This is a genomic window from Bradyrhizobium sp. WCU1, assembly GCF_053474805.1.
On sequence record NZ_CM130280.1, the window covers coordinates 5885042 to 5942712 of the forward strand.

General features: G+C 63.4%; 51 protein-coding genes and 1 pseudogene (2 of these 52 running past the window's edge). 39 read left to right on the forward strand and 13 right to left on the reverse strand.

What is annotated here, in order from left to right; genetic code table 11:
- The 6 genes from ACTUWL_RS27475 to ACTUWL_RS27500 all read left to right on the forward strand — a co-directional run.
- Positions 1–1728, forward strand: the 3' portion of a protein-coding gene (locus tag ACTUWL_RS27475) for a xanthine dehydrogenase family protein molybdopterin-binding subunit (RefSeq protein WP_021080419.1). The gene continues 663 nt to the left of window position 1, outside the view; the window shows 1728 of its 2391 coding nt (coding positions 664–2391); the start codon falls outside the window, past its left edge; it ends in the stop codon at positions 1726–1728.
- Between the two features lie 68 nt (positions 1729–1796).
- Positions 1797–3050, forward strand: a complete 1254-nt coding sequence (locus ACTUWL_RS27480) for an ABC transporter substrate-binding protein (RefSeq protein WP_021080420.1) — start codon at positions 1797–1799, stop codon at positions 3048–3050.
- Positions 3051–3103: 53 nt separating this feature from the next.
- A complete protein-coding gene (locus tag ACTUWL_RS27485) occupies positions 3104–3988 on the forward strand; it encodes a branched-chain amino acid ABC transporter permease (RefSeq protein ID WP_021080421.1) in 885 nt (294 codons plus the stop codon).
- Positions 3989–3995: 7 nt separating this feature from the next.
- On the forward strand, positions 3996–4982 hold the full coding sequence (locus ACTUWL_RS27490; RefSeq protein WP_021080422.1) for a branched-chain amino acid ABC transporter permease: 987 nt from the start codon (positions 3996–3998) through the stop codon (positions 4980–4982).
- Entirely contained in the window at positions 4979–5749 is a 771-nt protein-coding gene (locus tag ACTUWL_RS27495; RefSeq protein ID WP_021080423.1) for an ABC transporter ATP-binding protein, read from the forward strand. Before ACTUWL_RS27490 ends, ACTUWL_RS27495 begins: the two co-directional genes overlap by 4 nt.
- A gap of 3 nt (positions 5750–5752) precedes the next feature.
- Positions 5753–6457 (forward strand): ABC transporter ATP-binding protein, encoded by a 705-nt coding sequence (locus ACTUWL_RS27500; RefSeq protein ID WP_021080424.1) that lies wholly within the window; start codon positions 5753–5755, stop codon positions 6455–6457.
- Between the two features lie 45 nt (positions 6458–6502).
- Here the strand turns inward: ACTUWL_RS27500 and ACTUWL_RS27505 are convergent, their stop codons facing one another.
- Positions 6503–7711 (reverse strand): zinc-dependent alcohol dehydrogenase, encoded by a 1209-nt coding sequence (locus ACTUWL_RS27505; RefSeq protein WP_291738691.1) that lies wholly within the window; start codon positions 7709–7711, stop codon positions 6503–6505.
- Positions 7712–7852: 141 nt separating this feature from the next.
- On the opposite strand from ACTUWL_RS27505, the gene ACTUWL_RS27510 reads away from it, so the two are divergent.
- The 7 genes and pseudogenes from ACTUWL_RS27510 to ACTUWL_RS27540 all read left to right on the forward strand — a co-directional run bounded on the left by ACTUWL_RS27510 (position 7853) and on the right by ACTUWL_RS27540 (position 13830).
- The gene (locus ACTUWL_RS27510) at positions 7853–8860 is read left to right on the forward strand and encodes an ABC transporter substrate-binding protein (RefSeq protein WP_021080426.1); all 1008 of its coding nucleotides are present in this window, start codon (positions 7853–7855) and stop codon (positions 8858–8860) included.
- Between the two features lie 37 nt (positions 8861–8897).
- A complete protein-coding gene (locus ACTUWL_RS27515) occupies positions 8898–9713 on the forward strand; it encodes an ABC transporter permease (RefSeq protein WP_021080427.1) in 816 nt (271 codons plus the stop codon).
- Between the two features lie 4 nt (positions 9714–9717).
- Positions 9718–10503: an ABC transporter permease gene (locus ACTUWL_RS27520; protein ID WP_021080428.1), complete on the forward strand. Its 786-nt coding sequence runs from the start codon at positions 9718–9720 to the stop codon at positions 10501–10503.
- The gene (locus tag ACTUWL_RS27525; RefSeq protein ID WP_021080429.1) at positions 10500–11558 is read left to right on the forward strand and encodes an ABC transporter ATP-binding protein; all 1059 of its coding nucleotides are present in this window, start codon (positions 10500–10502) and stop codon (positions 11556–11558) included. Before ACTUWL_RS27520 ends, ACTUWL_RS27525 begins: the two co-directional genes overlap by 4 nt.
- A gap of 9 nt (positions 11559–11567) precedes the next feature.
- Positions 11568–12407, forward strand: a complete 840-nt coding sequence (locus ACTUWL_RS27530; protein WP_021080430.1) for a phosphodiesterase — start codon at positions 11568–11570, stop codon at positions 12405–12407.
- A 289-nt stretch (positions 12408–12696) separates the two neighbouring features.
- Positions 12697–13434 (forward strand): annotated as a pseudogene (locus ACTUWL_RS27535) (Crp/Fnr family transcriptional regulator).
- A 108-nt stretch (positions 13435–13542) separates the two neighbouring features.
- Complete coding sequence (locus ACTUWL_RS27540; RefSeq protein WP_146160348.1) at positions 13543–13830, forward strand: hypothetical protein; 288 nt, start codon at positions 13543–13545, stop codon at positions 13828–13830.
- Positions 13831–13894: 64 nt separating this feature from the next.
- Here ACTUWL_RS27540 and ACTUWL_RS27545 read toward each other — a convergent pair whose 3' ends face one another.
- The 5 genes from ACTUWL_RS27545 to ACTUWL_RS27565 all read right to left on the reverse strand — a co-directional run bounded on the left by ACTUWL_RS27545 (position 13895) and on the right by ACTUWL_RS27565 (position 18817).
- The gene (locus tag ACTUWL_RS27545; protein WP_021080433.1) at positions 13895–14989 is read right to left on the reverse strand and encodes an amidohydrolase family protein; all 1095 of its coding nucleotides are present in this window, start codon (positions 14987–14989) and stop codon (positions 13895–13897) included.
- A 145-nt stretch (positions 14990–15134) separates the two neighbouring features.
- Positions 15135–16430 carry a TRAP transporter large permease gene (locus ACTUWL_RS27550; RefSeq protein ID WP_021080434.1) on the reverse strand — a complete coding sequence of 432 codons (1296 nt, stop codon included), beginning with the start codon at positions 16428–16430 and terminating at the stop codon, positions 15135–15137.
- 15 nt (positions 16431–16445) lie between these two features.
- Positions 16446–16958, reverse strand: a complete 513-nt coding sequence (locus tag ACTUWL_RS27555; protein WP_021080435.1) for a TRAP transporter small permease — start codon at positions 16956–16958, stop codon at positions 16446–16448.
- A 41-nt stretch (positions 16959–16999) separates the two neighbouring features.
- Positions 17000–18031: a TRAP transporter substrate-binding protein gene (locus ACTUWL_RS27560; RefSeq protein WP_021080436.1), complete on the reverse strand. Its 1032-nt coding sequence runs from the start codon at positions 18029–18031 to the stop codon at positions 17000–17002.
- 42 nt (positions 18032–18073) lie between these two features.
- Positions 18074–18817: a GntR family transcriptional regulator gene (locus ACTUWL_RS27565; protein ID WP_021080437.1), complete on the reverse strand. Its 744-nt coding sequence runs from the start codon at positions 18815–18817 to the stop codon at positions 18074–18076.
- Positions 18818–19148: 331 nt separating this feature from the next.
- Here ACTUWL_RS27565 and ACTUWL_RS27570 point away from each other — a divergent pair, with 331 nt between their 5' ends.
- The 3 genes from ACTUWL_RS27570 (at position 19149) to ACTUWL_RS27580 (ending at position 22354) form a co-directional block, all read left to right on the forward strand.
- Positions 19149–19316, forward strand: a complete 168-nt coding sequence (locus ACTUWL_RS27570) for an ABC transporter substrate-binding protein (RefSeq protein WP_448214210.1) — start codon at positions 19149–19151, stop codon at positions 19314–19316.
- 91 nt (positions 19317–19407) lie between these two features.
- On the forward strand, positions 19408–21507 hold the full coding sequence (locus tag ACTUWL_RS27575; protein ID WP_021080438.1) for a molybdopterin oxidoreductase family protein: 2100 nt from the start codon (positions 19408–19410) through the stop codon (positions 21505–21507).
- A gap of 67 nt (positions 21508–21574) precedes the next feature.
- Entirely contained in the window at positions 21575–22354 is a 780-nt protein-coding gene (locus ACTUWL_RS27580) for an enoyl-CoA hydratase/isomerase family protein (RefSeq protein WP_021080439.1), read from the forward strand.
- 231 nt (positions 22355–22585) lie between these two features.
- On the opposite strand, the gene ACTUWL_RS27585 is transcribed toward ACTUWL_RS27580, so the two are convergent.
- The 3 genes from ACTUWL_RS27585 to ACTUWL_RS27595 form a co-directional block, all read right to left on the reverse strand.
- Positions 22586–23014: a GlcG/HbpS family heme-binding protein gene (locus ACTUWL_RS27585; RefSeq protein ID WP_021080440.1), complete on the reverse strand. Its 429-nt coding sequence runs from the start codon at positions 23012–23014 to the stop codon at positions 22586–22588.
- The gene (locus ACTUWL_RS27590) at positions 23007–25985 is read right to left on the reverse strand and encodes an FAD-binding and (Fe-S)-binding domain-containing protein (protein WP_021080441.1); all 2979 of its coding nucleotides are present in this window, start codon (positions 25983–25985) and stop codon (positions 23007–23009) included. Before ACTUWL_RS27590 ends, ACTUWL_RS27585 begins: the two co-directional genes overlap by 8 nt.
- A 98-nt stretch (positions 25986–26083) precedes the next feature.
- Positions 26084–26836, reverse strand: coding sequence for a GntR family transcriptional regulator (locus tag ACTUWL_RS27595; protein WP_021080442.1), 753 nt, complete (start codon positions 26834–26836; stop codon positions 26084–26086).
- Positions 26837–26967: 131 nt separating this feature from the next.
- Between ACTUWL_RS27595 and ACTUWL_RS27600 the strand changes: the two genes are divergently transcribed.
- From ACTUWL_RS27600 to ACTUWL_RS27640, 9 genes are all read left to right on the forward strand, one after another.
- Positions 26968–28170, forward strand: coding sequence for a pyridoxal-phosphate-dependent aminotransferase family protein (locus ACTUWL_RS27600; RefSeq protein ID WP_021080443.1), 1203 nt, complete (start codon positions 26968–26970; stop codon positions 28168–28170).
- Positions 28171–28208: 38 nt separating this feature from the next.
- Positions 28209–29492 (forward strand): MFS transporter, encoded by a 1284-nt coding sequence (locus tag ACTUWL_RS27605; RefSeq protein ID WP_021080444.1) that lies wholly within the window; start codon positions 28209–28211, stop codon positions 29490–29492.
- 129 nt (positions 29493–29621) lie between these two features.
- Positions 29622–30815 carry a pyridoxal-phosphate-dependent aminotransferase family protein gene (locus ACTUWL_RS27610; protein ID WP_021080445.1) on the forward strand — a complete coding sequence of 398 codons (1194 nt, stop codon included), beginning with the start codon at positions 29622–29624 and terminating at the stop codon, positions 30813–30815.
- A gap of 49 nt (positions 30816–30864) precedes the next feature.
- Positions 30865–31662, forward strand: a complete 798-nt coding sequence (locus ACTUWL_RS27615; RefSeq protein ID WP_021080446.1) for an enoyl-CoA hydratase/isomerase family protein — start codon at positions 30865–30867, stop codon at positions 31660–31662.
- Between the two features lie 386 nt (positions 31663–32048).
- The gene (locus ACTUWL_RS27620; RefSeq protein WP_021080447.1) at positions 32049–33035 is read left to right on the forward strand and encodes a Bug family tripartite tricarboxylate transporter substrate binding protein; all 987 of its coding nucleotides are present in this window, start codon (positions 32049–32051) and stop codon (positions 33033–33035) included.
- A 93-nt stretch (positions 33036–33128) separates the two neighbouring features.
- Positions 33129–34004, forward strand: coding sequence for an S-methyl-5'-thioadenosine phosphorylase (locus tag ACTUWL_RS27625; protein ID WP_021080448.1), 876 nt, complete (start codon positions 33129–33131; stop codon positions 34002–34004).
- A complete protein-coding gene (mtnA, locus tag ACTUWL_RS27630) occupies positions 34001–35098 on the forward strand; it encodes an S-methyl-5-thioribose-1-phosphate isomerase (RefSeq protein ID WP_021080449.1) in 1098 nt (365 codons plus the stop codon). The genes ACTUWL_RS27625 and mtnA overlap by 4 nt, the downstream gene beginning before the upstream one ends.
- Positions 35099–35174: 76 nt before the next feature.
- On the forward strand, positions 35175–35717 hold the full coding sequence (locus ACTUWL_RS27635) for a tripartite tricarboxylate transporter TctB family protein (protein WP_021080450.1): 543 nt from the start codon (positions 35175–35177) through the stop codon (positions 35715–35717).
- 22 nt (positions 35718–35739) lie between these two features.
- A complete protein-coding gene (locus ACTUWL_RS27640; RefSeq protein ID WP_021080451.1) occupies positions 35740–37251 on the forward strand; it encodes a tripartite tricarboxylate transporter permease in 1512 nt (503 codons plus the stop codon).
- 4 nt (positions 37252–37255) lie between these two features.
- On the opposite strand, the gene ACTUWL_RS27645 is transcribed toward ACTUWL_RS27640, so the two are convergent.
- Positions 37256–38449, reverse strand: coding sequence for a CaiB/BaiF CoA transferase family protein (locus ACTUWL_RS27645; protein ID WP_021080452.1), 1194 nt, complete (start codon positions 38447–38449; stop codon positions 37256–37258).
- Positions 38450–38761: 312 nt separating this feature from the next.
- Here ACTUWL_RS27645 and ACTUWL_RS27650 point away from each other — a divergent pair, with 312 nt between their 5' ends.
- The 7 genes from ACTUWL_RS27650 to ACTUWL_RS27680 all read left to right on the forward strand — a co-directional run bounded on the left by ACTUWL_RS27650 (position 38762) and on the right by ACTUWL_RS27680 (position 46396).
- Entirely contained in the window at positions 38762–40309 is a 1548-nt protein-coding gene (locus ACTUWL_RS27650) for a lipopolysaccharide biosynthesis protein (RefSeq protein ID WP_021080453.1), read from the forward strand.
- Positions 40310–40311: 2 nt separating this feature from the next.
- On the forward strand, positions 40312–42150 hold the full coding sequence (gene asnB, locus ACTUWL_RS27655; RefSeq protein WP_021080454.1) for an asparagine synthase (glutamine-hydrolyzing): 1839 nt from the start codon (positions 40312–40314) through the stop codon (positions 42148–42150).
- A 3-nt stretch (positions 42151–42153) separates the two neighbouring features.
- Positions 42154–43251: a glycosyltransferase family protein gene (locus ACTUWL_RS27660; protein ID WP_021080455.1), complete on the forward strand. Its 1098-nt coding sequence runs from the start codon at positions 42154–42156 to the stop codon at positions 43249–43251.
- A 43-nt stretch (positions 43252–43294) separates the two neighbouring features.
- Positions 43295–44137: a methyltransferase domain-containing protein gene (locus ACTUWL_RS27665; RefSeq protein ID WP_021080456.1), complete on the forward strand. Its 843-nt coding sequence runs from the start codon at positions 43295–43297 to the stop codon at positions 44135–44137.
- Positions 44134–44703 (forward strand): acyltransferase, encoded by a 570-nt coding sequence (locus tag ACTUWL_RS27670; RefSeq protein ID WP_021080457.1) that lies wholly within the window; start codon positions 44134–44136, stop codon positions 44701–44703. Before ACTUWL_RS27665 ends, ACTUWL_RS27670 begins: the two co-directional genes overlap by 4 nt.
- Positions 44693–45547: a class I SAM-dependent methyltransferase gene (locus ACTUWL_RS27675; protein WP_021080458.1), complete on the forward strand. Its 855-nt coding sequence runs from the start codon at positions 44693–44695 to the stop codon at positions 45545–45547. Before ACTUWL_RS27670 ends, ACTUWL_RS27675 begins: the two co-directional genes overlap by 11 nt.
- Positions 45548–45670: 123 nt before the next feature.
- Positions 45671–46396 (forward strand): class I SAM-dependent methyltransferase, encoded by a 726-nt coding sequence (locus tag ACTUWL_RS27680; RefSeq protein ID WP_021080459.1) that lies wholly within the window; start codon positions 45671–45673, stop codon positions 46394–46396.
- Positions 46397–46466: 70 nt separating this feature from the next.
- Here ACTUWL_RS27680 and ACTUWL_RS27685 read toward each other — a convergent pair whose 3' ends face one another.
- A complete protein-coding gene (locus tag ACTUWL_RS27685; RefSeq protein WP_021080460.1) occupies positions 46467–47420 on the reverse strand; it encodes an NAD-dependent epimerase/dehydratase family protein in 954 nt (317 codons plus the stop codon).
- Between the two features lie 171 nt (positions 47421–47591).
- On the opposite strand from ACTUWL_RS27685, the gene ACTUWL_RS27690 reads away from it, so the two are divergent.
- Positions 47592–48800: a glycosyltransferase family 4 protein gene (locus ACTUWL_RS27690; protein WP_299113526.1), complete on the forward strand. Its 1209-nt coding sequence runs from the start codon at positions 47592–47594 to the stop codon at positions 48798–48800.
- Positions 48801–48887: 87 nt separating this feature from the next.
- Here the strand turns inward: ACTUWL_RS27690 and ACTUWL_RS27695 are convergent, their stop codons facing one another.
- Both ACTUWL_RS27695 and ACTUWL_RS27700 read right to left on the reverse strand, forming a co-directional pair.
- On the reverse strand, positions 48888–50033 hold the full coding sequence (locus ACTUWL_RS27695) for a hypothetical protein (RefSeq protein ID WP_021080462.1): 1146 nt from the start codon (positions 50031–50033) through the stop codon (positions 48888–48890).
- The gene (locus ACTUWL_RS27700; RefSeq protein WP_146160346.1) at positions 50030–51382 is read right to left on the reverse strand and encodes a glycosyltransferase; all 1353 of its coding nucleotides are present in this window, start codon (positions 51380–51382) and stop codon (positions 50030–50032) included. The genes ACTUWL_RS27695 and ACTUWL_RS27700 overlap by 4 nt, the downstream gene beginning before the upstream one ends.
- 356 nt (positions 51383–51738) lie before the next feature.
- Here ACTUWL_RS27700 and asnB (ACTUWL_RS27705) point away from each other — a divergent pair, with 356 nt between their 5' ends.
- The 6 genes from asnB (ACTUWL_RS27705) to ACTUWL_RS27730 all read left to right on the forward strand — a co-directional run.
- Positions 51739–53490 carry an asparagine synthase (glutamine-hydrolyzing) gene (gene asnB, locus ACTUWL_RS27705; RefSeq protein ID WP_021080464.1) on the forward strand — a complete coding sequence of 584 codons (1752 nt, stop codon included), beginning with the start codon at positions 51739–51741 and terminating at the stop codon, positions 53488–53490.
- 76 nt (positions 53491–53566) lie between these two features.
- Complete coding sequence (locus ACTUWL_RS27710) at positions 53567–54784, forward strand: glycosyltransferase family 4 protein (RefSeq protein WP_021080465.1); 1218 nt, start codon at positions 53567–53569, stop codon at positions 54782–54784.
- Positions 54785–54921: 137 nt separating this feature from the next.
- On the forward strand, positions 54922–55560 hold the full coding sequence (locus tag ACTUWL_RS27715) for a winged helix-turn-helix transcriptional regulator (RefSeq protein WP_021080466.1): 639 nt from the start codon (positions 54922–54924) through the stop codon (positions 55558–55560).
- Positions 55560–56075, forward strand: a complete 516-nt coding sequence (gene nusG / locus ACTUWL_RS27720; RefSeq protein ID WP_035652250.1) for a transcription termination/antitermination protein NusG — start codon at positions 55560–55562, stop codon at positions 56073–56075. Before ACTUWL_RS27715 ends, nusG begins: the two co-directional genes overlap by 1 nt.
- Before the next feature lie 113 nt (positions 56076–56188).
- A complete protein-coding gene (locus ACTUWL_RS27725; RefSeq protein WP_021080468.1) occupies positions 56189–57127 on the forward strand; it encodes a Gfo/Idh/MocA family oxidoreductase in 939 nt (312 codons plus the stop codon).
- Positions 57124–57671, forward strand: partial view of an acyltransferase gene (locus tag ACTUWL_RS27730; RefSeq protein WP_021080469.1) — the 5' portion only. The gene runs 46 nt beyond the window's last position; 548 of the gene's 594 nt are visible here — the first part of the coding sequence; its start codon is at positions 57124–57126; the stop codon falls past the right edge of the window. Before ACTUWL_RS27725 ends, ACTUWL_RS27730 begins: the two co-directional genes overlap by 4 nt.

The following is a 57671-nucleotide window of genomic DNA, read 5'->3' on the forward strand; positions in this document are numbered from 1 at the left end:
GAGGCACGGCTCACAATCTATCAGGGCACGCAAGCTCCCCACATGGTGCAGAACATCGCGGCCTTGCATCTCGGGCTAAGTGAGGCGCAGGTCCGGGTGGTTTGCAAGGATGTCGGCGGTTCGTTCGGCATCAAGGTTCATATCTACGCCGACGAAATGGCGACATACGCGTTGTCCAGGCTGCTGCGGCGGCCGGTTAAGTTTGTTGCGGACCGTATCGAAAGCTTCAATACGGACATTCACGCCCGCGACCACCAATGCAGGGGACGGATCGGCGTCCGGCCGGACGGTAACATCACCGCCTTCGAGATCGACGACCTGACGGGGATCGGCCCCTATTCGATGTATCCGCGCACCAGCGCTATCGAGGCCAACCAGGTGGTCAATCTGGTTGGCGGGCCGTATGTCACCCCGAACTATCGGGCGCGAGCGCGCGTTGTCTTCCAGAACAAGAACGTGATGTGTCAGTACCGAGCAGTCGGACACCCGATTGCCTGTTCCGTCACCGAGGGTCTGATCGACCTTGCCGCGGCGAGGATCGGCATGGACCCTGTCGAGATCCGCCGGCGCAACTTGATCCCCGACGATGCCTATCCTTGCGCATCCCCATCCGGCATGAAGTTCGAGCAACTTTCGCATCACGCCTCGTTGGCCAAGCTGCTGCAGATGATGGACTACGACGCCCTGCGTGCTGAGCAAGCGGCCCTGCGAACCAGAAACGTCCACCGGGGCATCGGAGTCGCGACCTTCATTGAGGTAACCAATCCCAGTGCCGCCTTTTACGGCGTCGGCGGCGCGAAGATTTCGTCCCAGGATGGCGTTGCGGTACGACTTGACGCGCAGGGCTCGGTGATCTGCCAGACCAGCATCACGGAACAGGGACAAGGGTCGGAATCGCTGACTGCCCAGATCGTGGGCAGTGTGCTTGGCGTTTCGATGGACCGGGTGCGAGTGATTCTGGGCGACACCGACAATACGCCCTACGGCGGGGGCACCTGGGCTTCGCGCGGCGCAGGCATCGGCGGCGAGGCCGCGTTGCAAGCCGCCAAGGCTCTGCGCCAGAACATTCTGGATGTTGCCGCGGTCATCCTGCAATCGACCCCGGCCGCGCTCGATATCTCCGACAACCGCATCGTCAACGCCGACGACGGAGCGCCACGGATCGAGTTGAGTGAGTTGGCGCGGACTGTCTATTTTCGACCAGACACTCTCCCGCAGGGGATCCAGCCGGAGTTGATGGCGACCCGGCATTTCGTGCCGCGGCAATATCCCTTTGCGTTCACTAACGGCGTTCAGGCGTCGTGGCTCGAGGTCGATACCGAGACAGGATTCGTGACGCTGCTGAAGCATTGGGTCGTCGAAGACTGCGGCACCATCGTCAACCCGCAACTGGTCGACGAGCAGATCCGGGGCGGGGTCGTGCAGGGGTTCGGCGCGGCGTTGTTCGAGAAATGCATCTATGACGAACGCGGTCAGCTGACCAACGCCAGCATGGCGGACTATTTGGTCCCGATGTCTGGCGAGATGCCCGACATCGAGGTGGGCCACGTGGTGTCCCCGACGCAGGAGTCGGAGCTGGGAGCAAAAGGGGCGGGCGAGGCTGGTACGGCCGGCGCTGCGGCCGCGGTTGCCAACGCGGTCAATGATGCGCTGCGGCCGTTCGGCGCAACAATTACCGAGATTCCGCTCACGCCTCAGGTTATCCTGACGGCCTTGGGACGAATCTGAGGTGGAGGCGTTCCAGGCAAAGACAAGACGATAAGCAAAACACAGACAGTTCTTGGGGAGGAATAGTCATGACGAAGAAGGTCGCCAAAGCCGGATCGATATCGCGGCGTCGTCTGCTGACGACTGCAAGTGCTGGCGCCGCTCTCGCCGTCTCGCCGTTTCGCATCAATCTGCTGCAGGCGGAGGAAGCACCGATCAAGATCGGCTTCCCCGTTCCTTTGACCGGCCCCTATGGCGCCGAGGCCCAAGATCAGGTACGGGCCGGTCAATTGGCTGTCGCCCAATTCAATGATGCCGGCGGCCTCAATGGCCGCAAGGCCGAGCTCGTCGTGCGCGATGACAAGCTCAATCCCGGTGAGGCGGCGACGCGGACATTGGAGCTGGTCGAGAAGGAGAAAGTGAACTTCGTCGTCGGAAGCCTATCGGCGGCGGTTCAGCTCGCGATCAACAACGTCACCAAGGAACGTGGCGTCATCTTCAATTCGATCAGCCAGTCCGACGCCATCAACGAGGCCGCGGACTTCAGCAAATACACATTCCACGAAGCGTTGAACCCGCACATGACGTCGGGTGCGGTCGGTCGCTATGCCTTCGCGAAATTCGGCAAGAAGGTTGCGTTCCTCACGGCGGACTACGCCTACGGCCACGAGATGGTGCGCGGCTTCCTCGAGGTCGGCAAGGAATTCAACATCGAGAGCCTCGGCGACATCCGCCATCCCTTGGGAACGACCGATTTCTCCACCTTGCTTCCGCGTCTCCAGGCGCTCAAGCCCGACATTCTCTGCATCAGCAATTTCGGTCGCGACCAGCAGATCGCGCTGAAGCAGGCAACCGACTTCGGGCTCAAGAAATCCATCCAGATCATTGCACCGCTGCTCTCGCATGCCAGCCGCGTCGCCGCCGGGCCGCAGGCGTTTGACGGCGTCGTCGGCGGCTGCTCGTTCTATTGGGGGATCGAGGACAAGTTCGCCTCGACCAAGGCGTTCAATGACGCATTCCGCCAGATGTACGACGGCAAGCTGCCAACCGACTACGGTGCGCTCGGCTACGGCGGCGTGCGGACCGTGCTCGAGGCGGTCAAGGGTGCCGGCAGTGTCGAGACCGACAAGGTCGTCACTGCACTGGAAGCGCTCAAGTATGACTACTACAAGGGAACGCAATATTATCGCAAATGCGATCACCAGTCGGTGCAGTCGGTGCTCGTGATCAAGTCGAAGTCCAAGGACATGAAGAACGAGTCCGATGTGTTCGAGGTTCTGGCCACCGAGGAACCTAATGAGAAGAACCTGCGCACCTGCGAAGCGCTCGGCCACAAGGGCTGAGCCATGCGCCGGCGCGCGCCGCGTGGCGGTGCGCGTCGTGCCGAGGGGAACAAATGGCGGGCCTGAGCTTTGACCTGATTGCGCTGCAATTGTTTGCCGGGCTGGCGCTCGGCGCGATCTACGTTCTGTTTGCAATCGGCCTTTCGCTGATCTTCGGAATGCTGACGGTCGTCAACTTCGCCCATGGCGCCTTTTACATGGTCGGCGCCTATGTCGGGCTTTATCTGATCTCGATCGGGGGCAATTTCTGGATCTGCCTCTCGGCTGTTCCGATCGTGATCGGCTTGTTCGGCCTTGCTGTTGAGCGCGTGCTGATCCGGCCGCTTTATGGCCGCGGCATCGACTATCCGCTGTTGCTGACCTTCGGGCTGAGCTACGTGATGGTCGAATGCGTGCGCATTGCCTTTGGCAAGACCGGCTATCCCTTCGACACACCCGAGCTTCTGCAAGGCGCTGTCGATATCGGCGTTGGCTATTTTCCGCTCTACCGCCTGTTCGTGATTGGCGCGACGGCCGTGGTCCTGCTGGCACTCTGGCTGTTCCTCGAGAAGACCAGCTTCGGGCTGATTATCCGCGCCGGCGCGCGAGACCCGCAGATCGTCCGTGTCCTTGGCGTCGATGTTTCCAGGGTCTGGTTGATCGTGTTCGGGATTGGTACCGCGATCGCTGGATTTGCCGGCCTGCTGGCTGCCCCGCTTCAGGGCGTCATTCCGGAGATGGGCGGCACGATTCTCGCCGAAGCTTTCGTGGTGACGGTCGTGGGCGGAATGGGGTCGATCGGCGGTGCCGTATTGGCGGGGCTCCTGGTCGGGGTGGTGGTCAGCATGACCTCGCTGTTTGCACCCGAGATGGCCAAGGTCTCGATCTTTGCCCTGATGGCGATCGTTCTCATTGTTCGTCCCCAAGGCTTTTTCGGCCGCGCCGGATTGATGAGCTGAGCGCGGCATGACCGAAACCGTTCAATCAATCAAACAGCCTCGTGCCACGACGGGAGGTTGGTACGAATTCGCAACGCGACATCGTGCCAGCATTGCTGCGGCGGTCGTCCTGGTCTTCCCGTTGCTGATGCCGTTCACGGCGCTTGCCGTGAACATCTTGATCTATGGGTTGTACGCCCTCGGATTCAACCTCGTGTTTGGCTACCTGGGACTTCTGTCGTTTGGTCATGCGGCGTTGTTCGGGACCGGTGCCTATCTCTGCGGCATCGCCATCGTGCACCTCGGCTGGCCATGGTATGCGGCGATTGCGGCTGGGGTCGCTGGTGGCCTGTTGATGGCGCTGGTGGTCGGCGTGCTCGCGATCAGGACCCGCGGCATCTACTTCGCCATGGTCACAATGGCGCTCTCGCAGTGTGTCTATTACCTCTTCTATCAGGCGATCGACTTGACTGGCGGTGAGAATGGACTTCGCGGCATCAATGTCCGCACCATCGATCTGTTAGGTCTGCGGATCGATTTCATCAATCCGATGATCCGATACTACGTCGTTGCGGCGTTCGTGATCGCGGCATTCTTTGTGATGTCGCGTATTCTCGCGTCGCCATTCGGTGCCGTCATTGAAGCGGTGCGGGAGAACGAGATGAGGGCCCGCGCGTCGGGCTATGATGTCACCCTGACGCGATTGCTGACCTTCGTCCTGTCGGGCGGTTTATGCGGTCTCGCGGGTGCCTTGCAGGCGCTGCACTTGTCGATCGTTCCGATCGAGATCCTGCACTACGAGACGTCAGGCCTCGTGGTGATGATCGCTCTTCTTGGCGGCATGGGGACGTTCTTCGGGCCGATGATCGGCGCTGCGGTCTTCCTGGTCCTGGAGAACATCGTCTCCGTCTGGACCGTTCACTGGCAACTGATCGTCGGCGCCATCTTCATTGCATGCGTGCTGTTCTTCCCCGCAGGCATCTGGGGCACGCTGATCGCGCGGGGCAGGCGATGACGGCTGCAGCAGGCCAAGCGAGCGAGACCATCCTGCGCACCAGGGGTGTCGGCAAGACGTTCGGGAAGTTTGTCGCCCTCAACAATATCTCAGCCGAGTTCTCGAGGGGAGCGATCACCTCGATCATCGGTCCGAACGGGGCTGGAAAGAGCACGTATTTCAACTTGCTGTGCGGCGCCTTTCCGCCCACTAAGGGCAGGGTCGAATTCGAGGGCAAGGATGTCACGGGCCAGCCCCAGCACCGCTTTGCCCACATGGGGATCGCAAAATCGTTTCAGATCACCAGCGTGTTTCCACAGCTCACGACGCGTGAGAACATCCGTGTCGGACTGCAGGCATTGGTGTCGCGATACGACATCTGGCGTCCCCGTGCGCGTTTGACCGAACTGGTCGAGCGGGCCGACGAGTTATTGGCTCTGGTCGGGTTGTGGGAGTCCCGGGAGCGCGCGGCCAAGACGCTGGCACATGGTGAGCAGCGGGCGCTGGAGATCGGCATGGCGCTTGCGAGCCAACCCCGTTTGCTGCTGCTCGACGAGCCCACGGCCGGGATGAGCCCGGAAGAAACCCGGACCATGATGGATCTGATCGTGAAGCTCGCGAGGGAGCGCACGGTGATCCTCGTCGAGCACAAGATGAAGCTGGTGCTCGGGATCAGCGATCGCATCCTCGTGCTGCACCACGGCGAACTGCTTGCCGAGGGAACGCCACAGGAGGTTCGGCAGAACGAGGCGGTAAAGCGTGTCTATCTCGGTCAGCGGGAGCACTGAGGGATGCTGCGGATCAGCAAGCTCAATGCCTGGTATGGTGCAAGCCACGCGCTGCAGGACATCAGTCTCGATGTGACCAAAGGCGAGATCGTCTGCCTGATCGGCCGCAATGGCGCCGGCAAGACCACGACGCTGAAATCGATCATGGGCCTGATGGGGCGGACGCGCGGTTCGGTGACCTTCAAGGGCGAGGAGCTGCTGAACCGGCCGGCGCACGTGCGCTTCGCGTTGGGGCTCGCCTACGTTCCCGAAGAGCGGCGGATCGTGCAGGGACTGTCAGTGCGAGAGAATTTGCGGCTTGGCCTGGTGGCATCGAGGCAAAAGAAGCGCGAGGCGGAACTGATCGACGAGATCGCAATGATATTCCCGCGGCTGGCGGAACGCATGGATCAGGATGCGGTGACGATGTCCGGCGGAGAGCAGCAGATGCTGGCGATCGCGCGGGCAATGATCGCAAAGCCCGACCTGATCATGCTGGATGAGCCTTCGGAGGGCATCATGCCCGTGCTGGTCGACGAGATGTTCGAGCTGTTCCGCAGCATGAAGGCGCAGGGAACGACAGTTCTGTTGGTCGAGCAGAATGTCGAGCTTGCACTCGGTATCGCCGATCGAGCCTATGTGCTGGATCAAGGGGCCGTGGTGCACCAGGCCTCGGCGCGGGCGTTGCTCGCCGACGACGAGATCAAGGAGCGCTACTGCTCGGTGTGAGCAGGCGTTTCAGTCAGCGCTCCAGCGCGCAGCCCCGAACGGACCTCACTCGGCAGCGCTCGCGATCGCATCGGCCTTGCGATTGGTGACGACGACCTTGATCGCGTCATCGACACGATCCCGCGCATATCTCAGCGCCGTCGGCAGGTCGGCGAGCGGAAACGTATGCGTGTGGATCTTGGTCGCGTCAAACCGCTTCGCGGCCATCAGTTCCATCGCACGGTGAGTGGCACTCTTGCCTTCGCCGCGGATGCCGTAGGCGTAGATGTTGTTACGCACCAAGTGCGCGATGTCCAGCGTCGCGGCCTCGTGCGGGAAGGCGGCCAGACAGATCTTGCCGCCGCGATTCGTCATGTGAATCGCCTGGTTGAGTGTTGCTTCGGTGCCGGCACATTCGACGACATAATCAGCACCGATCCCCCCTGTTAGTTGCTTCACGACCTCAACGGCATCTTCGTCGTTGATGTTGATGACGCGGTCGGCCCCCAATTCCCCGCCGATCGCCAGCCGCTTATTGCGCGTTCCCGTCAGCATGACAGGACTTGCGCCGAGCGCCTTGGCCACGGCAACTGCGAGAAGTCCGATCGGCCCGGGGCCGATCACCACGACGCTCTCGCCGGCCACCAATCCCCCCAATTCCGTCAAGCCGTACATCGACGTCCCGGCAGTCACCACGAGCGTTGCCTCCGCATCGCTCATGGTGTCGGGGACGCGCGCCAGCGTGTTGATGTGGTTCATCGCAAATTCGGCGAATCCGCCATCGGTTGTGAAGCCGTTGGCGCGGTGTCCCTTTTCCGGCTTTCCATAGTTGAGGCACGACGTGTACATGCCCTGGCGGCAGCGTTTGCACTGGCCGCAGCCGGCATGGATCTCCACGCTGACCCGCTCGCCGATCCTGAATTCGTCCACCTCAGGGCCGAGCGCGGCAACCGTGCCCATGTATTCGTGACCCGGCGTGAAGTTCTTGTTGAAGGGCAGTCCGCCCTGAATGCTCGCCGGCGAACCTAGATGGATGATCTCGAGATCGGTCGCACAGATCGCGACCGCATCGATGCGCACCAGCACCTCGGCGCGCGACGGCGCCGGCGTTGGCTTGTCGCGAAGGTGGAGTTGATCCGGGTCACCAAGGACCCAGGCTTTCATCAGGTCGGGGACGGGAAGATCGGGAGATGTCTTGACGCCGGGCGGCTGATACATGGGCGCTTCCTGTTTTGCCTGATAGCCTAGCGCGAAACGACCGGTCGCCGCGAGCATCCGATGGCTGGCTCGGGAGCAGCTGGATCGCTTTGCTGCGCGGCAGCAAGCCGTCGCAAAACATTCATGCGCGGCCTATACTTGGTCGCCGGGTTGATGTTGAAATCCTTCATTGCATCCTCGCCCAGACCGGAGCCTCCCATGAAGACCGTCCGCCTTGTCCTCGCGTTGCTGGCGCTGACACTGATCGCGCCGTGGCAATCCGCCAGGGCGGCCGACGTGATCTGCTACAATTGTCCGCCGGAATGGGCCGATTGGGCCTCGATGCTGAAGGCGATCAAGGCGGACCTCAACTACGATATCCCGCATGACAACAAGAATTCCGGTCAGGCACTCGCCCAGATCCTGGCCGAGAAGAGCAACCCGGTGGGCGATATCGGCTATTTCGGCGTGACCTTCGGCATGAAAGCGAAGGCGCAGGACGCGCTCGAGCCCTACAAGCCGGCGCACTGGGATCAGGTCCCCGCCGGTCTCAAGGATCCGGATGGCTACTGGACCACGATCCACTCCGGCACGCTCGGCCTGTTCGTCAACAAGGATGCGCTCGGCGGCAAGCCGGTGCCGGCCTGTTGGAAGGACCTGCTGAAGCCCGACTACAAGGGCATGGTCGGCTATCTCGATCCGTCGTCGGCGGCGGTCGGCTATGTCGGCGCGGTTGCGGTCAATCTGGCGCTGGGCGGCTCGCCGGCCAATTTCGATCCGGCGATCAATTTCTTCAAGGAGCTGCGCAAGAACGATCCGATCGTGCCCAAGCAGACGTCGTACGCCCGCGTCGTCTCCGGTGAGATGCCGATCCTGTTCGACTACGACTTCAACGCCTACCGCGCGAAGTATTCGGAGAAGGGCAATTTCGAATTTGTCATTCCCTGCGAAGGCTCCGTGGTGTTTCCCTATGTCGTCGGTCTCGTGAAGAATGCGCCCGACAAGGAGAAGGCCAAGAAGGTGATGGACTATCTCCTGTCCGACAAGGGGCAGGCGATCTGGACCAATGCCTATCTGCGTCCGGCCCGCCCGATCGAGTTGCCGGCCTCCGTAAAGGGCAAGTTCCTCCCCGACAGCGACTACGCCCGCGCCAAGAGCGTCGACTGGGGCGAGATGGAAAACGTGCAAAAAGCCTTCGTCGACCGCTATCTCGCCGAGGTCCGCTGAGGCAATATGGTGCCCTTCGCGGGGCGCCATTCTTCCGATGTCGCAAAAGTCTTTCATTTGGCTCTGCCTGCTGCCGCTTGCGGTCGTGACCACGGCATTCTTCCTGTTGCCGATGGCACGGCTGGTGGTCGCGGGCGCGGAAGGTCCGCACGGGCTCGCCGGCTATCTTGCCATCCTGACCGAAGGCCGCTATCGCGCGACGCTGATCAACACCGTGCTGCTGGCGGCCGCAACCACGGTCGTCACGCTGATCGTGGCGACCATTGCCGGGATGTTTCTGCAGCGGCACCGCTTCCCCGGGCGGGCCGTGCTGATCGCGATGTTGACCTTTCCGCTGGCCTTCCCCGGCGTGGTGGTCGGTTTCATGATCATCCTGCTGGCCGGGCGGCAGGGATTGATCGGCGATCTGTCGAACCGGATCTTCGGCGAGAAGTTCGTGTTCGCCTATTCGATCTACGGGCTCTTCCTGGGCTATCTCTATTTTTCGATCCCGCGCGTGATCCTCACCATCATGGCGGCAGTGCAGAAGCTCGACGTTGGGCTGGAGGAAGCCGCGCGTTCGCTTGGCGCGAGCCCCTGGGCGGTGCAGCGCGACGTCGTGCTGCCGGCGCTGGCGCCGGCGTTCGTTGCATCCGGCGCGATCGCATTTGCGACCGCGATGGGGGCGTTCGGGACTGCCTTCACGCTGGCGACGAACATCGACGTGTTGCCGATGCTGATCTACACCGAGTTCACGTTGGCCGCCAACTTCGCGACCTCGGCGGCGCTGTCGGTAGGGCTCGGCCTGATCACGTGGCTCATCCTTGCGCTTGCCCGCACCTTCAGCGGCAGCACGGTCGCGGCGGCCGGGTGAGATCATGCGCGATCGCCTGATCTTCACCGGCCAGTTCATCTTCACGCTGCTCGTTGCGGCCTTCCTGGTGGTGCCCGCCGGGCTTTCGATCTCCGCCGGCGTGACCGTCAATTATTTCAGAGGCATCCAGTCCGGCGTGACGTTGCAATGGGTCGCGCAGGTCTGGGAGCTCTATGCCGGCACGATCCTGCTCTCCTTCGTGATCGCGTTCGCGACGCTCGCAGTCACGCTGCTCGTCGGCGTTCCGGCAGCTTACGCGCTGCATGCGCGGGGAGGCCGGCTTGCCCGCATCGTCGAGGAGATAATCACGCTGCCGCTGGCGATTCCGGGGCTCGCGATCGCGCTGGCGCTGTTGCTCGCCTACGGGAGCCTCGGTGACTTTCGCCGCTCCTGGCTCTTCATTCTGGTCGGCCATGTGATCTTCACCATGCCGTTCATGGTGCGGTCGGTCATGGCGGTGTTTGCGACCGTGGACATCAAGACGCTCGATGAGGGGGCTGCCTCGCTGGGTGCGTCGCCGTGGCGGCGATTTTGCGACGTCATCGTGCCGAACGCGCTGCCGGGAATTCTGGCTGGTGCGCTCATGGTGGTCACATTGTCGCTCGGTGAATTCAATCTGACCTGGATGCTGCATACGCCGTTGACGAAGACGCTGCCGATCGGGCTCGCCGACAGCTATGCCTCGATGCGGCTCGAAGTGGCTTCGGCCTACACCCTGATCTTCTTCGTGATGATCATACCGCTCCTGGTCGCAATGCAGCTCTTGGCCGACAGGGATCACAAGCGATGAGTACGGCGGGACACGGTGCAGCGGTGCGGATCGAGGCGTGCGGCAAGACCTTTGCCGACGGCACGCGCGCGCTCGATCCCGCAACGCTCGACATTGCCCGCGGCGAGACGCTGGTGCTGCTTGGCCCATCCGGCTGCGGCAAGACCACCATGCTGCGCATCATTGCCGGGCTCGAGCTGCCCGATGCCGGCGGCAAGGTCCTGTTCGACGGCAAGGACATGACCTCGGTCCCGATTGAGCGGCGCAATGTCGGGATGGTGTTTCAATCCTACGCGTTGTTCCCCAACATGACTGTGGCGGACAATATCGCCTACGGGCTGAAGATCCGGGGCGTTGCGAGGAGCGAGCGTGCCGCGCGGGTTGCCGAGCTGGTGGCTCTGACCAACATCACGGGCTTGGAGAACCGCCGCATCGACCAGCTGTCGGGTGGTCAACGTCAGCGCGTCGCGCTGGCGCGTGCGGTCGCGATCCGGCCCGGCATCTTGCTGCTTGATGAGCCGTTGACCGCGCTTGATGCCGCCTTGCGGGACCGGCTGCGGAGCGAACTCAACCGGTTGTTGCGCGCACTCGGCATTACGACGATCTACGTCACGCATGACCAGGCGGAAGCGATGGAATTGGGCGACCGTATTGTGGTGATGCGGAAAGGCGCGATCGCCCAGATCGGCACGCCGCGCGAGGTCTATTTCGCGCCGAAGGATCGCTTTGTGGCGGAATTCATCGGAGCGGCGAACATCGTGGAAGCTCCGGTCGAGAACGGTTTATTGATCCTGCCCGGCGGGCGATTGCCGATCGAGGGTGGTGCGACGAGCGCGAACGCGACGGTCATGATCCGCCCCGAAACCATTCGAGTGACGAGCGCCGGGGCGGAGGCGCTTTCGGGCGTTGTCGATTCCGTCAGCTTCATCGGCGACCGGCAGCGGCTTGTCGTGAGTGGTGCTTCGAGCAAGCCGCTCAATGTCGACGCGCCCAACACGATTCAAGCCAAGGTCGGCGATCGGGTTGGCCTGTCTATCGCACCCGACGCGCTTCGTATTCTGCCGTCCGAACCCTGAGATCCATCGATGCCGTCGAAGCCCACCCTCATCGCCCAGATATCCGACCTTCACATCAAGCCGCCGGGAGCGTTGGCCTATGGCCGGGTCGATACCGCCAAGGCGCTTGAACGCTGCGTGGCAGCGCTCGGCGCATTCGAGCCGGCGCCCGATTTCGTCGTCATCTCGGGCGATCTGGTCGATACGCCGTCGGTCGAGGAATACGACTATCTCAAACAATTGCTCGCGCCGCTGCGCCTGCCGTTTGCCGGCATTCCCGGCAATCACGACTCGCGCGAATGGATGCGCGAGGCGTTTCCTTCGGCGCCTTATGTTCACGCGACGGGCCCGCTCGACCAGAAGATCGAGGTCAACGGTCTCGATCTCCTGCTGCTCGATTCAAGCGTTGCCGGTAAGCCTCATGGCATGCTCGAAGCGTCCACGCTGCAATGGCTGGACGCGGCGCTGGCGGCGGCAGTCGACCGGCCGGCGCTGCTCTTTCTGCACCATCCGCCATTCAAGGGCGGCATCTGGCACATGGACCGGCAGGACCTCTTCAATGCCGACGAGTTGGCTGCCATCGTCAAGCGGCACCCGCGTGCGCGGCTGATCGCGTGCGGGCACGTCCACCGTGCCATGCTGACCACCTTCGCGGGGATTGCCGTGACAATATGCCCCGCGCCGAACCATGCGGTCGACCTCGACCTCGGACAGCTCCGCGAACCATCGTTCAAGGTGGAACCGCCGGCATTTCACTTGCATAGCTGGTTTCCCGGGCAGGATTTCGGGCAGGTGGTGACGCACCAGGTTCCCATCGGCCAGTTTGACGGGCCGCACCCGTTCTTTGGGCCGGACGGCAAGCTGTTGTGAGTTGGCGGCGTCGACCCCGACACAGCGGGTTCTGCGCGGTGAGACTGTCGTTGCTGGACCGGATATTCCGGATCACGGGCGGCCCTGCCTACAATTGAGCGTTGCATAGGCACGCATTTATTCCAAATTGTAGCTTGGATGCCTTCTATCCCGATGCCGCCGGCTCGGACCTTATGTTGCTGTAGGCCGGCGGTGGGGTTATAGTCCTTTCCGATTTCATTGATCGATGGCTATGTCGGAGTCGCGCTGTTGGCGCGCCGATTGAACGCAACAATCAGTCTGGATCACGATGACCAGTGCGCCGCCCATTGAACGAACTGCCGGCGCGCCGTTGTTTTCGAACAACAAGCTATCGGTGCTGCGCAAGCATCCCTATTTCGCCGACCTCGAGCCCGAAGCATTCGATCAGCTCTGTCGTTATGCCAAGCACATCACGCTGAAGCGCGGCACGGCGATCTTCTCCAAGGGCGATCCGGGCACCAGCCTGATCGCGGTGATCTCGGGTACGGTGAAGATCAGCATCTCGTCGCCGGATGGCCGCAACGCCATTCTGAACTTGATCGAGGCGGGAGAGATATTCGGGGAGATCGCGCTGCTCGACGGTCTGTCGCGGACGGCAGATGCCACCGCCAACACCAATTGCGAGCTCTTCGTCATCGATCGGCGCGAGTTCATTCCGTTCGTGCGCAGCCAGCCGTCGCTTGCGATGAAATTCATCGAGCTGCTGTGCGCCCGACTGCGCTGGACCAGCGACCAGGTCGAGTAGGTGATCCTGCAGGACCTGCCGGGCCGACTGGCGAGCGCGCTGCTGCGTCTCAGCGACAAGCACAAGCCGCAAGGTCGTACCATCTCGATCACCCAGCAAGAGATCAGCGAGATGGTCGGCATGACCCGCGAGAGCATCAACAAGCAGCTCCGCGCATGGGCGACACGCGGTTGGGTCAGGCTCGAGCATGGCGCGATCGTCGTGCTGAAGCCCGAGTCGCTTCAGGCGCTGGTCGACGCCGGGGCTGATGACGGCGAGTAGCCACGCCGGCTGCCGGGGTCAGCTCCGCACTTCACGAAATGGTGAGCCGGACAAGGCCTGTGAAACCATTCACATCGGCCTTGCGTGCCCTGCGGTAAGTGACCCTCGGTGGAGCACGTCCGCATTGTGGAGGAATCCATGCAGGGCTCTTTCGACAACCGACAGCAGGACCCCGAGAGCAATTACGGGAGCTTCAGCATCAAGCTGATTGCATTGCCGGTGCTGCTGGTCGTGGCGTTGATCGGGATGCTGGTCAGTCACCCCGCCGCGGTCAAATGGATTTCGGATGTGGCGCAAGCGGAGTTCGTCGGAACTGATGCCTTCGACACCAATCCACCGCCCAGGATTGCGCAGCCGGCGCCCGCGGCCTTGCCGCGCACGGTGAAGGCCAACTGATCATTGCTGTCGTCGCCGCGGATCAGGGCGACGACGATAGTCGGCCAACGACCGGCGGCCGTCGTCACGCGGCAACGCCGAGTAGCTTCGCCGCGGTCCGGCCGAGAATGTTGGCCTTGTCATCATCGCTCAGCGACGAGCAAGCGAAGATGTGGTCGACTGGCGCGAGTTGCCATGGATAGGGATAGTCGCTTCCGAGCACGATCTGGCCGGCGCCGACCTGCGCGGCGAGGTGCCGGATCGCCTCCGGCGTGAAGATCAGGGAATCGAAATAGATCTGCTTGAGGTATTCGGTCGGCGCTTTCTTGAGCTTGATCTCGGGATTGCATCCCTTCGGGCCGACCAGGCAGGCATGGTCCGAGCGATCCGCGTAGGAGGGGAGGTAGCCGCCGCCATGCGCGGCGACGATCTTCAATCCCGGGAAGCGATCGAGCGTCCCCTCGAAGATCAGGTGGGAGAGCGCGATCGTGGTCTCGAGCGGATTGGCGATCGTGTTGCCGAGCCAGCCATTGCCCGAGAGCCGCTTGTTGAGCTCGGGCACGCCTTGCGGATGAATGAACAGGGGGACACCCAGTTCCTCGGCCTTGGCCCATATGGGGTGAAACTTCGGATCGGAGAACTCGACGCCGTCGACGACACCGCCGATCGCCGCGCCCTTCAGGCCCTGCTTCTTCACGGCGATCTCCAGCTCCTGCACCGCAAGATCCGGCGCCTGCAGCGTCAGCGAGGCGAAAGCCGCAAACCGGTCGGGCTTCGAGGCGCAGAGTTCGGCGAGCTTTTCGTTCTGGATTTTCACGATCTTGCCGGCAAGCTCGCGATCGCGGTCGTACCAGAACGGATTGATCGAGAGCACCTCCATGTCGACGGCCTGCGCGTCCATCGCTGCCAGGCGCTTGTCGATCTCGATGAAGGCTTCGGCCGCGCCGTTGACCGGCGGCACTTGCAGTCTTTCGGCGTCGGCGCCGAGCAGGGCGCCCGCCTCGCGGAAGTGGCAATGCGAGTGAATGTCGATCGTCCTGACGCGCTTGCCATCGACGCTGACCGGCAGCTTCTGCCGCGACGGCTGTGCATTCGCGTTGTGGACGAGCCCGCAGCCGCAGAACACGATGCCTGCCGCCGCATTTGCTCCCGCTTTCAGGAAATCACGCCTTGTTGTCATGACGATCGCCTCCCTGTCTTTTTTGTTATGGAGCGGCGAGCGTAGGCATGGCGGCGAGCGGTCGCAAGGTCACACGCTGTGCGTGTCGCGCAATGTTGATCTGCTCAGATCGGTCTTTGTGCCAGGGCGACAGTTCCGCTCGCATTCAGTGCAGGACCTGAAGCTGCCGCGGCAGCCAAAGCGAGATTTCGGGGAGATAGGTCACGCACATCAGGACGAAGAACATCACCGCGTAGAACGGCCAGATCTTGCGCATGACCTGCTCGATCGTGACTTTGCCTACTGCGCAGCCGACGAACAGGATCGCGCCGACCGGCGGATGGCATAGCCCGATGCCGAGATTGAGCAGCATGATCATGCCGAAATGGACCGGATCGACGCCGAAGTTCTTCATGACCGGCAGCAGGATCGGCGTTGCGATCAGGATCGACGGCGCCATGTCGACGAGCGTGCCGAGCACCAGCAGCAGGACGTTGATCAGGAGCAGGATGACGTACTTGTTGTCGGAGATCGACAGGAAGAAGGCGGTCATCTTGGCCGGCATCTGGGTCAGGGCCATGATATAGCCGACGCTTGAGGCGCAGGCGATCAGCGTCATCACCATTGCGACGGTGCGCAGCGTGCGATGCAGCAGCACCGGCAGGTCGCGCCAGCGATAGTCGCGATAGATGAACATGGTGACGAAGAAAGCCCAGATGCAGGCGATGGCGCCGGCTTCGATCGCGGTGAAGATGCCGCCGAGAATGCCGCCAAGGATGATGACGAGGGTGATGAGACCCCAGGAGGCATCGATGGCGATCCGGATTGCGTCCTTGGCCGGCACGGTCTGGCCGTGCGGGTGCTTCTCGCGATAGGCGACGGCGAGGCACAGAATGATCAGCGAGAAGCCGAGCAGCAGCCCGGGGAACACGCCGGCCATGAACAGGGCGCTGATCGAAATCGTTCCGCCGGTCGCCAGCGAGTAGAGCACCGCGTTGTGGCTCGGCGGTACCAGAAGGGCCTGAACCGACGAGGTGATCGTCAGGTTGGTCGCGAACACGCGCGGATAGCCGTTCTGCTCCATCTGCGGGATCATCACCGAGCCGATGGCGGATGTATCGGCGACGGCCGATCCGGAAATTCCGCTCAGGAAGGTCGTCGCAAGCACGTTGACGATCGAGAGGCCGCCACGCAGACGGGTCAGTCCGACCAGCACGTCGGCAAACGCGACCAGGCGCCGGGCCATGCCGCCCTCCGCCATGATCGCGCCGGCCAGCACGAAGAACGGGATCGTCAGCATGGCGACCTTGCTGACCCCGTCGGAGATCTTCAGCATCACCGCTTCGAGCGGAATGCCGATCCACAGCGCGCCGACGATGGCCGCCATCGCCAGCGAGTAGGCGATCGGCATGCCGATCAGGAAGCAAAGCAGCATGGTCGCGAGCAGGATGGAGATGTCCATGGTGGCGTCTCGCGGTCAGTCGATCGATGCTTCGCGATGCGCGCCGATCGGATCGAGCGGTGCACCGAGGAAGATTCGTTCGATGATGAACAGCAGCAGGCAGCAACCGCCGATCGGAATCGGGAGATAGGTGACGCCGACCGAGAGGAACGGGAAGTCGGCAATCGTGTTGTGCCAGGTCACCTCGACCAGCCGATAACCCCAGATCATCATGAACAGCGCGATCAGCCCCATCAGGATTTGCACGACAAGGTCGGCGAGCGACCGGAGCGGAGCCGGCAGCTTGCCGGCGAAATAGCCGACGTTCATATGCAGATTGAGGCGATATCCTGCGGCCGCGCCGATGAAGGTCACGACGATGGTGAGCAGCACCGCCAGCGGTTCGGGCCAGGAGGCGGCGCTGTTCAGGACATAGCGCGTGAACACCGCCCATGGGATGACCGCTGATATCAGGAGCAGCGCCGCGGAGCCCGTGACGACGCAGGCAAGATACAGATAGTCCATCGCGCGACGATATGATCCAGCCATGTCGTGTCCCGTAAGATGTCGATGTCCTGTGCGGTGCCGTGTCAGGCAGCCTGGATGCGCCCGATCATGTCCTGGTATTTCGGGCCATATTTGTCCCAGACCGGCTTGACCGCGTTCTGGAATGGCGCCTTGTCGGCGATCTCGACGATCTCGCAGCCGGCGGCTTTCGCTTTCTCCATCGCCTGCTGCTCGTAGATATTCCAGAGCCCGCGCTCTTCCATCTGCGCCTCGCGGGCGAGCTTCCTGATCAGCGTCTGGTCGTCCGCCGACAGCGCCGACCAGGCTCGTTTCGAGAATACCAGCAGCTCGGGAACGATCAGGTGCTCGGTGAGCGAAAAGTGCTTCGCTGCGGTATAGTGATTGCTGAAGACGTAGCTCGGCGGATTGTTCTCGGCGCCGTCGATGACGCCGGTCTGCAACGCGCTGAACACCTGGTCGTAGCCCATCGCGACGCCGTTGCCGCCGAGCGCATTCATCATGTCGATGAAGATCGGATTGCCGATGACGCGGAATTTGAGGCCCTTGACGTCGGCGATCGTCTTGATCGAATGCTTGGTGTTGTAGAGGCTGCGCGCGCCGGAATTCATCCAGCACAGTGCGACCAGCCCGGCATTCGGGCTCGCCGTGATCTTGTCCAGCAACTCCTGGCCGAGCGGGCCATCGATCATCCGCTCGGCATGCGCCATGTTCTTGAACAGGAAGGGCATGTTGACGACGTTGATGTCGTCGACGATCGGGCCAATCGAGCCCGCGCTGACGCGCAGCATCTGGATCGCGCCGATCTGAGTCTGCTCGATGGTTTCCTTCTCGCCGCCAAGCTGCATCGAGGGGAACATCTGCAGCGACAGGCGGCCGTTGGTCGCCGCCGCAAGCTTCTTGCCGAGATTTTCCGTCGCGACCACGGTCGGATAGCCCGGCGGTTGCACGTCTGACGCCTTGAAGACCGCTTTGGACTGGGCAAGGGCGGTCTGTGCCGACGTCGCAACGATCGCGCCCAGGCCGGCGCCGATCTTGATGATGTCGCGGCGGTTGAGTCCGGCACCGCCGTGCTGCGGTCGTTCTGTACGGTTCATTTCATCTCCTCCCAAAAATGCTTGGCCGGAGTCCGGCCGCGGTCATGCCGGCTGGCTTTGCGCGTCGAAGAACTCCGGATTGTTGTGCTGGGTGGCCGAGATGTCGGCCAGCAGCCGTTCGAGGTGCCTCGCCATCGCAGCTCCGGCGGATGCGGGGTCGCGTGCCTCGATCGCGGCCATGACCGCTTCGTGCTCGGCAATGACCTCGGTCATCCGCCCACGCTGCGGCAGCGTCAGCCAGCGGAAGCGGTCGACGTGAACCTTGACCTGCAGGATCAGTTTCCAGATGCCGGGGTGCCCGGCAATTTCGGCGATGGCGGCGTGGAAGGCCTCGTCGGCCTGATGGAATGCCTCGCGCTCGCCGGCCTTGTCGGCCTCGCGCTGACGTTCGAGGATCGCGTGCAGGCCGAGGATCTGGCTGGTGCTGGCGCGCTCGGTCGCCATACGGGTCGTGGTTTCCTCCAGCGACCTGCGGACGATGATCGCCTCCGGGAGCGCGGCGAGCGGGATGTGCGACACGAAGATTCCGGATTGCGGGAAAATCTCGACCAGACCCTCGTCCGCCAGGCGCAGGATGGCCTCCCGTACCGGCGTCCGGCTGACGCCATAAGAGCGCGCGATCTCGGCCTCGATGATCGGATCGCCAGGCCTGCGCTGCAGGGAGACGAGCTCGGCGCGCAGCGCGGCATAGATCCGCGCCGCCGCCGTCGCGGTCCGCGGGCGGCCGGTCCGCCGGTGGCCGGTGAGGTTGCGGAGCTCCGACTTTTTCGGCGACCGGCCGGCCATTCATGCTCCCAATATTGATATATTAGTATATGAAGTGATCACGGAAGGCAAACCGGCGTCGTTCGCATCCCGGGAGGTCACATGACCGACGGCCGCAAGCCGTTCGATCTCACCGGCAAGATGATCCGGAAAAGTGGAAACCGGTTTCGAAAGGATCGTGCTCAGACAAGAAGTGAGATCAGAAGTCTGGCTGTAACCTGACGGCTCTGTCGATGACTGACGCTGTCTTCACGCATCGGAATATCGGCGGGAAGACGGTGTACCAACTTCGCCGGACGAGCATCGCGATGCCGATGGACAGTTCGCGAGCTTCCGGGTCTGGCTGTCGATCATTGCCTACAACACCAGTCTGGTGAAGGCCGAGGAGGCGCCGAAGAGCTCTGCCGATCTGCTCGATCCGAAATGGAAGGGCAAGATCGTCCAAGCGCATCCCGGCTACAGCGGCACCATCGCATCTTCCGGGTTTGACCCATGGTTGAGGTCGGTAGCCGAGCATTGAGCGTTCGACGCATGGCATATGCTCGGTTTTCGCCCGGACTGGGTCAATAATGCCTCTCGGCGGGGCGGGTGTTTGATGTTACGAACTTGGCATGAACCAGCATGCCAAAGTCGACATCCGCCATTCCACCTGCCCGCACGACTGCCCCTCGGCATGTGCGCTCGACGTCGAAGTGATCGACGGACGTTCGATCGGCAGGGTGCGCGGCTCCAAACAGCAGACCTATACGGCCGGCGTGGTCTGCGCCAAGGTCGCACGCTATGCCGAACGCATTCATCACGCCGAGCGGCTGATGTATCCGCTGCGCCGGACCGGGCCGAAGGGCTCCGGCCAGTTCGCGCGGATTTCCTGGGACGCGGCGCTGGACGAGATCGCGGCGCGCTTCGATGCGGCCGAACGCGAGTTCGGCGCCGAGTCGGTCTGGCCTTATTACTACGCCGGCACCATGGGGCTCGTGATGCGCGACGGTCTCAACCGGCTGTCGCATGTGAAGAAGTACTCGCGCTTCTACGGCACGATCTGCTCAACCATCGCGCGCATCGGCTTCACGGCCGGCACCGGCAAGATCGCCGGCGTCGACCCGCGCGAGATGGGCGTCTCCGATCTCGTCGTGATCTGGGGCACCAATCCGGTGAACACCCAGGTCAACGTGATGACGCATGCATCGCGCGCGCGGAAAGAACGCGGCGCGAAGATTGCGGCGGTCGACGTCTACAACAACGAAACCATGAAGCAGGCCGACATCAAGATCCTGCTGCGGCCGGGGACCGACGGCGCCTTCGCCTGCGCCGTGATGCACGTGCTGTTCCGCGAGGGATTTGCCGATCGCGATTATCTGGCGCGCTACACCGATTGCCCCGACGAGCTGGAGGCGCATCTCAAGACCCGCACGCCGGAATGGGCGTCGGCGATCTCGGGCGTGCCGGTCGCGGAGATCGAGGCCTTCGCGCGACTGGTCGGGACCACCAAGCGCTCCTTCTTCCGCCTCGGTTACGGTTTCACCCGCAGCCGCAACGGCGCCGCACAGATGCACGCCGCGCTGTGCATTCCCGCGGTGACCGGCGCCTGGCAATATGAAGGCGGCGGCGCGTTCTTCAACAATGCCGGGATCTGGCGCTTCGACGAATCCATCATTGAAGGCCACGACGCGATCGATCCCACGACGCGGGTGCTCGATCAGTCGAAGATCGGCCGCATCCTGACCGGCGATGCCGAGGCGCTGAAGGGCGGCGGGCCAGTCAAGGCGATGTTGATCCAGAACACCAATCCGATGACGGTGGCGCCCGAGCAAGGGCTGGTGCGCCAGGGGTTCGCCCGCGAGGATCTGTTCGTCGCGGTGCACGAGCAGTTCATGACCGAGACAGCGCAGATGGCCGACATCGTGCTCCCCGCGACGATGTTCATGGAGCACGACGATCTCTACTACGGCGGCGGCCATCAGCACATCTCGGTCGGCCCGAAGCTGATCGATCCGCCCGGCGAGTGCCGCTCCAACCACGAGGTGCTGCAAGGGCTCAGCGGCAGGCTCAACGCCGTACATCCCGGCTTTGCCATGACGCCGCGCCAGCTGATCGATGCGACGCTGAAGAAAAGCGGGCATGGTGATATCGACACGCTCGAGGCCGAGTTGTGGCGCGACCTGCAGCCCGATTTCCGCGCCTCGCATTATCTCGACGGCTTTGCGCATGCGGACAAGAAGTTCCACTTCAAGGTCGATTGGGGCAAGGTCCCGGTCGGGTCAGGCGGGCTGATGGGCGCCTGGGACAAGATGCCCTCGCTGCCGGATCACTGGACCATCATCGAGGAGGCGGACGCGCAGCATCCGTTCCGGCTCGCGACGTCGCCGTCGCGCAGCTTCCTCAACACCAGCTTCAACGAAACGCCGTCGTCGCAGGCCCGCGAGGGCGCGCCGACGGTGATGATTCATCCCGACGATGCGGCCGCGCTCTCGATCGCGGACGGCGATGCCGTAACGCTCGGCAATGCGCGCGGTGAGACCACGCTGACCGCAAGACTGTTCGATGGCGTCCGCCGCGGCGTGCTGATCGCCGAGTCGATCCATCCGAACAAATCGCATATCGGCGGTCGCGGCATCAACATGTTGACAGGGGCGGAAGCCGTCGCTCCGGTCGGCGGCGCCGCGTTCCACGACAACAAGGTCTGGATCAGGAAGGCGCCCGCCGTCGCATAATCCTGCTTGCAGTCGGCGCCGATCCTGCCGCAAATGTCGGCAGGAAACGGCGTACAAGGCAGGAAACATGACCGACAACAGCGTTCTTCTGGAAAAGCGCGGGCAGGCGTACTGGATCACCATCAACCGCCCGGACAAGCGCAACGCGCTCAATGGCGGTGTGATCGCGGGCATCGCCAGGGGCTATCGCGAGGCGCATGACGACAAGGACGTGCGCGTCATCGTGCTGACCGGCACGGGCGACAAGGCGTTCTGCGCCGGCGCCGATCTGCAGAACAGCGGCGCGGCATTCTCGATGGATTTCTCGCGGCCGAATGTCGACTACGCCGACCTGCTCCGCCTGTCGCAGAACGCGACCAAGCCCGCGATCGCGCGGGTCGGCGGCGTCTGCATGGCCGGCGGCATGGGCCTGCTGTGCATGACCGACATGGCGGTCGCCGCCGATGGCGTGATCTTCGGTCTGCCCGAGGTGAAGGTCGGTGTGTTTCCGATGCAGGTGCTGAGCCTGCTGCAATCGATCGCGCCGCCGCGTCTCGTCAATGAATGGTCGCTGACCGGCGAGCCGTTCGATGCCAAAGCCGCGCAGGCCGCGGGCCTTCTCAACTACGTCGTGCCGGCGGCCGAGCTCGATGCCAAGGTCGACTGGTTGATCGGCCGCATCGTCGACAAGTCGCCGACCGCGATCCGTCGCGGCAAGTACGCGATGCGCGCGATCGCTTCGATGTCGTTCGACGAAAGCATCGCCTACACCGAAAGCCAGATCGCGCTGCTCGCGATGACCGAGGACGCCAAGGAAGGTCTCAAGGCGTTCGGTGAGAAGCGCAAGCCGACCTGGACCGGGCGGTGAGGCATCTATTCCAGAGGCGGTCGTGCGGCGTACTGGGTCGCCCGGTCGAGCCGGGCGACGACAACGTGGATGAGGACAAAGCTTCACATCCTCGCGGGCGCAGTATCAAAATCCCGAAAACAACCCCATGCAAAGGAGCGGGCAGCGGCCGGCGTTCGGCAAGTCACTTGACATGCCGGGCAACTCAGGGGTATATTTCTAATATTCCGAAATTGCGCGCCCGGTCGCGTATCAGCCCGCGTTGGCCTTCAGGCCGGCGGCCTCGATCCCCGCGACGGCGCAGATCTCGTCATTGTCCGAGGTGTCGCCGCTGACGCCGACAGCGCCGAGCAGGGTGGTGCCGTCCATGATCAGCACGCCGCCGGGGACCGGCACCAGCCGGCCCTGCGCCAGCGTGTTCACGGAATCGATGAAATAGGCCTGCTCCTGCGCGCGCTGGAACAGCGCCCGCGATCCCATGCCGAGCGCCAGCGCGCCATAGGCCTTGCCATGGGCGATCTCGGCCCGCATCAGGCTGGTGCCGTCCTGCGCCGCCGTCACCTTCACCGCGCCGCGTGCGTCGAGGATGGTGACCACCAGCGGCTTCAGCTTCTTCTCGACGCCCTTGGCGAGCGCGGCATCCAGAATCTTGCGGGCAGTGTCGAGAGTGAGCTCAGCCATGGGCCTGTTCCTTTGTCGGTAATGATCTGCTGGAATTCGACTTCGCACGTTTCAGGCTGATCGCCAATACGCTGGCGACATGCAGCGGCGTGCGGCCGCTGCCGTCCTTGATCTGGTGCCGGCAGGAGGTGCCGTCGGCCACGATCAGCGTGTCCTGATCGGCGCTGCGCACCGCTGGGAGCAGCGACAGCTCGGCCATCTCGATCGAGGCCTGATAGGTGTCCGCGCCGTAGCCGAACGCGCCGGCCATGCCGCAGCAGCTCGACTCGATGGTCTTGACCTCGAGGCCAGGCACGAGGCGCAGCACCTTCTCCACCGGCTTGAACGCGCCAAAGGACTTTTGATGGCAATGCCCGTGCACGACCGCCTTTGCAGCAACGGCGCCGAGCGGCAGCACGAGGCGTCCAGCCTCGGCCTCGCGCACCAGGAATTCCTCGAACAGCAAAGCGTGCGCGCTGACGCTCTTGGCGGTGTCATCGGAACGCAGCGACAGCAGCTCGTCGCGCAGGGTCAGCAGGCAGCTCGGCTCGAGGCCGATGATCGGCACGCCGCGCGCTGCGAACGGCGCGTAGGTCGCAACCAGCCGGTCGAGCTCGGTGCGGGCCTGATCGACCAGTCCAGCCGACAGGAACGTCCGTCCGCAGCAGGGCGGCCGGCCGCCGTCCGATGGCTTCGGCAGATGCACGCGATAGCCGCCGGCGACCAGCACCTCGATCGCCGCGTCGAGATTCTCCCGCTCGTAACCGCGGTTGAACGTATCAGCGAACAGCACCACTTCGCGGCCATCAGGCGCGCCGAGCACCTCGGCGTCAGAGCGGAACGTATCGCTGCGAAACGCCGGCAGCGCCCGTTTGGCGCTGATGCCGGCGAGCGTCTCAAACAACGTGCGCAGCAACGGGCTTCTGTTGCGCCAGTTCGCGATCGGGGCGAAGCGCGAGGCGAGATCGAGGTAGCGCGGCAGATACCCGACCAGCCGGTCGCGTACCGACAGGCCGTGGGTCGCGGCGCGTGCCGCCAGCACCTCGATCTTCATCTTGGCCATGTCGACGCCGGTCGGGCACTCGTGGCGGCAGGCCTTGCAGGAGACGCAGAGTTTCAGCGTGTCCATCATCTCGTCGGAGGAAAGCGCGTCCGCACCCAACTGGCCGGAGATCGCCAGCCGCAGCGTATTGGCGCGGCCGCGGGTGACGTCCTTCTCGTTGCGGGTCGCGCGATAGGACGGGCACATCACGCCGCCTTCGAGCTTGCGGCAGGCGCCGTTGTTGTTGCACATCTCGACCGCGCCCTGGAAACCGCCGCCGGCGCCGGGATAGGCCGACCAGTCGAGCACCGTCTTCAATTCGCCGACGCGATAGTCCGGCGAGTAGCGAAACAGCGATCGGTCGTCCATTTTGGGCGGATCGACGATCTTGCCGGGGTTGAGCGTGTTGGTCGGATCGAAGCGCTGCTTGACCTCGCGGAAATCGGCGACGATGCGCGCGCCGAACATGGTCTCGTGGAATTCCGAGCGCACCAGGCCGTCGCCATGCTCGCCGGAATGCGAGCCCTTGTATTCGCGCACCATCGCGAAGGCTTCCTCGGCAATGGCGCGCATTGCCTTGACGTCCTTCTCGAGCTTGAGATTGAGCACCGGGCGCACATGCAGGCAGCCCTCGGAGGCGTGCGCATACATCGTGCCGCGGGTGCCGTGCTTCGCGAAGACGGCATTGAGCCGTTCGGTGTAGTCGGCGAGGTGCGGCAGCGGCACCGCGCAATCCTCGACGAACGAGACCGGCTTGCCTTCCTGCTTCATCGACATCATGACGTTGAGGCCGGCGGCGCGGAAATCGGCGATGCCGGTCTGCAGCGCGGGCTCTGTTATCTCGACCACGCCGCCCCATTTGCGCTGCGGCTTGTCCCAGCCGAAGCCGAGATCGCCCATCAACTCGCCGAGCTGCCTGAGGCGGGCGAGATTGTCGGCCTGATCTTCCTCGGCGAACTCGACCACCAGGATCGCGTCGGGATCGCCGCGCACCGCCGCCGAGATGATCGGCTGGAACATCGCGATCTCGCGCCCCAGCGCGATCATGGTGCGGTCGACCAGCTCCACTGCGATCGGCCGCAGCTTGACCAGATGCTGGGCCGCGTCCATCGCCTCGTAGAAGCTGCCGAAATGGCAGACGCCGAGCACCTTGTTGCGGATCACGGGCCACAGCTTCAACTCGACCTGCGTCGTGAAGGCGAGGGTGCCTTCCGACCCGACCAACAGATGCGCCAGATTGTTCGGCGTGTTGCGCGGCACCAGCGCATCGAGGTTATAGCCGCCGACGCGGCGCTGCACCTTGGGGAATTTATCCGAGATCTCGAGCGCCTCGCGCTCGCCGAGATCGAGCATGTCGCGGAACAGCCTCAAGCCGCTGTCGGACGCATTGACCCGGGTCAGGTCGCGCGGCACTTCGCCGAAATGCAGCAGCGTGCCGTCGGCAAGCGCCGCATCCATGGACAGCGTGTTGTCGCGCATGGTGCCGTAGCGCAACGAGCGGCCGCCGCAGGAATTGTTGCCGGCCATGCCGCCGATGGTGGCGCGCGACGCGGTCGAGACGTCGACCGGAAACCACAGCCCGTGCTTCCTGAGCTGACGGTTGAGATCGTCGAGCACGATGCCGGGCTCGACCACGCAGGTCCGGTTCTCGACGTCGAGCGAGATGATCTTGTTCAGATGCTTCGACAGGTCGACCACGATGCCGTCATTGACGGTCTGGCCGCATTGCGAGGTGCCGCCGCCGCGCGGGGTCACGATCCGCCCGGCGTCGCGGACGATCGCAAGCGTGCGCAGCGCCTCGTCGACGGTTCGCGGCACCACCACGCCGGCCGGCATGATCTGGTAGAACGAGGCGTCGGTCGCATAGCGGCCGCGGTTGAAGGCATCGAAAAAGACGTCCCCGGTCAGGTCGGACCGCAGGCGCTGTTCGAGCGATGAGGCGTTCTTCATCCCGGATCCAATGTGATCCATGGCGCAACCAAATGTTGCCCATGGATTATTCATTCAGTTGAGATCAGAGTTACATTATGAATGCAAAATGAGCAAGGCTAGCTGCCTTGAGGCGCTTCCCCAGGGGCGCTGTCGTGCCCCTCCGCGAGGTGCTCGATGGCGGCGCCCCGCTTGTTGCGCAGGTGCTGGAACAGGATGTCGCTGAGCTCGCTGCCGGCGCGGCGGCGCAGCGCGTCAAGGATCGCCTCGTGCTCGCGCATCGCCTCGGCCCAGCGTTGCCGCTTGCGGGCGAAATTGGCCGAATAGCGCACGCGGCGGATCCGGCCGGCGAAGTTGGCGTAGGTCGTCTTCAGCGTCGCGTTGCGCGCAGCCGCAACGATGCTCTCGTGGATCTGCTGGTTGGTCTGGAAATAGCCGTGCATATCGCGGTGCAGATAGTGGCCGTACATCTCGTAGTGCAGCCGCTCGATCGCAGCGATTTCCTCGTCCGTGATGGCCTCGCAGGCCAGTCGTCCGGCGAGGCTCTCCAGCCCGGCCATCACGTCGAACAATTCCTCGAGGTCGCGCTGGCTGAGTTGGCGCACCCGCGCGCCGCGATTGGGCAACAGCTCGATCAGGCCTTCGGCGGCCAGCACCTTGAGTGCCTCGCGCAGCGGCGTCCTGGAGATCCCGAGCATTTCGCAGAGCTGGCGTTCCGGAACGCGGGCGCCGTCGGGAATGTTGCCTTCCACCACGTAGTCGCGCAGCCGCAGCAGGATCTCGCCGTGCAGCGAGGCCTCCTGGCGGTCGCTGCCGTTGCCGGCGGCGGGTGGGGTGATCGGAACCCCGGTTTCGGGAATCGCAGATTTCATATTCTGAACAATAGTTTGCCGTCGTGGTCGCGTCGATGCGCTCAATAGAATACCAAAATGGGATTGAAAATACAAAAAATGAATGCAAAATGGTTGCAGAACGGCCGACATCCGGCGATTGGGAGGTTCTGATGCATCAAGGGCGCCATTTTCTGCAGATTCCAGGGCCGAGCCCGGTTCCGGATCGCATTCTTCGCGCGATGGACATGCCCGTCATCGACCACCGCAGCGCCGAGTTCGGCGAGCTCGGCCGCACCGTGCTCGAGGGCAGCGCCAGGATCTTCCAGACCGCAGGGCCGGTGGTGATCTTCCCGTCGTCGGGGACCGGCGCATGGGAAGCTGCGATCGTCAACACCTTGTCGCCCGGCGACAAGGTCCTGATGGTCGAGACCGGCCACTTCGCCACCCTGTGGCGGCAACTCGCCGGCCGCTTCGGCATCGAGGTCGACTTCGTTCCCGGTGACTGGCGCCGCGGCGCCGATCCCGCCCAGATCGAAACAAAACTTGCCGCGGACACCGCGCACAGCATCAAGGCGGTGATGGTCGTCCACAACGAAACCTCGACCGGCGCGACCAGCCGGATCGCCGATATCCGTGCCGCCATCGACCGCACCGCGCATCCGGCGCTCTTGATGGTCGACACCATCTCGTCGCTGGGCTCGGTCGACTACCGGCACGACGAGTGGAAGGTCGATGTCAGCGTCAGCTGCTCGCAGAAGGGCTTTATGTTGCCGCCCGGCCTCGGCTTCAATGCGATCTCGGAAAAGGCCCGCGCCGCGTCGCGTAGCAACAAGATGCCGCGCTCCTATTTCGATTGGGAGGAGATGCTGAAGCCGAATGCCAACGGCTTCTTCCCCTATACGCCGGCGACGAACCTGCTCTACGGGCTGCGCGAGGCGATCGCGATGCTGCTGGAGGAGGGGCTCGACAATGTGTTCGCGCGCCATCAGCGGCTGGCCGCGGCGACGCGTGCCGCCGTCAATCATTGGGGACTCGAGGTGTTGTGCCAGGAGCCGGCCGAGTTCTCGCCGGTGCTGACCGCGGTGTTGATGCCGCCCGGCCATGACGCGGACCAGTTCCGCAAGGTCGTGCTGGACAATTTCAACATGTCGCTCGGCTCCGGCCTGTCGAAGGTCGCCGGCAAGGTCTTTCGCATCGGTCATCTCGGCGAATGCAACGAGCTGACGCTGCTTGGCGCGCTCACCGGCGTCGAGATGGGATTGTCGGTCGCCGGTGTGCCGCATCGCGCGGGCGGCGTCGCGGTGGCGATGAAGCTGCTCGAGCAGCGCGACCAGCGCAATGCGTCGTCACACCTGAAAGTCGTCGGCACCTAGCGACACCAACAACCAAAATCGCAGACCAGGGAGGGGATATGAGGCTTCGGTTCAAGGCCACCCATGTCGTGTTGGCCATGCTCTGCGTGATGTATTTCATCACCTATGTCGACCGCGTGAACATCGGCACCGCGGCCGGCGAGATCCAGAAGGAGCTCGGCCTGTCCAACACCGAGCTCGGCCTGGTGTTCTCGGCATTCGCCTATCCGTACCTGCTGTTCCAGGTGATCGGCGGCTGGGTCGGCGATCGCTTCGGGCCGCGCCAGACCCTGTTCTGGTGCGGCATGATCTGGGCTGCGGCGACCATCATGACCGGCTTCGTCCATGGTCTCGTGGCGCTGTTCGTCGCGCGGTTCGCGCTCGGGTTCGGCGAAGGCGCGACGTTTCCCACCGCGACGCGCGCCATGCAGTACTGGACGCCGGCGAACCGCCGCGGCTTCGCGCAAGGCTTGACACATTCGTTTGCGCGGCTCGGCAATGCGGTGACCCCGCCGGCCGTCGCGCTTCTCATCCTCTGGCTGACCTGGCGCGGCGCATTCGTGGTGCTTGGTATCGTCAGCCTGCTGTGGGGGATTGTGTGGGTTTGGTACTTCCGCAACGAGCCGAAGGACCATCGCTCCATCACCGAGGCCGAGCTTGCGACCTTGCCGCCGCGGCCGAAAGGCGAGCGGCCGAAAGTGCCGTGGGGACCGCTGCTGCAGCGGATGTGGCCGGTGACGCTGACCTATTTCTGCTACGGCTGGTGCCTGTGGCTCTACCTCAACTGGCTGCCGCTGTTCTTCAAGAACAACTACAGCCTCGATCTGAAGAACTCGGCGCTGTTCGCCTCCGGCGTGTTCTTCGCCGGCGTGATCGGCGACAGCATCGGCGGCGTCATCTCCGACCGCATCCTCGAGCGCACGGGCAATCTGCGGCTGGCGCGGCTCAGCGTGACGGTCGTCGGCTTCGCCGGAGCGCTGCTGTCGCTGATGCCGATCCTGTTCGTCCACGACATCACGCTGGTCGCGCTCTGCCTGTCGGCCGGCTTCTTCTGCGCCGAGCTGGTGATCGGCCCGATGTGGTCGATCCCGATGGACATCGCGCCGAAATATTCCGGCACCGCCGCGGGGATCATGAACACCGGCTCGGCCTTCGCCGCCATCGTCTCGCCGCTGGTCGCCGGCTTCGTCATCGACGCCACCGGGAACTGGTACCTGCCGTTCCTGATGTCGATGGGCCTGTTGCTGCTCGGCGGCTTCTCGGCGTTCCTGATGCACCCGGAGCGGCCGTTCGAGGAGACGGGCGGAGGGGTGACGGCGGGCAAGGTGGTGGCCGCCGGGTGAGCGGCTGCCGGTGCGGGTGGAGCGCCGTCAGATATGCATGACGGCCCCCCGCCCGGCCGAGGACAAACCCGGCGAATAGTGATATGCGAGCGGCTCATCACGACCAAGACAAGACCGGGAAGGACGCTTATGACCGTGCATACTGGAAGGCATTTTCTGCAGATTCCGGGACCGACCAACGTGCCGGACCGGGTGCTGCGGGCGATGGACATGCCGACCATGGATCACCGCGGTGCCGAATTCGCCGAGATCGGCTTTGCCGTGATGTCGGCGATGCAGCGTGTGTTCCGCACCAAGCAGCCCGTGATCATCTACCCCTCGTCGGGGACCGGCGCCTGGGAAGCCGCGATCGTCAACACCCTGCAGCCCGGCGACAAGGTACTGATGTGCGAGACCGGTCAGTTCGCGGTGCTGTGGCACGGCATCGCCGACAAGTTCAAACTCGACGTCGACTTCGTTCCGGGCGACTGGCGCCACGGCGCCGACCTCGAGCAGATTGAGGCGCGGCTCGCCGCCGACAAGGCGCACAAGATCAAGGCCGTCTGCGTGGTCCATAACGAGACCTCGACCGCCTGCGTCACCTATCCGCTCAACGTGCGCAAGATCCTCGACACCCTGAAGCACCCGGCGCTCTTGATGGTCGACACCATCTCCGGTCTCGGCTCGCTGGAATATGAGCATGATGCCTGGGGTATCGACGTCTCGATCGCCGGCTCGCAGAAGGGGCTGATGCTGCCGCCCGGCCTCGGTTTCAACGCCGTGTCGGAGAAGGCGCTCGCGGTGGCCAAGGCCAACCCGGGCATGCGCTCCTACTGGGATTGGCAGGAGGTCATCAACATCAACAAGGCCGGCACCTGGCCGTATACGCCCGCGACCAACCTGCTGTTCGGCCTGCGCGAGGCCGTGAAGATGCTGGAGGAGGAGGGGCTTGAGAACGTGTTCGCCCGCCACAAGCGCCACAGCGAAGCGACCCGCGCCGCGATCAAGGTCTGGGGCCTGGAGACGCAGTGCCAGGAGCAGGGCGCGCATTCGCCGGCGTTGACGGCAGTGCGGGTGCCTGACGGCCACGACGCCGACCATTTCCGCAAGGTCGTGCTGGATAATTTCGACATGTCGCTCGGCACCGGCCTCAACAAGGTCAAGGGCAAGGTGTTCCGGATCGGCCATATCGGTCACTTCAACGACCTGATGCTGATGGGCACGCTGTCGGGCGTCGAGATGGGTCTTGATCTCGCCAAGGTGCCGCATCGCAGCGGCGGTGTGCTGGCGGCGATGGACGTCCTCAAGGGACGCGACGCCGCGCAGGCGTCGAAAGTCGCTTGAGAGGGCCTTGGTCTCAAAATCAAATCGTAACGAACAGAAAGAGCGAGACATGAACGCGCCCGTCACTTCGACCGAAGACCTGATCTATTCCGTCGAGGACGGGATTGCGCGCATCACCTTCAACCGGCCGCAGGCGCGCAATGCGCTGACCTTTGCGATGTATGAGCAGATGGCCTCGATCTGCGAGAACATCAATCAGGATCACTCCATCAAGGCGCTGATCCTGACCGGCGCCGGCGACAAGGCGTTCGCCTCGGGCACCGACATCTCCCAGTTCCGCGCGTTCAAGACCGCGCAGGACGCGCTGGATTACGAGGCACGGATCGACCGCGTGCTGGGTACACTCGAACAGTGCCGCGTGCCTGTGATCGCCGCGATCGCCGGTGCCTGCACCGGCGGCGGCGCCGGGATCGCCGCCTGCTGCGACATCCGCATCGGCACCGAGGCGACCCGGATCGGCTTCCCGATCGCGCGCACGCTCGGCAACTGCCTCTCGATGTCCAACATCTCGCGGCTGGTGTCGCTGATCGGTCCGGCGCGGACCAAGGACCTGATCTTCAAGGCGCGCCTCGTCGAGGCGCCGGAAGCGCTGGCACTCGGGCTGTTGAATGAGGTCGTCCCCGATGTCGAGACCTTGCAGCGCCGCGCCGATGAGACCGCGAAGCTGGTCGCCGGCCATGCGCCGATCACGCTCGAGGTGACCAAGGAAGCGGTCCGCCGCATCCGCCGCACGCTGTCGCGCGACGAGGGCGAGGACCTGATCCTGCGCGCCTATATGAGCGAGGATTTCCGCGAGGGCATGGACGCCTTCCTCAACAAGCGTGCGCCCAACTTCAAGGGCAAGTAGCGGCGGCGTCTCCGCTCCGCTCTTCATCCCAGCCACAACTGTCATCGCCCCGGGCGATGACACCGCGTGTTGGCATCGTGAACCGTCCTCATCGTCGTCCCGGCGAAGGCCGGGCCCCATAACCACAGATGGTGATTGTTGTCTGATGGTGGAACGACGAGTCCCATCTACAACATCCGCCGCGGCGTATGGGTCCCGGCCTTCGCCGGGACGACGATGGTGTATGCGGCCGGCTGTGAGACTCGGTCCGCTCACGTTCCTCATTCCAAAGTCATACGCCATGCGACGGTTCGGCGGCTTGAACTCACTTCTTTTCTCGGCACAATGACCGCACCCGCCGCTTCGTAGCTTTTGCCAAGCCGAACAAATAGATAGGGAAGAAACACGTGGGACAGATTGTGAAAGCCACGGCTGCCATCGCGGCCTTGCTCTTGAGCACGCCGGCATTTGCCGGCTGGGAGCCGAGCAAGCCGGTCGAGATCGTGGTTGCGGCCGGCGCCGGCGGCGCCTCCGACCAGATGGCGCGTATGATGCAGGCGGCGATCCAGAAGAACAATCTGATGAAGCAGCCGATGGTGGTGTCGCTGAAGGGTGGCGCGTCGGGTGCGGAAGCGCTGATGTACATGAAGTCCAGCGAGGGCGATCCCAACAAGGTGCTGATCGCCTATTCGCTGATCTACATGCTGCCGCTGTCGGCCAAGATCCCCTTCAACTGGCGCGACCTCACGCCGGTGTCGGTGATCGCGCTCGACCAGTTCGTGCTGTGGGACAACGTCTCCGGTCCGAAGACCGTGAAGGAGTTCATCGATGCCGCGAAGGCGGCGAGCGCACCGTTCAAGATGGGCGGCACCGGCTCCAAGCGCGAGGACCACGTGCTGACCGTCTTCATGGAGCAGAAGACCGGCGCGAAGTTCTCCTACCTGCCGTACAAGTCTGGCGGCGAGGCCGCGACCCAGCTGGTCGGCGGCCACACCGAGTCCAACGTCAACAATCCCAGCGAGAACCTCGAAGTCTGGCGTGCCGGTCAGGTGCGTGCGCTCTGTGTGTTCGACAAGGAGCGCATCTCCTACAAGACCAAGGTCACCGAGACGCAATCCTGGAACGATATCCCGACCTGCAAGGAGGAAGGGCTCGACGTGCAGTATCTGATGCTGCGCGCGATGTTCCTGCCGGGCAAGGTGAGCCAGGAGCAGCAGGCATTCTATGTCGACCTGTTCCAGAAGGTGACGCAGACGGCGGAATACAAGGACTACATGGAGAAGCAGGCGTTGAAGCCGATCTTCCTCACCGGCAAGGACATGGTCGAGTTCCTCGAGGACGACGACAAGCAGAACGCCACGCTGATGAATGCAGCGGGCTTTGTCGCAAAATAGCGCACGCGGTCCGGAATTGGCTTGCATGCGGCGGCGGCGCGGTGATTACTGCGCCGCAGTATGGCCGGACGTTCGGCTAGCCGTGGAGCGATCATGACCAAAGCCGTGTTGGGGATCATCGGCGGATCCGGCATCTACGATCTGCCGGGCCTGGAAAACGTCCGCGAGGAAGCGGTCGCAAGTCCCTGGGGCGAGCCGTCGGCGCCGCTGCGCCGCGGCGAGATGGCGGGGTTGCCGATCGTGTTCCTGCCGCGGCACGGTCCGGGTCACGCGCTGTCGCCGTCCGACATCAACTATCGCGCCAATATCGACGTGCTGAAGCGGGCAGGGGTCACCGACCTCGTCGCGCTGTCCGCCTGTGGCTCGTTCAAGGAGGAGCTGCCGCCGGGCACCTTCGTATTGGTCGATCAGTTCGTCGATCGCACCCACAAGCGCGAGAGCTCGTTCTTCGGCAAGGGCTGCGTCGCCCATGTCTCGATGGCGCATCCGGTGTCGCCGCTGCTGGTGAAGCATCTCGCGGCCGCCGCCGAAGCTGAAGCCATCGCGTTCGCACGCGGCGGCACCTACCTCTGCATGGAGGGGCCGCAATTCTCCTCACTCGCGGAAAGCCTGACCTACAAGGCGCAGGGCTATTCGGTGATCGGCATGACCAACATGCCCGAAGCCAAGCTCGCCCGCGAAGCCGAGATCTGCTACGCCAGCGTGGCGATGGTCACCGATTTCGACTGCTGGCATCCGGCGCATGATGCCGTGACCGTGCAGGATATCATCCGGGTGCTGAATTCGAACGCCGAGAAGGCCAAGGCGCTGGTCGCGCGGCTGGCGCGGGATTTCCCGCGCGAGCACGAGCCGTGTCCGATCGGGTCGGATCGCGCGCTCGATACCGCGCTGATCACGGCGCCCGCGGCGCGCGATCTGCATCTGCTCGCCAAGCTCGATGCAGTCGCCGGACGGGTGTTAGGCGCATGAAGGTCGACGGACGACATTTTCGCAGCATCTGGCTCGAGCCTGACGGCTGGTCGGTCGGCGCGATCGATCAACGCCGGCTGCCGCACGAATTCATCGTGGCCAGACTCACGACCGCTGATGAGGCCGGCGAGGCGATCAGCTCGATGCTGGTCCGCGGCGCACCGTTGATCGGCGCCACCGCAGCCTACGGCATGGCGCTCGCGATGCGATCAGATGCTTCCGACGCGGCGCTCGACCATGCCGGCAAGATGCTGGCCGCGACGCGGCCGACCGCGATCAATCTGAGATGGGCTGTTGACGAGATGCAGCGGGCGCTCGCGCCGCTCGCGGCGTCGGCCCGGGTGGACGCGGCCTACGCCCGCGCCCGCGCAATCGCCGACGAGGATGTCGAGATCAACCGCGAGATCGGCCGCCACGGGCTCGGCCTGATCGAGGCAATCGCCGCGTCCAAGAAGCCGGGCGAGCCGGTCAACGTCCTGACCCATTGCAACGCAGGCTGGCTTGCAACCGTCGATTGGGGAACGGCGACATCACCAATCTACCAGGCGCATGATCGCGGCATTCCGGTCCATGTCTGGGTCGACGAGACGCGCCCGCGCAATCAGGGCGCCTCGCTCACCGCCTGGGAGCTCGGTCATCACGGCGTGCCGCACACCGTGATCCCCGACAACACCGGCGGCCATCTGATGCAGCACCGCATGGTCGATCTGGCGATCGTCGGCACCGATCGCGTCGCCGCCAATGGCGACGTCTGCAACAAGATCGGGACCTATCTGAAGGCGCTGGCGGCACACGACAACGGCGTGCCGTTCTATGTCGCGCTGCCGTCGCCGACCATCGACTTTCGTATCGACGATGGCATCAAACAGATCCCGATCGAGCAGCGCGCGGCCAGCGAGGTAACACACCTAACCGGGCGCACGGCGGATGGACGGATCGAAACCGTGCGCGTGGTTCCGGATGGCTCCTCGGTCGCTAATTTCGGTTTCGACGTCACGCCGGCGCGGCTGGTGACGGGTCTGATCACCGAGCGCGGCGTCCTCGATGCGAATCGTGCTGCGCTTGCGAGCGCGTTTCCCGAACGGTCCAGTTAGCTGAAGGCTGCATTGACGGTGATTGCATCTGCGCGCTATCCCAATCGTTGCCGTCGCAACCCAGACCGTCGAGCCCATGTCCAACACCGATCTTGAGATCGTCGTCGACGATCCGACCGCGCCTGAAGAAAATTCGCCGACCGTCGTCTCGACCGGCTTCGTCGACATCGTCGTCTCGCTGCTGTTGCTTGCGCTCGCATTGGTGCTCGGCTGGGACAATTGGCGCACCGGCGCCTCGTGGGACTCGACCGGACCGCAGCCGGGCTATTTTCCGTTCTACCTCTCGGTGATCCTCGGCGCCGCCAGCCTCTATGGCCTGGGCGCCGCCTTCGTGTCGCGCCGGGAGGCTGTCGAGACCTTCGTCACCCGGGCGCAGCTTCGCCGGGTGATGGCGGTGTTCGCGCCGACATTCCTGTTCTGCCTCGCCACGCAATATCTCGGCCTCTATGTCGCGAGCTTCCTCCTGATCGCGGGCTTCATGCGCGTCGTCGGCAAGATCGCCCTGTGGAAGTCGTTGCTCACCGCCTTCATCTTCACCGCCGCGATGTTCGTGACCTTCGACATCGCATTCGATGTCATCATGCCGAAGGGGCCGCTCGAAGCGGCCTTCGGTTACTGAGCGATCGACAGGATTTCGAAACATGGAAGCTTTCGGTCTCCTGCTGCACGGCTTCGCCGTCCTTTTGACGTGGAAGACGCTGCTGTTGATGATGGTCGGGCTCGTGCTCGGCATCTTCGTCGGCGTGCTACCCGGGCTCGGCGGCCCGAACGGCGTCGCGATCCTGCTGCCGTTGACCTTCACGATGGACCCGACGTCGGCGATCGTGATGCTGTCCTGCATCTACTGGGGTGCGCTGTTCGGCGGCGCCATCACCTCGATCCTGTTCAACATCCCCGGCGAAGCCTGGTCGGTTGCGACCACGTTCGACGGCTATCCGATGGCGCAGCAGGGCAGGGCGGCCGAAGCGCTCACCGCGGCGTTCACCTCCTCCTTCATCGGTTCGCTGGTCGCGGTGCTCTTGATCACCTTCCTGGCGCCGATGATCTCGTCGTTCGCACTGAAGTTCGGGCCGCCGGAATTCTTCGCGGTCTATCTCCTGACCTTCTGCTCGTTCGTCGGCCTCGGCCGCGAAGCCAAGCACAAGACGGTCATCTCGATGTCGCTCGGGCTGCTGCTCGCCGGTGTCGGCATGGATACGGTGTCCGGGCAATTGCGCATGACCTTCGGCTCGGCGGAGCTCTTGCGCGGCATCAACTTCCTCGTCGCCGTGATCGGCCTGTTCGGCATCAGCGAGATCCTGCTCACGATGGAGGAGCGCCTGGCGCTGCGTGGACACGCCGCCGGCATTTCCCTGCGCGTGGTGCTGTCGGTGTGGAAGGACCTGCCGAAATACTGGGTGACCCTGCTGCGCTCATCGGTGATCGGCTGCTGGCTCGGCATCACGCCGGGCGGTGCGATCGCGGCTTCCTTCATGGGCTATAATCTCGCCAAGCGCTTCTCCAAGGATCAGGAAAGCTTCGGCAAGGGCCGCATCGAAGGCGTGTTCGCGCCGGAGACCGCTGCGCACGCGTCCGGCACCTCCGCGCTGCTGCCGATGCTTGCGCTCGGCATTCCCGGCTCGGGCACGGCCGCGATCCTGCTCGGCGGCCTGATGGTGTGGGGCCTCAATCCCGGCCCGCTGCTGTTCGTCGAGCACAAGGATTTCGTCTGGGGCCTGATCGCCTCGATGTATCTCGGCAACGTCGTCGGCCTCGTGCTGGTGCTGACCACGGTGCCGATCTTCGCATCGATCCTCCGCGTGCCGTTCGCGGCGGTCGCCCCGATGATCGTGGTGTCCTGCGCGATCGGCGCCTACGCGATCCAGAATGCGATGTTCGACATCTGGCTGATGCTGGGCTTCGGCGTCGTCGGCTACGTCTTCAAGAAGATCGGCATCCCGCTGGCGCCGTTCACGCTTGCCTTGGTGCTCGGCAGCCGCGCCGAGGACGCGTTCCGGCTGTCGATGATCGGTTCCGGTGGCGACATGAAGGTGTTCTGGTCGAACGGCTTGGTCGGCACGATCACCACACTGGCGATCTTGCTGCTGTTCTGGCCGGTGATCGATCGGGCCTTCGCCGGCGTCGCGCGTCTGCTGCGGCCGGCAAAGGCCTAAGGCGTCAAACGACCTTGCGCTGACGTAGCTCGGCGATCTCGTCACTGCCGAAACCGAACTCGGCCAGCACTTCCTCGGTCTGCTCGCCGAACTCCGGTGGACGCGCCACCATCTTGCTCGGCGTCCGCGACAGCGTCACCGGCTGGCTGACCAGCTGGATGTCCCGGTTCTCGTCGTTCGGCACGCGCTGGGCCATGCCGAGATGCTTGACCTGGGCATCCTCGAACATCTGGTCGATCGAGTAGATCGGCCCGCACGGCACGCCGGCGGCATTCAGCTCCTGCACCCAGGTCTCGGTCGATTTCTTCTCGGTCAGCGCGTTGATCCGCGCATTCAGCGCGTCGCGGTTCTTCGAGCGCGCCGGCGCAGTCGCATAGTTGGGGTCGGTGATCAGGTCGGGCGCGCCGATCGCCTGGGCGCACCGTTCCCAGATCCGTCCGCCTGTCGTGGCGATGTTGATGTAGCCGTCGGAGGTCTTGAACACGCCGGTCGGGATCGAGGTCGGATGGTTGTTGCCGGCCTGCTTGGCGACTTCCTTCTCCATCAGCCAGCGCGCCGCCTGGAAATCCAGCATGAATATCTGCGCCTGCAGCAGCGAGGTCTGCACCCACTGGCCTTCGCCGGAGACGTCACGTTCCAGCAGCGCGGTGAGGATGCCGAGCGCGCAAAACAGCCCCGCGGTCAGGTCGGCGACGGGAATGCCGACGCGCATCGGACCTTCGCCGGGCGCGCCGGTCACCGACATCAGGCCGCCCATGCCCTGTGCGATCTGATCGAAGCCCGGGCGCTTGTGATAGGGACCGTCCTGGCCGAATCCGGAGATGCTGCCATAGACGATCTTCGGATTGATCTGGCGGATGCTCTCATAGTCGATGCCGAGCTTGGCCTTGACGTCCGGCCGGAAGTTCTCGACGACGACGTCAGCCTGCTCGGCCAGCCGCTTGAACACTTCGAGCCCTTTGGGGTCCTTCAGGTTCAGCGTCATGGCCCGCTTGTTTCGGTGCAGGTTCTGGAAGTCCGATCCCCCGCGCGGGCCGCCCGGCTGCTCGCCGCCGCCGTCCTCCAGCAGCGCATCGATCTTGATCACGTTGGCACCCCAGTCGGCGAGCTGGCGCACGCAGGTCGGCCCAGACCGGACCCGGGTCAAATCCAGCACGGTGAAGCGGGACAGGGCTTGGGATGCGCGGGGAAAGGGCATTGAGACACCTCTTGTTTGGCGGGCCGCTCTGGGGCTTCGGTCACTCTGACTTAGACAATTTGGCAGGCCTTTCCAACCGTTACCCGGACAACAAACCGGAACTGGAAGCAAACCGGCATGGTTCCGCCGAGATCGGCCCTGCCTCGGCGGCCCGTTTCGGCCGGTCCGACGTGTGCTCGCGGCCCCGCCGTCCGCCAACCCTCGACAATCACTCCGCCGGCTGCTAGCCCGTCGCCAAGCCGAGTGGGTTTTGCCCTTTTGGAAGAGGCACTTGAGGCGTATCGAAGCGATGGACCGAAAGCGGGCATAGCGGTGAAGAGGGGTCCATCCCATCTGCTCGGTAACTCGGCATGGAATGCGACCGCGTTTGCGGTCGCGGTTCTGCTCAATCTGGCGATTCTCCCGTTCGTGATTCTCCGGCTCGGCCTTGCCGCGTTCGGCGTCGCGGGTTTGGTGACCGCCTGTGTCGCGCCGGCGCTGATGTTCAGCAATGCGCTTGGCCTCTCGACCGCGCGCGAACTCGCGCAACGGCTGGAGCCGTCCGATCGCGACGCGGCACGGCGGTTTTTCGCGACCGCCCTTGCGCTCGCCGTAGCCGGGGGCAGTGTGATCGCGGCATTGCTTGCCTTTGCCGGAGCGCCGCTCGCACGATTGGGATTTCACCTCGGAGGTCCGGCCGGTGACGACCTTGGGCTTGCCTTCGCGCTGGCCGGCGCCGGTTGGCTATGCCAGTGCCTGTTCGCGGTCTTCCAGTCGCTATTCACGGCACGTCAGGACTATCGGCGGATCGCGGCGATCAGCATCACCGGCACAGTGGTGACGACGATGTCGATGCTGCTGCTGATCCCCCACGCGCCGCGCGCCTCGACCTTTCTCGGCTGTCAGGCCCTGGGCTTTGCGACAAATCTGCTGATGGCTCTCGCTTGGTCGCGGCTCGCCATCAACGATTGGCTAGCACGGCCGACGCTCGATCAAGGCGCGCTGCGGGCATTGGTCAAGCTTGGCGGCTGGCAGGTCGCGGCACAAAGCGGCGCGCTGTTCTCAGGTCAGGCGGACCGCTATCTGCTCGGCGTGCTGCTGCAGCCGCAATTCGTCGGCTTTTACAGCGTCGCGCAGCGGCTGGAGGAGGCGGTCTATATCGGCGTGCTGAAGATCGGCGAGATCCTGTTCCCGTTCTTCAGCACGCTGCAGAAGGAGGATGACGACCGCAAGGTCGACCTCTTGCTGCGCTCGTCGTGGATTCTCAACGTCCTGGCCGCGAGCGCGCTGGGTGGTCTGATCCCGGTCGCCGGTGCGTTGCTGTATCGATGGACCGGCGCCGAAGTCGCCGCCGAGGCGCAGCTGGTGCTGGTGGTGCTTGCGATCAGCGGAATCTTGGGCTCGAGCGCCAACGTGTTCGCGTACTATCTGCTGTCGCAGGGCCGCTCCAGCTACAACGCGCTGATCTCGCTCGTCACGGGCTTTTTCACGCTGGCGACCAGCGCCATCGCATTGCCGATTTTCGGTTGGCAGGCGGCCGGCTGGAGCTCCTGTGTCGGCATGGTCGCCCAGGTGGTGATCACCGTGCTGCTGTTGCGGCGTACCTTCAGGCTTTCAGGGATGTGGTCGCGGATGCTGCATTTCGTCCTGATCCCGCTCGGGACCGGCGTCGCGATTGCGTTGGCGCTGCGCTCGCAGCTTGGCCATGTATCATTCGACCACGCGCCGTCATGGTGGTATGTGGTGTCGCTCTACGGCGTATCGGCGGCGGTGATCTTTGTCGCCGCCGTTGCCGTGTCGCAGCTGGGTCCCTATCGCTCCGTCTGCTGGCGGGATCTCCGCATCATCATCACCCGCTTCTTGCCGTTCAAGGCCGCCTAGACATGTGTGGTATCGCAGGCATCGTCAATCTTCGGGGCAATCCCGTCGAGCCGGCCGAGATCTCACGACTCACCAGCCTGATCGCGCATCGCGGACCGTTCGGCGAAGGCACCTGGTTCAATGCGAAACGAAACGTCGCCTTCGGCCACCGCCGGCTTGCCATCATCGATCCCGGCGAGGGCGGCTATCAGCCGATGGTGTCAGGCGATGGCCGCCATGTGATCGTCTACAACGGCGAGATCTACAACTTCCTCGAATTGCGCCGCGAGCTCGAGGCGAAGGGCGCGGTGTTCCGCAGCCAGTCCGATACCGAGGTGATCCTTGCCGCCTGGCAGGCCTGGGGAGAGGACATGCTGCTGCGCTTCAACGGCATGTGGGCGCTGGCGATCTACGATACGGCGACTGACGAGCTGTTCCTTGCCCGCGATCGCTTCGGCATCAAGCCGATGCTGTACGCGTTGTCATCCGAGCGGTTCGTGTTCGCGTCCGAGCAGCGGGCGCTGGCGCGGAGCGGGCTGCTCGAGACGTCGCTCGATATCGACGTGGCGCGTCGGCTGCTGCTTGACCCGTTCGGAATCGAAGGCAGCGAGCGGACGCTGTATTCGCAGGTTCGCCGCCTGCAAGGCGGCCACTGCATGTGGCTGCGCCAGGGCCGCGTACAGGTGCGCCGCTGGTGGCGGACCGTGGACCATCTGCCCGCGATCCCGCAAACCGAGACCGAACGCGTCGCGCGCTTTCGCGACCTGTTTCAGGATTCCGTTGCCTTGCGTATGCGCAGCGACGTGCCGATCGGGACCTGCCTGTCGGGCGGCTTCGACTCGTCCGCGGTGATCTGCGCCATGGCGAGCCATGAGAAGGCCGGCATGGGGCCACGAGACTCCACCGCCTGGCGGCATGCCTTCGTCGCGACCTTTCCGGGGGCCAGCAATGACGAGCGGCCGATGGCGGAGGAGGCGGCGGCGTGGGCCGACGTGGCACCGAGCTTCCTCGAGATCGGGCGCGCCGATGCGCTCACCGATCTTGACCGCATCCTCGACGATAATGACGACGTCTATATCGGGCTGCCCAGCGCGCCGTGGCTGATCTATCGCGAGCTGCGGCGCCAGAACGTCACCGTGTCGCTCGATGGCCACGGCGCAGACGAGTTGATGGGCGCTTACTTCCAGGAAGGACAGTCGGCCGCGTTCCGGATCCGCAACGCAGCGGCTGCGCTGATGTCGCGATCGCGGCTGGCGCAGCGCGGCATCGACTTCCTGCGCGCGCAGATGATCAGCCGCCAGGGGCGCTATTTCCTGCGGGGAGGCTTGACCGCGATCCCCGCAGCGCTGCCGCTGGTCGCCGAAAACGACGAACTCCCTGATACGTGGGGGGCGCTGAACCGGCGTCTCTACCGCATGTTCCACTCGACCACGCTGCCCACCATTCTGCGCAATTTCGACCGGCTCTCGATGGCCCATGGGATCGAGGTCCGCATGCCGTTCATGGACTGGCGTCTGGTGACCTATACGATGGCACTGCCGGAAACCAGCAAATCGGCCGACGGCATGACCAAGGTGGTGGCGCGGCAGGCGATGGCGAACCTGATGCCCGAAAGCATCCGCACCGCGCGCCGCAAGGTCGGCTTCAACTCGCCGATGCCGGAATGGCTGAATGGACCGTTGGCCGGTTGGACCGCGGAGCTGGTCGAGCGGAAGGTCCCGGCATTTGCCGAGTTCGTCGACGAGGCGCCGCTCCGACAGGCGGTTGGCCACTTGACGGCAACGCAGCGCTGGGATTGGGAATCCGTTGGCCGGATCTGGCCATACCTGAACATGAAATGGCTGTTGGCGAGGTCCGCATAACCAATGCGTCTGTTCCAGAATAGCGGTCTCTATCCGTCCTATCTGCCGCGATTGAACCAGCTTGCGGCAAATGCCTCGACTTTCGCGGCACGTCGCGACGTGTTCTTGCACGATCGTTTTGGTGCGGCGCATTTTCTCAAGCCGGTGCTCGATGGCGCGCCCGAAGCCTTCTTCACCAATGCTGACGACGAAGTGCTGCAGCGCCGGTGGGCGCGTGAGCAAGGCATGCAGGGCGCGCCGACGCTCGAGGCCATTCTGCTCGCGCAGATCGAGCATCACGGAACCGAGGTGTTCTACAATCTCGATCCGGTGCGCTTTCCGAGCGCGTTCGTCGCCAAGCTTCCCGGCTGTGTGAGGAAGACGCTGTGCTGGCGCGCGGCGCCCTCGGGAAATGCTGACCTCAGGGCCTATGGCGCCGTGCTCGGAAATTTCCCCTCGATCCTCCAGGCCTGGCGCGACAAAGGATGCCGGGCGGAGCTGTTCTTCCCTGCGATCGATCCTGTCATGGAGCAATATGGCCACGGCGAGCGGCCGATCGACGTGGCATTCGTCGGTGGATATTCGCGGCATCACAGCGCGCGCGGCAGGACGCTCGAACAGGTCGCGGCGCTGGCGGCCGATCGCAACATCGTGTTCTGCCTCGATGCATCGCGGCTGACCCGGCTTGCCGAAAGCGCGGTCGGGCGATTGCTGCCGCTGGGGAAACACCGGCGCCCCGACGTCATCGCGCGCATCGCAAGGACGCCGCTGTTCGGCCGGGATCTCTACGAACTGTTCGGGTCAGCGAAGATCGTGCTCAACGGCGCCATCGACATGGCCGGCAATGATCGCGGCAATATGCGCTGCTTCGAGGCGATGGGCTGCGGATCGCTGCTGGTGTCGGATGCGGGCAATTATCCGGAGGCGATGCAGGATGGGGTCACGATGCGTACCTATGATGTTCCCGAGCGGGCCGTGGAGGCGATTTCGAGCAGCCTGCAGGATTGGCCGCAATGGGCCGGGATCGCTGAAACCGGCAGGGCGCGCGTGCAGGGGACCTACAGCAAGGCCTGGCAATGGGCGCAGTTTATCGACCTCGTCGCGCGGATTGAGCCGTGCTAGAGGGGGGCATTGTGCCGGCCAGCGGGCGGGCGATCGGGCCGAGATGATGTCTGCAAGTGACTTGATCCATCAACTGAAATGGGCGGCTGACGGGCTTGCCGTGCCGCTCTTCAAGCTGCGGCCGCGTCCGTTCGGCCCAGGCTATCAGACGGTCAAGCGCGACACCATCACGGCGGCCATCGATGCGGGCCTGCTTCAGACGGGAAATGAGCTTCCGCCCGGCTACGGCGTCGCCATGGACGAGCGCGTGGTGGAATATCCTTGGGTCTATGGCCGACTGACCAATGTAGGCAAGATGCTGGACGCGGGATCGACCTTCAATCACGACTTCCTGCTGCAGCGTGCGCCATTGCGTGGCGCGGATCTCACCATCATGACGCTGGCGCCGGAGCGGCGATGCTATTGGCGTGATGGCTACTCCTACATGTTCGGCGATCTCCGCAAGACGATGTTCGGCGACCATGTGTTCGACACCGTCGCGAGCATTTCCACGATCGAGCACATCGGTCTCGACAACCAGATGCTCTACACCGGCGATCCGCGCGACGCCGAGACCGATCGGGACGGCTTCGTTCCGGCGGTGAAGGAGTTCAAGCGCATCCTCAAGCCCGGCGGCACCTGCCTGATCTCCGTGCCGTTCGGCAAGCGCGACAATCTCGGCTGGTACCAAGTGTTCGATCTTGCCATGATCGAGCGCATCATCGAGGCATTCGGTGCGGCATCGCACCAGGTGGATTATTTCGGCTATTCGCGACAAGGCTGGTCGCGCCAGAGCGCCGAGGCGCTCGCCGACGCGACCGTTTTTGACGTGCATACCGGAAAGGGGCAGGGCGATGACCTTGCGGCGTCGTCGCGCGCCATCGCTTGCCTGCAGCTGACGGCATGAATCTCGATTACCTGATCCAGCGTCTGATCGGTCGCGCGACCTGCCGCTTGCGGGCCGACGCGGCGCTCGGCCGCTACGCCAGGATTAGGAACATCCGCGGCGATTCCGACAAGATCGTCGTCGGCCGCAACAGCCGCGTCCTGGGCGAGCTCCTGACGTTCGCACATGGCGGGGAGATCCAGATCGGCGAATGGTGCTATGTCGGCGAGGGAACCCGGATCTGGTCGGCGGCCTCGATCGAGATCGGCAACCGCGTGCTGATCTCGCATTCGGCGAACGTGTTCGACAATCTCACCCATCCGCTGCGGGCAGAGGAGCGTCACCGGCAGGTGCAACAGATTTTCACGCGCGGCCATCCGGACGACATCTCGCTGGACGAGAGCCCCGTCAAGATCTGCGATGATGCATGGGTCGGCGCGGGCGCGATGGTCCTGCGCGGCGTGACCGTGGGCCAAGGCGCCATTGTCGCGGCCGGCGCGGTCGTGACCAAGGATGTCGCGGCATTTTCGATCGTGGCCGGCAATCCGGCCGTGCTGGTGAGGGAGCTTGGCCCCGGTGAGCGGTGAGCGCAAGTTTACTACCTGGGAGGAAGCGGTGGTCTGGCTGCGCAATCAGCCGGACCAGCGCCAGCTCGTACTCGACGCATTCTACGACGATCCGCTCGCCGGCGCCGCTGAACGCTATTTCCACAGCTCCGAGTGGCAGGCGGTCGCCTCGCTGTTGCGCGGCCGCTCGGGTGCCGCGCTCGACGTCGGCGCCGGCCGCGGCATTGCGAGCTATGCGCTCGCCCGAACCGGCTTTGCCGTCACCGCACTGGAGCCCGATCCGAGCTCGATCGTGGGAGCGACGGCGATCCGCGCTCTGGCGCAACAGACGCAATTGCCGATCAAGGTGGTCGAGGAGTTTTCCGAGCGGCTGCCGTTCGCCGACGCGACGTTCGATCTGGTCTTCGCACGTGCCGTCTTGCATCATACGCGCGATCTCGACGGCGCCTGCCGGGAGATGTTTCGCGTGTTGCGGCCGGGCGGCATGCTGATCGCCGCGCGCGAGCATGTCATCAGCAAGGAGGCGGATCTTCCGCAGTTCCTCGCGCAGCATCCGCTGCACCATCTCTACGGCGGCGAACATGCGTTCCTGCTGGATCGCTACACCGGCGCGCTGGCGAGCGCGGGATTTTCCGCGATCGACACGCTGGCGCCACTGCAAAGCCCGATCAATCTTGCCCCCCATACAGAGGACACGTTGAGGTCCGCACTTGTCGAGAAGCTAGCACAAAGGGTTCCCTTGCGCCCGCTCTGGCGCGGCGCACTCGCCTCCGAGCGCGTATTTGCCTCGCTACTCGCAATTGCTACGCGCTTTGACCGCAGACCGGGTCGCCTCTACTCATTTGTTGGCCGCAAGCCGGCCTGAATGCGCGCGTGCCGAAAGCGCGGCGCTGTCGTGAGGAAAGGCGCCAAGCTTGAGCGATCTCAGCTTTTGGCCTACCACTAAGCTGCTCCGAAAATTGGCCATGCAGCCATCCTGGATAGAATGATGGTCGACGAAGAGATGAAACTGCACCGGATCGACGAGGGTTCGATCTATGCAAACCTAGAGTATCTTGCCAACAATCCCTCTTGGCATGTCGAGGAGTCTCCCTGGAAAGCAGACAAGATCTACGAAATCTTGCGCAGGAATGGTCTCGCTCCATCCCGAATCGCGGAAGTAGGCTGTGGCGCTGGGGAAATTCTCGTGCAGCTCAAGGCGCGGCTGCCAGCGACTTCGTTCGTCGGTTACGAGATGTCAGAGCAAGCGTTCAAGCTGGCGGCGACGCGCGAACGCGACGGTATTCACTACGTCAAGGGCAACCTGCTTGAATTCGATGAATCCTTCGGTGCTTTGCTGTGCATCGACGTGTTCGAACACGTGGATGATTACATCGGATTCATCAAGGCCTTGAAATCCCGCGCAGAGTACAAGGTCTTTCATATTCCGCTCGACCTTTCCGTTCAGTCGGTTCTGCGCGGTGATGCTCTGAACGGAATCCGATCGAGGGTCGGCCATCTCCATTACTTCACCAAGCAGACGGCCTTGGAGACGATCAGGTATTGCGGATACGACGTGATCGACTACAATTTTACGGCGCTGGCGATCGAGCCGCCTGGCCGAGGTCTTCGGGCCAATCTCATGAAGGTGCCGCGCGTGCTGTTGTCCAAGCTATCGGTCGACCTGGCAGCCCGCATTTTGGGCGGATGGTCCTTGATGGTACTTGCGAAATAGCACCATAACCGGCTCGGGCAACTATATTCCTTGATCGGCGGCCGCGCTCGTCCGTGGGCAGGCCTGAGGCTCACGCGAGACCGTCATCGAACCGGCCGTCCCACGCGCGCTGCATGCTCTCTGCGAGGGATACTGAGGGGACCCAGCCGGTCAGCTGTCTCAACTTGTCCGTGGATGCTTTCAGCATGGGGCGGTCGACCGATCGCATCCGCGCGGGATCCTGCTGAATGTCGATCCTGATGCCGGACGCCGCCGCGATGGCTTCGACCACTTCGCCGACCGAGTGCGTGCGCCCCGTGCCGAGGTTCGAGATGATCGGGCCACGGTCGAATGCGTCAGAGGTTCCGAGCGCGCGGAAGCCGCGCGCAACGTCGCTGACGTCAATGTAGTCGCGATGCGGAAACAGGTTGCCCAGCGCAAGCCGGGTCGTGCCGGCCGCGAGTTGCTCCACGATCGCCGGCACCAGATGCGGATTGGTCTCGCCGGGGCCGACCACGTTGAACAGCCGGACGATCGTCCCGCGGACCTTGTTCTGTGCGTGGAAATAGCGAACGAAGTGCTCGGCATGAAGCTTGGTGTAGCCGTAGATATCGACCGGGCCGAGCGTGTCGTCTTGCTCGAGATGGGCTGCGTCGGCTGGACGATAGACCGCGGCGGTCGATGCAAGAACGAATTTGGTGCCTGGTGCCACCGCATGCAACAGGTTGATGGTGCCCGACACGTTGATGCTGTTGGCCGATCCCGGCTCCGCTTCGCAGGCCGGAATGAAGTGGACGGCTGCCAAATGAAAAACGATGTCCGGCTTGATCCGCTGAACGATTTCGCCAACCGCTCCGGAATCGCGGATGTCGCAGCGATGTAGGACGAACTTGCCCTGGTCCATCTTCTCGAGCCGGTCCTCGCCGCAGGCCAGATTGTCGATGACATGGATGTCGCGCGCGGCGTTTTCCGCGATCAGCTGGCGAACCAGCTCACGGCCCACGTAGCCGACGCCGCCCGTGACGACGATGGAACTACCGTTCATTCACTTCTCCTCTTGAAATGGGCTCGAAAATAGCCGATTTCTCGCCGCGATCTTCGACGTCCGGTTAGCGAATTTTTGTCCAAAGGGCTAGGTTTTGATAGGATCGCGCGGCTGTCGAACCGCCGGCTCCGCAGCGTTGGGCGGTATGGGCGAATGCAGGAAGTACAGTTCGTGAACGGTCGCAGCAGCGATGCCAGGCAGGCTGCGGGGCCGGTGACGGCAGGCGCACCGTTGCGTGTCGCGTTCACCCATATCTCGCGCCGGCGCTGGGCCGGCGGCTACAACTATCAAGGCAATTTATTCGCGGCGCTGGCGCGATTCCGGCCGGGCGAGTTCGCGCCGATCCTGTTTGCGGGAAAGCAGGACGATGCGGACGAGTTGGCCGGGCCAGCGGGCATAGAAGGTGTCGAGGTCGTTCAATCCGCGGCATTCGATGGACAGGCCGGCCTCGTTCAGGCGCTGACGCTCGGCGTCGACCGGGCCGCGGCTGCAGCCTTTCGCGCCCATCGCGTCGATGCGGTATTTGAATCAGCGCGTTTCTTCGGCTGGCGTCTGCCTCGTCCGGCGGTGGCCTGGATTCCGGACCTGCAGCATCTTGCCCTGCCGCATATGTTCACGACGGCCGGGCGCTGGCGCCGCGAGATCGGCTTTCGCGTTCAGATCGCGTCGGGACGAACGATCATGCTGAGCAGCGAGAGCGCCTTGCGCGATTTCAGGGCGCACTACCCGCGTGCCCAAAACCCGGTCAGCGTCGTACGCTTTGCGACCCAGCCGCCCGCCGCATTCCTGAGCACGGACCCGTCAGAGGTGATCGCCGCCCATAATCTGCCGGCGCACTACTTCTATCTGCCCAACCAGTTCTATCGCCACAAGAACCACCAGCTCGTCGTCGACGCCCTGACGATCCTGAAGCGTCGTGGGGTCGACGTGGTCGTCTGCGCCTCCGGCAGCACGGAAGATCGGCGCGAGCCGGGCTACTATGACCTGGTCAATTCCGAGATCAAGAAACGTGGTCTCGAGACCTACTTCCGGCACCTCGGCGTCATCCCGTTGCCGCACGTCTACGCGCTGCTGCGATCTTGTATCGCGCTGCTCAACCCGTCGCGCTTCGAGGGCTGGAGCACGACGGTCGAGGAGGCGAAGTCGTTCGGCGTTCCGATGATCCTGTCCGACATCGACGTGCACCGGGAGCAGACCGCCGGTGCTGCGCGCTATTTCGGGGTCGATGATCCGGCCGCGCTGGCGGATCATCTGACGCAGCTCTCGGAGCACAATCGCGGGCCGGTGATTCGAAATATCGTCCCGCATCAGGACGATGACGTCGGCGCGTTCGCGGCGAGTTTCGCTGCCACCGTGCGGCAGGCTGTTTCAGCAGGGTGAGAAGCAAGGCTTGGTGAAGTGGACGCTCAGCGTCTGCGCGAAACACGCTGATATCGCCGACTGAAGCCGCCGGTCAAACCGCTTGCCCTAACCGGCATCCGGAAGCAGTTCAAAGTTGCTGTCGGGGCTTTCATAGGCGCCGAGCATCGCCTTGGCGATCAGCTTCGGATTGTGCCATCGTTCGACATAACGGCGCGATGCCTCGCCGCGTGCGCGCCACTCGGACCATCGGTCAAGAATGCCGGCAATGCTTTCGACCAGGTTCCCCGGGCTCAATTCGTAAACGGGCAACTCGCGCTTGAGGGCATCCGGAACGAACATCATATCTTCATCCCGGACATAGCACGCGACCGGCTTTCCCATCGCCATCATCTCGACGGCAAAGCCGCCGTACCAGCCTGCCAATACCTGGTCGATTGCGAGGTCTGCCGACCGATAGATTTCCAACGCGCGCTCATGGCTCGTCTTTTCGACGAGGATGAGCTCGAAATCGTAACGCGACCGCAATTGTTCGAGGGCATTCAGGATCATCGGTGTACCCTTGATCCGTCCGGCAGTCGGGGCATGAACGATCTTCGGTCGCCCCTGCGTGGAGGGCAGTGCGACGTCGAACTTTTCGATCTCGACGTTTGAATACGGGAGAAATTGGCCGTTCGGGACGATGTGTCCGAGCTCCGGATTGAGGTAGAAGACCCGGTCGAACAGCGGCAGCACCTTGTCGATCAGGAAATGCCGCCGGTGGTCGAGAGCGTCCGTGCATCTTTGATACAGCTCGCAATGTTGCGGGGCGCACATCGTCCATTCGTTTCGGCTATTTCCCTCCCTGGCCAACCGGACATCACAACCCTGCAATGTCATGAACAGCTTCTTGTCGAAGAGGCGGGCGGCGTGCAGGTCTGCGGCCCCGAGCTTGTTGATCAGGTCCGTGATCAGCGATGGCCTGGAGAGCACTGATCCGGGCGCCGAGAGCGGGAAGCCTGGCGACAGGAAGGTCTGTCCAAAATAGTAATGAAGAACGTCGTAGCGCCACTGGTTCTTCAGGCCGAACGCCGCGCTGCGAATAGCCGTCTCGAGGAATCCGGCGTTCTTTCCAGCCAGCATCCGGTCTGCCGCGTATCCGAGCCACGTGTCGTTTCGAACGACCACGTCGCTCGATGCTCCGAGCTGCCGTTCAGCACGGGACAGCACCCAAGGCTGATTCCCGACATTGACTGGTCCGTGCAAGATTCTCATGTGCGCGCATTCAGGTCGACGGACCGGGGCGAAGGTCGCGCAGATTGCGAGACATGATCGTGTTTCGTGAGTTCGTCGACTTGCCGCGTCAGGCTCGCCAGCAGATTCTCGGGAAGATCGGCGGTCTCGCAATAGAGCTTCCCGAGTCTCGCTGCGACCGCTTGCAAACTGTAGTGCGTCTCTACATAGCGGCGTCCGGCGTTGCCGATGCCGTTCAGGTCGAGCTCGCCTCTGAGGCATCGCTTCAGGACGTTGTAGATCTCGTCAGGACGGGTGTTGATGATCGGACAGGTGGCCGGATCGATCATCATCTGGTCGCTACGCAGAAAGCAGAGCACCGGTTTGGCCATCGCCATCGCCTCGAGCGCCGTATAGCCGTGAAAGCCCGCGACGAATTGATCCGCAACCACATGCGATGCGCCGAATAGCTCGATGACCTTCTTGTTGGGAACTCCCTGCACGGAGATCAGCTCGATTTTCTCACCCTCTTTCACCAATCGGTCGATCGCTTCGATCAGAAGCCGGGTACCCTTGAAGTGCCCGTGGTTCGGCGCGTGTGCTACTTTCAGCGTGTCGCCGACGCTGTACGTCGGCGGCTTCGCGGCGAATTTGCCTGCGTCAATCGGCCAGTAGTGGATGTCCCGGCAACCGGGCACGTACGTCACCATGTCGCCCATTGCGATCTGAGCCGTCGCACGACCCTTCAGGCGGTTGATCGACGAGGCATGCATCTCCGTCGTGCAGACGCAGAATTTGCCCGGCGCCGGGCATTCTTCGCACAGGTTGGGGTGACCGAGTTCGAGCGTTGTTTCCCTTGCACGGACGTCAGCACCATAAGCGTAGGTATATAGCCGCTTTCTCGAGCGGACGAGGAGGTCGAGTTCCCATGGGTTGATGCCGTAGCGTTCGTCGCTCAGCATCAGGCCGCGGTCATAGAAGTAGTTGAAGAAATCGAAGCGCAGCAGGGCCCACGCAAAAACAAGGCGACGAAACAGGCCGAGGCCTCTTCGGCTGCGTATCAGTCGAAGGAATCCCTCGAACAGGATGAGATTGATGTCAAATGACCTCGTCACGTAGTAGGTGTTGAACACCAGCGAGGACGAGCGGAAGCCCAGCATGCGATCGCAGCGCGCGAGAAGCGGCAAGGTCAGGATCGGAGTGGAGGCCCACAAGGTGCGCACCTTTCCCTGCGCAAGACGCTTCTCGGTGGCGCGCCGCGCCGCGCTCACAAGCATGCGAGTGGCGAAATCTGCGATGGCAGATTGGGTCGGCCGCGGAGATTCAACACCGCCGGAGCGAAGGGTGGCTTCCTTCAGCGACGTTGGTCCGATGGGTTCAATCTTGTTCACTCGGGAGTCCGATGGATGCCAACTCAATGTCAACCGGGAGCTTTTAGCACATGTTCAGTTCGAAGTGCCGCTCGGATGGCCGCGGGCCCACGGAGAGGCTGCACGGAATTGGCGGCCGGCTAGCGCTATCTCAGGTTTCAGCAACGCACGAAGACAGCTTCGTTTGGTCCGGGAACGTTGACGTTCAATACGCGAACAGGCTAAGACAGCGGCGGTTTGTTCCAAATGCGCACATATTCTGACGCGGCGGTTATACCGAGCTCCGCCATCGAATCAATCTGGATAGGCATTTCGTGTGCGGCATTTTTGGACTTGTAGATAAGACCGGGCCCGTCGATGCCCGCCGAGTGGACCAGATGACCGATCTCGTTGCCCACCGTGGACCGGATGGGCGCGGCGTGAGGGTTAGCGGGAACGTCGGGCTGGGCCACCGGAGACTGGCCGTTATCGATCTGACCGATGACGGCGCGCAGCCGATGTGCGACAGGCGGCTTCCCGTCTGGATCACCTACAATGGTGAGATCTACAATTACATCGAGCTGCGCGCGGAGCTTGAGGCTCTCGGATATACCTTCGACTCGGCCTCGGACACCGAGGTCCTGCTGACGGCCTATATTTGCTGGGGCCCGGAGTGCCTCGAGCGCTTCAACGGCATGTGGTCGTTTGCGATTCACGATGAGCGCGACAATACGCTGTTCTGCGCCCGCGACCGGTTCGGCGTGAAGCCGTTCTACTATGTCGACACGGCCAAGCAGTTCGCGTTTGGCTCCGAGATCCGCCAGCTTCTTCCGTTGATCGAGCGCCCGATTGCGGATGATGGTCTGATCAACGATTTCCTCGTTTGCGGCATGACCGACCATACCAATCGGACTTTCTTCAAGGGCGTCGACAAGCTGCCTCCGGGGCATTGGATGCGTGTCGACGTGTCGACAGGCCGCGTCGAAATCAAGCGCTATTATTCGCTTGCTCCGGGTTCGGCGGTGACCGATGAGGCCGACGCGGCAGGGTCGCTGCGCGAGCTGCTTGACGACGCGACGCGCCTGCGGCTGCGTTCGGATGTCCGTGTCGGAACCTGCCTCTCGGGAGGATTGGATAGTTCGAGCGTGGCAGCGCTGGCCGCGCGGCGTTATGCGCCAGGTTCCGGCGAGCGCTTCTTTGCCATCACGGCCGTGAGTGAGCAGGCCTCCAACAATGAGGAGACCTACGCGGCGGAGGTTGCGGAGAAGGCGGAATTGAACTGGCTACGCACCAAGCCGACCTATCAGGATTTCGCGTCGACGGCGGAGACCTTGCTCGAGGTCCAGGAGGAGCCGTTCGCAGGCCCCTCGATCATGATGCAGTACGAAGTTATGAGGGCCGCGCGATCGAATGGCGTCATCGTGCTGCTCGACGGCCAGGGCGGCGACGAAACGTTGTTGGGATATCATCGCTACTATGCTGCCTGGCTGCTCGACCATCTCCGCCGCGGTGGCGTCGGTGGATTTCTATCGGCCTTCAGCGCTGCAACGCAGGCAGGTATTTCGCGCGGACGGTTGCTGTTCTATCTGTTCGGCGCCAGTTCGGCCGGGCTGCGTGCCGCCTATTACCGCTTGCGCTACGCCTTTCTGAAAAAGCCTGACCTTCCCGAACCGCTGCGCCGCTTTGCGTCGAAGGCGCGGGACGCGCAGGGCATGCAAGTGCTGGAGATCAATGAAACCAATCTACCGATGCTGTTGCGCTTCGAAGACAAGAATTCGATGAGGTTCGGCATCGAGACGCGGCTTCCATTCCTTGACTATCGTTTCGTCGAGTTTGCTCTGGCTCTTCCGACACGCATCAAGCTGAACAAGGGCTGGGTAAAATGGCCGCTCCGTGCCGCGATGAACGACCTTTTGCCGGCCAGCATCAGCTGGCGTCGGGACAAGATCGGCTTTGCCGCGCCCGACCAGATCTGGCTCACCCGGCACTCGGCCGCGATGTATGACAAGGTGATCGCAAGCGAGCTCCTGGCTCGCTATGTCGACATGCCGAAGCTCAAGCGGAAATTTCACCGGCTCGACCTTGGAATGCGCTGGAGGCTTTATTGCGTTGCGCTCTGGGGGGAGCGCTTTCGGGTCGAAGCGCCATGACGCCTGATGATTCCTGGATGTCATCGTCGCTATCGGCAACTGCCGATTTGTCAGCGGATTCTTTCCGGGCCGGCTCATGAACATCTGGCTATTGCATCCGTTCGCCGGGGGACCGGGTCTCGGCCGTCACTATCGTCCGTTCTGGCTAGCCGATGCCTGGACGAAGATGGGGCATCGGGTGGTGGTTGTCAGCGCCGCCTTTCACCATCTGCACAGGCAGCCGCGCGTGCCGGGACCGCAGCGGATCAATGACGTCGACTTCTGGTTTCTCGACGCGCCGCGCTATCGCGATGGCAGTTTAGGGCGGCTTCGGAACAATTTGAGCTTTGGGCCGGCTGTCCGCTCGGCAGCCTCGGCAATTGCTGCGCAGTTCGGCAAGCCGGATCTGATCATTGCGTCGAGCCCGCATCTGTTCTTCATCTCGGCGGCGCAACAGGTTGCACGGCAATTCGGTGCCGGGTTCTGGCTGGAGATCCGCGACCTCTGGCCGGAGAGCATCGTGGCGCTTGGAATGACGCCGCCATGGCATCCCCTGATGAAGGTGCTGGGCTGGAAGGAGCGCGCTGCCTATCGCGCGGCAGATCGCGTGATCTGCCTGCTGGCCGGAGCTGAAGCCCATATGCGTGCGCGGGGCTTGGCGGCCGGCAAGTTCCTGTGGATCCCGAACGGGGTGTCCGACGGCGAAATACAGAGCGCGCTGACGATCGAGTGTCTCGATCATCCCCTCGTCGACCGCATCAAGGCGCTGAAGCAGCAGGGCAGGCGCGTCGTCCTGTACGCCGGCGGCATGGGCCCGCCGAATGCGGTGGAGGCCGTTCTCGACGCGGCTTCGATCCTTGGCAAAGCGAATACCGGGGTCCATTTCGTGATGATCGGCTCCGGCACCTCGCGGGACGCCCTGAAGCAGCGGGCAGCAGCGCTTGCCAATGTGGAGTTTCACGAGGAAGTCGATCGCTCGGTCGTGCACGGCATGCTGCATGCTTCCGATTGCGCCGTCGTCGCCTTCCACAAGAATGCGCTCTATCACCACGGCATCAGTCCCAACAAACTGTTCGACTACTGCCTCTTCGCGCCGCGCACCGTCATTGCTTGCGAGGAACGGGCGCTCGTTGGGCTCGAAGATCTGGTGACCGCGCGATGTGCGCCTGATGATGCCGATGCGCTTGCCGTCTCCCTGCGTGCCGCGCTGGACGGTCCGCCGCGTCCGCTCAGCGATCGCGTCGCCGTCGCGCGTCGGTACAGCTATTCGACACTGGCGGCGCGATATCTCGCCGAGTCCTCAGATCCGGCCTGAAGTGTGACTGCCGCGACACAGGCTCAAGAGGGAATTCGTTTATAATCAGATAGTTGTGGTGTTCATCGCGTGAACGAATTCGCTTGACGTTCATTGGGTGAACGCGCTATCAGCCCTCTCCAGTTGGGATAGGCGTGATGGCAGGCATTCTACCGACCGATGAGAATGACAGCGACCGGCTGGTGCTCGGACTACTCACCTCGCTCGAGGCGGATGGTGCGCAGTCGCAGCGGCGGATCGCAGCCGACCTGGGCGTCGCGCTCGGTCTGGTCAACGCCTACCTGAAGCGGGCGATCAAGAAAGGTTTCGTCAAGGTCGGGCAGGCTCCCGCGCGGCGATATGCGTACTATCTCACACCGCAGGGCTTCTCCGAGAAATCGCGGCTGACCGTTCAATTCCTGTCCGACTCCTTTTCGCTGTTTCGCAAGGCGAAGGAGGAGTATGGCAAGCTGTTTGAACGTGCGCAGGCGCGGGGCTTCAAGCGGGTCGTGCTCGCCGGGCAATCGGACCTTTGCGAAATTGCGATCCTGTGTGCGGTCGACGGACCAATCTCGGTCCTTGCGATCGTCGATCCCGATGCAACCGCCGCCAGGTTCATTGGCGTCAAGGTGGTTTCCTCCTACGCGTTGGTCGAGGAGCCGTTTGATGCTGTCGTCGTCACCCATCTGACGGCGGCGCGAAGCGTATTCGACCAGGCGGTCAGCAATTTCGGCGCAGAGAAGGTGCTCGCGCCGGACCTGTTGGGCTTGCGTCCCAAGCAGCCGCAGGGAGCGTGATGGCAATGGAGCCCGGTTCGCGCTGGTACGTCGTCCAGACACAGGTTAACGCCGAAGCAAAAGCGGTCGCCAACCTCGGGCGGCAAGGGTTCTCCACGTATTTTCCCCGTTACCTGAAGCGCCGCAGTCATGCCAGAAAGGTGGAGACTGTGCCGCGGCCGTTGTTTCCGCGCTATGTCTTTGTCGGGATCGATGTTGCGTCCCAGCGCTGGCGCGCCATTCAATCGACGCTCGGCGTGTCGCATCTTGTGTGTGTGGGAGATCGGCCGGCCGCGGTGGAGCCTCGCGTCATCGATGCCTTGAAGGCGCGCGAGGACGAGGCCGGCTTCATCACGCTTGCGCGCAGGCCGGCTTTCTCGCCGGGTGACACGGTGCGAATTGTCGAGGGGGCGTTCGTTGACAGCCTTGCGCTCGTCGAAGACGTCAGCGATCACCATCGTGTTGCAGTTCTGTTGAATTTGCTTGGCCGCAAGGTTCGCGTTCTGGTCGGGGCGGATCTGATCGCCGCGGCATAAGTGCGTCTGCTCTCGGCAGGCGCGATCGAGATGTTGGGCTTGGGTGTGACGTTCGATTCACCCCGAGTGCGGTAGCTTGCCTGAAGCAGGCGGAAAGTTCGAAAGAGGGGCTCATGACGACTTACGCATTGATCGGCGCTGCCGGCTACATCGCTCCGCGGCACATGCGCGCGATGGCCGAGACCGGTGGCAAATTGGCGGTGTCGTATGATCCGAACGACTCCGTGGGCATCATGGACAGCCACTTTCCCGACGCCGAATTCTTCACCCAGTTCGAACTGTTCGATCGTTACGTCGATCAGCTGCGCAGAGGCGGCACGAAGATCGACTATATGTCGATCTGCTCGCCGAACTATCTGCACGACGCCCATTGCCGGTTTGCGCTGCGGTCGGGCGTGGACGCCATCTGCGAAAAGCCGCTGGTCCTCAATCCCGGCGACATCGACGAACTCGCGGCGATCGAGCGGGATACCGGCCGCCGCATCTCGACCATTCTGCAACTGCGTCTGCATCCGGCGATCATCGCGCTGCGCGATCGCTTCGCGAATTCGAAGAAGCGCCACAAGGTCGAGTTGACCTACATCACCTCTCGCGGGCGCTGGTATCACACCTCCTGGAAGGGCGCGGACGCAAAGTCCGGCGGCGTGGCCACCAATATAGGGGTGCACTTCTTCGACATGCTGAGCTTCGTGTTCGGCCCCGCCAGCCGCAACGAGGCGCACCTGCGCGAGGCGGAGCGGGCGGCCGGCTCCCTGGAGTGCGAGCGGGCGGATGTGAGCTGGTTCCTGTCGCTGGATCGCAACGATCTGCCCGACAGCGTGAAGGGCAAGAAGACGACCTACCGCTCGATCACCGTCGACGGCGAGGAGGTCGAATTCTCGGAAGGATTCACTGATCTCCATACGCGCAGCTATGAAGAGATCGTCGCCGGCCGCGGCTTCAGGCTGGACGAAGTCCGCCCCTCGATCGATATCGTCTCCACGTTCCGCAATGCGCCGATCGTCCGAAGCAACGGCGTTCACGCCTTTGCCCAGAAGGCGATGCACAGATGAGCGAGATGCGCGAGGATCCGCGCTTCCCTGGTGTCCTGATTCATCAATCCAGCTACGTCGACGACGGGGCAGTGGTTGGACGCGGCACCAAGATCTGGCACTTCTGCCATATTCTGCCGCGCACGGTGATCGGTGAGAACTGCTCGATCGGCCAGAATGTGATGATCGGTCCGAACGTTCGGATCGGAAACGGTTGCAAGATCCAGAACAACGTCTCGATCTATGACGGCGTCGAACTCGCCGATGACGTGTTCTGCGGTCCGAGTTGCGTTTTCACCAACGTCAACAATCCGCGCGCCGGCGTGTCGCGGAAGGACGAGTTTCGCAGGACGCCGATCGGACGCGGCGCCAGCATCGGCGCCAATGCGACCATCGTCTGCGGACATTCGCTGGGCGAGTACTGCTTCATCGGAGCCGGTACCGTCGTTACCAAGGACGTTGCTGCGTTTTCGTTGATGGCGGGCAATCCGGCGCGACGAATTGGTTGGATGAGCAGGGCAGGCGAGCGGCTGGGCAGCGACCTGGTGTGCCCGCGTACTCATCG

Bases quoted from the DNA above. Each gene is read 5' to 3' on its own strand.
- ACTUWL_RS27480 (WP_021080420.1), top strand. From the start codon at position 1,797: ATGACGAAGAAGGTCGCCAAAGCCGGATCGATATCGCGGCGTCGTCTG.
- ACTUWL_RS27485 (WP_021080421.1), top strand. From the start codon at position 3,104: ATGGCGGGCCTGAGCTTTGACCTGATTGCGCTGCAATTGTTTGCCGGG.
- ACTUWL_RS27490 (WP_021080422.1), top strand. From the start codon at position 3,996: ATGACCGAAACCGTTCAATCAATCAAACAGCCTCGTGCCACGACGGGA.
- ACTUWL_RS27495 (WP_021080423.1), top strand. From the start codon at position 4,979: ATGACGGCTGCAGCAGGCCAAGCGAGCGAGACCATCCTGCGCACCAGG.
- ACTUWL_RS27500 (WP_021080424.1), top strand. From the start codon at position 5,753: ATGCTGCGGATCAGCAAGCTCAATGCCTGGTATGGTGCAAGCCACGCG.
- ACTUWL_RS27505 (WP_291738691.1), bottom strand. From the start codon at position 7,711: ATGCTCGCGGCGACCGGTCGTTTCGCGCTAGGCTATCAGGCAAAACAG.
- ACTUWL_RS27510 (WP_021080426.1), top strand. From the start codon at position 7,853: ATGAAGACCGTCCGCCTTGTCCTCGCGTTGCTGGCGCTGACACTGATC.
- ACTUWL_RS27515 (WP_021080427.1), top strand. From the start codon at position 8,898: ATGTCGCAAAAGTCTTTCATTTGGCTCTGCCTGCTGCCGCTTGCGGTC.
- ACTUWL_RS27520 (WP_021080428.1), top strand. From the start codon at position 9,718: ATGCGCGATCGCCTGATCTTCACCGGCCAGTTCATCTTCACGCTGCTC.
- ACTUWL_RS27525 (WP_021080429.1), top strand. From the start codon at position 10,500: ATGAGTACGGCGGGACACGGTGCAGCGGTGCGGATCGAGGCGTGCGGC.
- ACTUWL_RS27530 (WP_021080430.1), top strand. From the start codon at position 11,568: ATGCCGTCGAAGCCCACCCTCATCGCCCAGATATCCGACCTTCACATC.
- ACTUWL_RS27545 (WP_021080433.1), bottom strand. From the start codon at position 14,989: ATGACAACAAGGCGTGATTTCCTGAAAGCGGGAGCAAATGCGGCGGCA.
- ACTUWL_RS27550 (WP_021080434.1), bottom strand. From the start codon at position 16,430: ATGGACATCTCCATCCTGCTCGCGACCATGCTGCTTTGCTTCCTGATC.
- ACTUWL_RS27555 (WP_021080435.1), bottom strand. From the start codon at position 16,958: ATGGCTGGATCATATCGTCGCGCGATGGACTATCTGTATCTTGCCTGC.
- ACTUWL_RS27560 (WP_021080436.1), bottom strand. From the start codon at position 18,031: ATGAACCGTACAGAACGACCGCAGCACGGCGGTGCCGGACTCAACCGC.
- ACTUWL_RS27565 (WP_021080437.1), bottom strand. From the start codon at position 18,817: ATGGCCGGCCGGTCGCCGAAAAAGTCGGAGCTCCGCAACCTCACCGGC.
- ACTUWL_RS27575 (WP_021080438.1), top strand. From the start codon at position 19,408: ATGAACCAGCATGCCAAAGTCGACATCCGCCATTCCACCTGCCCGCAC.
- ACTUWL_RS27580 (WP_021080439.1), top strand. From the start codon at position 21,575: ATGACCGACAACAGCGTTCTTCTGGAAAAGCGCGGGCAGGCGTACTGG.
- ACTUWL_RS27585 (WP_021080440.1), bottom strand. From the start codon at position 23,014: ATGGCTGAGCTCACTCTCGACACTGCCCGCAAGATTCTGGATGCCGCG.
- ACTUWL_RS27590 (WP_021080441.1), bottom strand. From the start codon at position 25,985: ATGAAGAACGCCTCATCGCTCGAACAGCGCCTGCGGTCCGACCTGACC.
- ACTUWL_RS27595 (WP_021080442.1), bottom strand. From the start codon at position 26,836: ATGAAATCTGCGATTCCCGAAACCGGGGTTCCGATCACCCCACCCGCC.
- ACTUWL_RS27600 (WP_021080443.1), top strand. From the start codon at position 26,968: ATGCATCAAGGGCGCCATTTTCTGCAGATTCCAGGGCCGAGCCCGGTT.
- ACTUWL_RS27605 (WP_021080444.1), top strand. From the start codon at position 28,209: ATGAGGCTTCGGTTCAAGGCCACCCATGTCGTGTTGGCCATGCTCTGC.
- ACTUWL_RS27610 (WP_021080445.1), top strand. From the start codon at position 29,622: ATGACCGTGCATACTGGAAGGCATTTTCTGCAGATTCCGGGACCGACC.
- ACTUWL_RS27615 (WP_021080446.1), top strand. From the start codon at position 30,865: ATGAACGCGCCCGTCACTTCGACCGAAGACCTGATCTATTCCGTCGAG.
- ACTUWL_RS27625 (WP_021080448.1), top strand. From the start codon at position 33,129: ATGACCAAAGCCGTGTTGGGGATCATCGGCGGATCCGGCATCTACGAT.
- mtnA (WP_021080449.1), top strand. From the start codon at position 34,001: ATGAAGGTCGACGGACGACATTTTCGCAGCATCTGGCTCGAGCCTGAC.
- ACTUWL_RS27635 (WP_021080450.1), top strand. From the start codon at position 35,175: ATGTCCAACACCGATCTTGAGATCGTCGTCGACGATCCGACCGCGCCT.
- ACTUWL_RS27640 (WP_021080451.1), top strand. From the start codon at position 35,740: ATGGAAGCTTTCGGTCTCCTGCTGCACGGCTTCGCCGTCCTTTTGACG.
- ACTUWL_RS27645 (WP_021080452.1), bottom strand. From the start codon at position 38,449: ATGCCCTTTCCCCGCGCATCCCAAGCCCTGTCCCGCTTCACCGTGCTG.
- asnB (WP_021080454.1), top strand. From the start codon at position 40,312: ATGTGTGGTATCGCAGGCATCGTCAATCTTCGGGGCAATCCCGTCGAG.
- ACTUWL_RS27660 (WP_021080455.1), top strand. From the start codon at position 42,154: ATGCGTCTGTTCCAGAATAGCGGTCTCTATCCGTCCTATCTGCCGCGA.
- ACTUWL_RS27665 (WP_021080456.1), top strand. From the start codon at position 43,295: ATGATGTCTGCAAGTGACTTGATCCATCAACTGAAATGGGCGGCTGAC.
- ACTUWL_RS27670 (WP_021080457.1), top strand. From the start codon at position 44,134: ATGAATCTCGATTACCTGATCCAGCGTCTGATCGGTCGCGCGACCTGC.
- ACTUWL_RS27680 (WP_021080459.1), top strand. From the start codon at position 45,671: ATGGTCGACGAAGAGATGAAACTGCACCGGATCGACGAGGGTTCGATC.
- ACTUWL_RS27685 (WP_021080460.1), bottom strand. From the start codon at position 47,420: ATGAACGGTAGTTCCATCGTCGTCACGGGCGGCGTCGGCTACGTGGGC.
- ACTUWL_RS27695 (WP_021080462.1), bottom strand. From the start codon at position 50,033: ATGAGAATCTTGCACGGACCAGTCAATGTCGGGAATCAGCCTTGGGTG.
- asnB (WP_021080464.1), top strand. From the start codon at position 51,739: ATGACCGATCTCGTTGCCCACCGTGGACCGGATGGGCGCGGCGTGAGG.
- ACTUWL_RS27710 (WP_021080465.1), top strand. From the start codon at position 53,567: ATGAACATCTGGCTATTGCATCCGTTCGCCGGGGGACCGGGTCTCGGC.
- ACTUWL_RS27715 (WP_021080466.1), top strand. From the start codon at position 54,922: ATGGCAGGCATTCTACCGACCGATGAGAATGACAGCGACCGGCTGGTG.
- nusG (WP_035652250.1), top strand. From the start codon at position 55,560: ATGGCAATGGAGCCCGGTTCGCGCTGGTACGTCGTCCAGACACAGGTT.
- ACTUWL_RS27725 (WP_021080468.1), top strand. From the start codon at position 56,189: ATGACGACTTACGCATTGATCGGCGCTGCCGGCTACATCGCTCCGCGG.